Source organism: Streptomyces sp. NBC_00005 (assembly GCF_045160215.1).
Lineage (GTDB): Bacteria > Actinomycetota > Actinomycetes > Streptomycetales > Streptomycetaceae > Streptomyces.
Genome location: NZ_CP108316.1, coordinates 6036465 through 6094135 on the forward strand (window position 1 = coordinate 6036465; position 57671 = coordinate 6094135).

Here is a 57671-nt window from a genome sequence, read left to right on the forward strand (position 1 = left end):
ACCGCGGCCACCGCGGGCGCCGAGCGCCTGATCGAGATCCTGGACGTGCAGCCGTCGGTCACCGACCCCCGGCGCGCCCCGGACGTCGGCCGCCCCGACGGCACGGTCGAACTGCGCGACGTCTCCTTCACCTACCCCGGCGCCGACACGGTCGCCCTCCGGGGCCTGTCCTTCACCGTCGACCCCGGCGAACTGGTGATCGTCACCGGCCCGAGCGGCGCCGGAAAGTCGACGGTCTCCAAGATGCTGCTGCGCTTCTACGACCCCGACGCGGGCGAGGTCCTGCTCGACGGCGTACCCCTGCGCGACTTCCCGGTGGCGCGACTGCGTGAGTACGTGACCCTGCTGCCCCAGGAGACCCTGGTCCTGCACGACACGGTCCGGGCGAACATCGCCTGCGGCCGGGCCGGCGCCAGCGAGCAGGCGATCGTCGAGGCGGCGAGGGCGGCCGACGCCCACGACTTCATCATGAAGCTCCCCGAGGGCTACGACACGAAGGTCGACCCCAACTCGGCCCGCCTCTCCGGCGGCCAGATGCAGCGACTGGCGATAGCCAGGGCGATCCTGCGCGACGCACCGGTCCTGGTCCTCGACGAACCGACGACCGGCCTGGACGCGATGGCGGCCCGGCGCGTGGTCAAGCCGCTCCGCCGCCTGATGATGGGCCGTACGACCATCATGATCACCCACGACCTCAACCTCGCCCCCGACGCCGACCGCATCGTGGTCGTCGACCGCGGCCGCATCGTGGAGACGGGCCGCCACGACGAGCTGCTGGCCCGGGGCGGGGCGTACTCCCGGCTGCACCGCTCGCAGAACAACGCCGTGATGGACACGGGGGAGCTGCGGCTGCCGCTGTTCGTGGACCAGCAGGTGCAGTCGGGACAGCCGGCGCATCCGGTCCAGTCGGCACAGCCCGTGTACGCGTACGACGGGTACGGGGCCTGGCAGGCACCGGCGCAGACCTACGAGGCGTACGGCTCCTACGGTTCCCAGGGCTCCTACGGTTCCCACGGCACGTACGAACCGGTGTTCACCAGCCAAGATGCCTACGCGACGGTCCCCGCCGCCGTCCCCTCGGCCGTCCCCACGACCCTCCCCGACGGGCGCCCCCTCTTCCGTGACGAGGAGCCCTGGCCCGGCATCTGAGTCCACCATCCAGGACAGTCGCAAAACGGGTTCACACGCCTGACGGAGTCCATTACCCTGGACCCGGCAGTACATCGCGATGGACGAATCGTGAATCCGAGCCGAGCCCCTGGACCGCCCGTGACCACCCCCAGCACGACCACCACCTCCTCGCCCGCACCGGTGGGCACCTCCGCGGGCCCGAACCGACGTGGTCCCCTCGGCCCCGTCGGCCTGGTCCTGGCGGGCGGCGTCTCGGTGCAGTTCGGCGCGGCGCTGGCGGTGAGCCTGATGCCGCGGGCCGGCTCGCTCGGCGTGGTCACGCTCCGCCTCCTCGCGGCGGCCGTGGTCCTGCTGGTGATCTGCCGCCCGCGCCTGCGCGGCCACTCGCGCGTCGACTGGGGCACGGTGCTCGTCTTCGGCATCACCATGGGCGCGATGAACGGCCTGTTCTACCAGGCGGTCGCCCGTATCCCGCTCGGTGCGGCGGTCACCCTGGAGGTCCTCGGCCCGCTCGCCCTCTCCGTGCTCGTCTCCCGCCGCGCGATCAACGTCGTGTGGGCCGGGCTCGCGCTCGCCGGTGTCTTCCTGCTCGGCGGCGGGAACTTCGGCGACCTCGACCCGGTCGGAGTCGTTTTCGCGCTGGGCGCGGGCGCCATGTGGGCGACGTACATCGTCTTCAGCGCGCGTACGGGCCGACGCTTCCCGCAGGCCGACGGGCTCGCGCTGGCCATGGGGGTGGCGGCGCTGCTGATGCTGCCGCTGGGGATCGCCGAATCGGGCGCGAAGCTCGCCGACCCGGTGACGATCGCCCTGGGTTCGGCGGTGGCGATCATGTCCTCGGTCCTCCCGTACACCCTCGAACTCCTCGCCCTGCGCCGCCTGCCCGCCTCCACCTTCGCGATCATGATGAGCCTGGAACCGGCGATCGCCGGCACGGCCGGCTTCCTGATCCTCGGCCAGACCCTGACCGCACTCCAGGCGGCCGCGATCGCCCTGGTCGTCGCGGCGAGCATGGGGGCGGTGCGGACGCAGGTGGGGCGGGGGAGGGCCGTGGCGCCCGAGGCCTGACGGGCGTCAAGGCCTGACGGGCGTCAGTCCGAGGGCTTCTCCCATACGGAGATATGCCGCCGGCTCTCGCTCGTGAACGGCTCCCGGCTCCAGCCGTCCCACCGGTCGCGCAGCCGCATCCCGGCCAGCCGGGCCATCAGGTCCAGCTCTGCGGGCCATACGTAGCGGAAAGGGACGGCCAGGTACGAGCCGCGGCCGTCCGCGACCCGCACGTGGTGCGAGCTCATCGACTGGGTCGCGACGTCGTACAGATCGAACCCCAGCCGTCCCTCGCCCACGTGGAACGGCACGGCGTTCTGCCCGGGCGGCAGCCGGCGCAGGTCGGGAACCCCGACCTCGACGACGAAGCGGCCGCCGGGTTCGAGATGGCCGGCGGCATTGCGGAAGCAGTCCACCTGGGCGTCCTGCGTGGTCAGATTCATGATCGTGTTGAAGACCAGGTACGCGACGGAGAAGGTGCCGTCGACCTCGGTCGTCGCGAAGTCCCCGATCGTCACGCCGATCGCCTCGCCACCGGGCTTGGCGCGCAGTCGCTGCACCATCGCCCGGGACAGGTCGATCCCGTGGACCTCGACGCCGCGCTGCGACAGCGGCAGCGCGATGCGGCCCGTGCCGACGCCCAGTTCGAGGGCTCGGCCGCTCCCGGCCAGCTCCGTCAGCAGATCGACGGCCGGCTCCACCACGTCCGACGCGAACATGTCCGCCGACGACTCGTCGTATCCCGCCGCGACGGATTCTCCGAAGTAACCGTCCTCATCGAGCATCGGCCGACCGTACTGCGGGGACGGCAGGAGGCGCGCGTGAATATCCGGCGAGCCAATTAATGCAAGCACGCTTGCTTGTTTCTGGTGCCGATGCCATGCTCGCCCCATGGCTGACCCGACGCCCGTGATCGACGATCTGTGCGCGGAGAGCGAGGAACTCGACCTGATCGTGGCCGAGTTGAGCCCGGAGCAGTGGGCGCTCGCGACCCCCGCGCACGGCTGGACCGTCGCCCACCAGATCGCGCACCTCGCCTGGACCGACCACTCCTCCGTGCTCGCGGTGACCGATCAGGACGCCTTCGCCCGCGAGGTCGAGAAGGCGCTGACCGAACCCGGCAACTTCGTGGACAACGGCGCCGAGGAGGGGGCCGGCAAGCCCCCCGCGCAGCTGCTCGCGGACTGGCGGGCCGGGCGCAGGGCGCTGGGGGACGCACTGCGGGCCGCCCCCGCCGGCGCCCGCTTCCCCTGGTACGGCCCGCCGATGTCCACCGCCTCCATGGCGACCGCCCGCCTCATGGAGACCTGGGCCCACGGCCTGGACGTGGCGGACGCGCTGGGCGTGGTCCGCGCCCCCACCGACCGGCTCCGGCACATCGTGCACCTCGGTGTCCGCACCCGCGACTTCGCCTTCGGCGTGCAGGGACTGCCCGTGCCGTTCGAGGAGTTCCGCGTCGAACTGACCGCTCCCTCCGGCGAGTTGTGGGCCTACGGGCCCGAGGACGCCGACGACCGCGTCACCGGTCCCGCCCTCGACTTCTGCCGCCTGGTCACCCAGCGCGCCCACCGCACCGACCTCGCACTCGAAGCCGTCGGCCCCGACGCGGACCGCTGGCTCGACATCGCCCAGGCCTTCGCGGGCCCGCCGGGCGACGGACGCCCGCCGAAGGAGGCCACCTCGTGACGACCCTCCGCATCGGCAACGCCTCCGGCTTCTACGGCGACCGTTTCGACGCCATGCGGGAGATGCTCACCGGCGGCGAACTCGACGTCCTGACCGGCGACTACCTCGCCGAGCTGACCATGCTCATCCTGGGGCGCGACCGCCTGAAGGACCCCGCCGCCGGGTACGCCCGCACCTTCCTGCGTCAGCTGGAGGAGTGCCTGGGCCTCGTGCACGAGCGCGGCGTGAAGCTCGTGACCAACGCCGGCGGCCTCAACCCGGCCGGACTCGCCACCGCCGTAAGGCAGTTGGCCGACCGCCTCGGCATTCCCGTCCGTGTCGCCCACGTCGAGGGCGACGACCTCACCGCCGCCCACTCCGGCAGTCTCGCCGCCCACGCCTACCTCGGCGGCCACGGCATCGCGGCCTGCCTCCGGGAGGGCGCGGACGTCGTCGTCACCGGGCGCGTGACGGACGCGGCGCTGGTCACCGGGCCCGCCGTCGCGCACTTCGGGTGGGGGCGCGAGGAGTACGACCGGCTCGCGGGCGCCGTCGTCGCCGGGCATGTGCTGGAGTGCGGGACGCAGGCCACCGGCGGCAACTACGCGTTCTTCACCGAGGGCGCGGGAGACGTCCGGCGGCCCGGCTTCCCCCTCGCCGAACTCCACGACGACGGCAGCTGCGTCATCACCAAACACCCCGGCACCGGCGGCTTCGTCGACATCGGCACGGTGACCGCCCAGCTCCTGTACGAGACGGCGGGCGCCCGGTACGCGGGGCCCGACGTGACGGCCCGCCTCGACACCGTACGGCTCACCCAGGACGGACCCGACCGCGTCCGCATCGAGGGCGTCCACGGCGAGGCCCCGCCCCCGACCCTCAAGGTCGGCCTCAACCGCCTCGGCGGCTTCCGCAACGAGGTCGCCTTCGTCCTCACCGGCCTGGACATCGAGGCCAAGGCCGCTCTCGTGCGGGATCAGATGGAGGCCGCCTTCGGGGAGGCCAAGTCCCCGCCCGGCGAAGTCCGTTGGGACCTCGTCCGCACCGACCGGCCCGATGCGCCGACCGAGGAGACCGCGAGCGCGCTGCTCCGGCTCGTCGTACGGGACCCGGACGAGCGGGTCGTGGGCCGGACCCTGAGCGCGGCCGCCATCGAACTGGCGCTGGCCAGCTACCCCGGCTTCCATGTGCTCGCGCCACCTGGAAAGGGCGCGCCTTATGGGGTCTTCCAGGATGTGTACGTCCCCCATGGCGCCGTCGACCATGTGGCGGTGCTCCATGACGGGCGCCGGGTTCCCGTGGCTCCGGCCCACGACACCCTCGTACTCGACGAGGTGCCGGAACCGCCGCTGCCGGAGCCGTTGCCGGACGGGCCGGTGAAGCGTGCCCCGCTGGGCCTGGTCGCGGGCGCCCGCAGCGGAGACAAGGGCGGGAACGCCAACGTGGGCGTGTGGGCGCGGACGGACGAGGCCTGGCGGTGGCTCGCGCACACCCTCACCGCCGACCGGCTGCGCGAACTCCTCCCGGAGACAGCCGACTTGAGAGTCGTACGCCATGTCCTGCCGAACCTGCGCGCCCTGAACTTCGTCGTCGAGGGCATCCTCGGCGAGGGCGTCGCCGCCCAGCACCGCTTCGACCCGCAGGCCAAGGCCCTCGGCGAATGGCTGCGCTCCCGCCACCTGGACATTCCGGAGGCCCTGCTGTGACGGTCATCAACTCCGCCCTGGACACGGCCGGTTCCGACTACCGCGCCCACCGCGAGTCCATGCTCGCCAAGCTCGCCGACCTCGACACCGAGCACGCCAAGGCCCTCGCGGGCGGCGGCGATAAGTACGTCGAGCGGCACCGCAGGCGCGGCAAGCTGCTCGCCCGCGAGCGCATCGAGCTGCTCCTCGACCCGGACACGCCCTTCCTGGAGCTGTCGCCGCTGGCGGCCTGGGGGAGCGAGTACGCCGTGGGCGCCTCGCTCGTCGCCGGCATCGGGGTCGTCGAGGGCGTGGAGTGTCTGATCACCGCCAACGACCCGACCGTGCGCGGCGGCGCCAGCAACCCCTGGTCGCTGAAGAAGGCCCTGCGCGCCAACGACATCGCCCTCGCCAACCGGCTGCCCTGCATCAGCCTGGTGGAGTCGGGCGGCGCCGATCTGCCCTCGCAGAAGGAGATCTTCATCCCGGGCGGGGCCATCTTCCGCGATCTGACCCGGCTCTCGGCCGCCGGAATCCCCACCGTCGCCGTCGTCTTCGGGAACTCGACGGCCGGCGGCGCCTACATCCCCGGCATGTCCGACCACGTGATCATGGTCAAGGAGCGCGCGAAGGTCTTCCTCGGCGGTCCGCCCCTGGTCAAGATGGCCACCGGCGAGGAGAGCGACGACGAGTCGCTCGGCGGTGCCGAGATGCACGCGCGCGTGTCGGGTCTCGCCGACTACTTCGCCGTGGACGAGCCGGACGCCCTGCGCCAGGCGCGCCGTGTGGTCGCGCGGCTCAACCACCGCAAGGCGTACGGCGATCCTGGACCGGCCGCGCCCCCCAAGTACGACGAGGAGGAGCTGCTCGGCATCGTCCCGGGGGATCTGAAGACGCCCTTCGACCCGCGCGAGGTGATCGCCCGGATCGTCGACGCCTCCGACTTCGACGAGTTCAAGCCGCTGTACGGGACGAGCCTGACGACCGGCTGGGCGGCCCTGCACGGCTATCCCGTCGGGATTCTGGCGAACGCGCAGGGCGTGCTCTTCAGCGAGGAGTCACAGAAGGCGGCCCAGTTCATCCAGCTCGCCAACCAGCGCGACATCCCCCTCCTCTTCCTGCACAACACCACCGGCTACATGGTCGGCAAGGAGTACGAGCAGGGCGGCATCATCAAGCACGGCGCGATGATGATCAACGCGGTCAGCAACAGCCGGGTGCCGCATCTGTCGGTGTTGATGGGCGCCTCGTACGGCGCAGGTCACTACGGCATGTGCGGGCGGGCGTACGACCCGCGCTTCCTGTTCGCCTGGCCCAGCGCCAAGTCGGCCGTCATGGGCCCGCAGCAGCTCGCCGGCGTCCTGTCGATCGTCGCCCGGCAGTCGGCGGCCGCGAAGGGGCAGCCGTACGACGAGGACGCGGATGCCGCGCTGCGCGCCATGGTGGAGCAGCAGATCGAGTCCGAGTCGCTGCCCATGTTCCTGTCCGGGCGGCTGTACGACGACGGCGTCATCGACCCGCGCGACACCCGCACCGTCCTGGGCCTGTGCCTGTCGGCCGTCCACACGGCGCCGTACGAGGGCGCACGCGGCGGCTTCGGCGTCTTCCGGATGTGAGGGACCCTTCAGTGATCACTTCTCTGCTCGTCGCCAACCGGGGCGAGATCGCCTGCCGTGTCTTCCGCACCTGTCGTGAGTTGGGAATCCGGACGGTCGCGGTGCACTCCGACGCCGACGAGAACGCGCTCCACGCGCGCGTGGCCGACACGGCGGTACGGCTGCCGGGCGCGACGCCCGCGGAGACGTATCTGCGCGGCGACCTGATCGTGAAGGCGGCCGTCGCGTCCGGCGCGGACGCCGTCCACCCCGGATACGGTTTCCTCTCCGAGAACGCCGACTTCGCCCGCGCCGTCATCGACGCCGGGCTGGTGTGGATCGGTCCGCCCCCGGAGGCCATCGAGGCGATGGCGTCCAAGACGCGGGCCAAGGAACTGATGGGGATCCCGTCCCTGCAACGGGAACGGGTCACCGAGGGCGACCTTCCGGTACTGGTGAAGGCGGCCGCGGGTGGCGGCGGCCGCGGAATGCGCGTCGTCCGCCGGCTCGACGAACTGGACGCCGCACTGGAGGGCGCACGAGCCGAGGCGGCGAGCGCGTTCGGGGACGGCGAGGTCTTCGTCGAACCGTACGTGGAGGGCGGCCGGCACGTCGAGGTCCAGGTCCTGGCCGACACGCACGGCACGGTGTGGGCGCTGGGCACCCGCGACTGCTCCCTGCAGCGTCGCCACCAGAAGGTGATCGAGGAGGCACCCGCACCCGGCCTCTCCGAGGCGTTGGAGGCCGAGCTGCACGCGCTGGCCGTCCGGGCCGCGGGCGCCGTCGACTACGTGGGCGCCGGCACGGTGGAGTTCCTGGTCGCGGGCGACCGGGCGCACTTCCTGGAGATGAACACCCGCCTCCAGGTCGAACACCCCGTCACGGAAGCGGTGTTCGGCATCGACCTGGTGGCCCTGCAGATCCAGGTCGCGGAGGGACGGGAACTCGAAAACGACCCCCCACGCGCGCGTGGCCACGCGATCGAGGCCCGCCTCTACGCCGAGGACCCGGCGACCGACTGGACCCCCCAGACGGGCACCCTGCACCGCCTGTCCGTCCCGGAGTCCGTCCGCCTGGACACCGGCTACGAGTCCGGGGACCCCATCGGCGTCCACTACGACCCGATGCTCGCGAAGTCCGTCGCCCACGCCCCCACGCGCGCGGAGGCGATCCGCAGACTGGCGGGCGCTCTGGAACGGGCGACGGTCCACGGCCCGACGACCAACCGCGCCCTCCTCGTCGCCTCCCTGCGCCACGAGGAGTTCACGACGGCGCGCATGGACACGGGCTTCTACGACCGCCACCTGTCCGAGCTGACCGAGCCTGCGTACGACCCGCACGCCCCCTTGGCGGCCGCCCTCGCAGACGCCCGCGTCCGCCCCTCCCGCTTCGGCGGCTTCCGCAACGTCCCGTCCCAGCCGCAGGTCAAGCGGTACGCAATGGGAGACGAGGAGCACGAGGTCCGCTACCGGCACGCGCGCGCGGGTCTGGAGGCCGACGGGGTGCGCGTCGTGCACGCGGATGCGCGTCTCGTCGTACTCGAAGTGGACGGCGTACAGCGGAAGTTCGAGGTGGCACGGTACGGCGACCAGGTGTACGTGAACGCAACCGCCTTGACTGCGCTGCCCCGCTTCCCGGACCCGGCAGCCCAGCACGCACCGGGATCACTCCTGGCACCCATGCCGGGAACGGTGGTCAGGGTGGCCGAGGGCCTGACGGCAGGAGCCGCTGTAAAGGCCGGGGAGCCGTTGCTCTGGCTGGAGGCGATGAAGATGCAACACAAGATCGCAGCGCCGCTCACCGGGACACTGACGGCCCTGCACGCCGTGACGGGTCAACAGGTAGAGGTCAACGCATTGCTGGCGGTGGTCGAGCCGACGTAAGGGGCGCGGGGCTGCATCAATATGCGGCTCCGCCGCGTGAGCGCGACCAGCCACATACGACCCGCAGCCCGAAGGAGACCAGATGGCCCTCATCGAATCCGAAGAACACAAGGCCCTCCGATCCGCAGTCGCCGCCCTCGGCAAACGCCACGGCCGCACCTTCGACCGAGAGCAACTCTGGTCCGAGGCGGCCAAGCTGGGCTACCTCGGCGTCAACCTGCCGGAGGCATACGGCGGCGGAGGCGGCGGCATCTCCGAACTCTCCATCGTCCTGGAAGAACTCGGCGCGGCAGGCTGCCCCCTGCTCATGATGGTCGTCTCACCCGCGATCTGCGGCACAGTGATAGCCCGCTTCGGCACCGAAGACCAGAAGAGCACGTGGCTGCCAAGCCTCGCCGACGGCACCCGCACCATGGCCTTCGGCATCACCGAACCCGACGCCGGCTCCAATTCCCACCGCATCACCACCACGGCCCGCCGCGACCCGGACACCGGCGACTGGCTGCTCACCGGCCGCAAGGTCTTCATCTCCGGCGTCGACATCGCGGACGCGACCCTCATAGTCGGCCGCACCGAAGACGCCCGCACCGGCAGCCTCAAGCCCTGCCTGTTCATCGTCCCGCGCGACGCGGACGGCTTCACCCGCCACCGGATCGACATGGAACTCCACGGCGCGGAAAAGCAGTTCGAGCTGACGCTGGACGACGTACGACTCCCGGCGAACGCCCTCGTCGGCGACGAGGACGCGGGCCTGCTGCAACTCTTCGCCGGCCTCAACCCCGAACGCATCATGACGGCCGCCTTCGCGATCGGCATGGGTCGCTACGCCCTGAATCGCGCCGTCGAGTACGCCCGCGAGCGCACCGTCTGGAAGACCCCCATCGGCGCCCACCAGGCCATCGCGCACCCCCTCGCCCAGGCGCACATCGACCTCGAACTCGCCCGCCTGATGATGCAGAAGGCGGCCCACCTGTACGACGCCGGGGACGACGTCGGCGCGGGAGAGGCCGCCAACATGGCGAAGTACGCGGCGGGGGAGGCCTGTGTGAAGGCGGTCGACCAGGCCGTGCACACCCTCGGAGGCAACGGCCTCACCCGCGAATTCGGGCTCGCCTCGTTGATAACAGCCGCGCGCGTGGCTCGTATTGCTCCGGTGAGCCGGGAGATGATTCTCAACTACGTCTCCCACCAGACCCTGGGCCTGCCCAAGTCGTACTAGGCCGCTTCGGCCGCCTTGGAGGAACCGTGTTCCGCAGCGAGTACGCAGACGTTCCGCCCGTTGAACTCCCCATCCACGAGGCCGTCCTGGGGCGGGCCGCCGAGTACGGTGACGCGCCCGCCCTGATCGACGGGACTGACGGGACCACGCTCACGTACGAGCAACTGGACCGTTTCCACCGGCGCATCGCGGCCGCGCTCGCCGAGGCGGGCGTGCGCAAGGGGGACGTGCTCGCCCTGCACAGCCCCAACACCGTCGCCTTCCCGACCGCCTTCTATGCGGCCACGCGCGCGGGTGCCACCGTCACCACGGTGCACCCGCTGGCCACGGCCGAGGAGTTCGGCAAGCAGCTGAAGGACTCGGGGGCCCGGTGGATCGTCACCGTGTCGCCGCTGCTGGAGACGGCACGCAGGGCCGCCGAACTCGCGGGCGGCGTCGAGGAGATCTTCGTCTGTGACAGCGCGCCGGGACACCGGTCGCTGATCGACATGCTGGCCTCCGCCGCCCCGGAACCGCAGGTGGACATCGACCCCGTCGAGGACGTCGCGGCCCTCCCGTACTCCTCCGGCACCACCGGCATCCCCAAGGGCGTGATGCTCACGCACCGCCAGATCGCCACCAACCTCGCCCAGCTCGAACCCCTCATGCCGGCCGGCCCCGGCGACCGCATCCTCGCCGTCCTGCCCTTCTTCCACATCTACGGCCTGACGGCCCTGATGAACGCGCCGCTGAGGCTGGGCGCGACGGTCGTCGTCCTGCCGCGCTTCGAGCTGGAGACCTTCCTCGCGGCCATCCAGAACCACCGCATCACCGGCCTGTACGTCGCCCCGCCCATCGTCCTGGCCCTGGCCAAGCACCCGGCGGTCGCGCAGTACGACCTGTCGTCCCTGAAACACATCACCAGCGCGGCCGCCCCCCTGGACGCGAAACTCGCCGCCGCCTGCTCGCGGCGGCTCGGCCTGCCGCCCGTCGGCCAGGCGTACGGCATGACGGAACTGTCGCCCGGCACACACGTCGTACCGCTCGACGCCATGCAGGACGCACCGCCCGGAACCGTCGGCAAGCTCATCGCCGGCACCGAGATGCGCATCGTCTCCCTCGACGACCCCGACAAGGACCTCGGCATCGGCGAGGCCGGCGAGATCCTCATCCGCGGCCCCCAGGTCATGAAGGGCTACCTGGGCCGCCCCGACGCCACCGACGCGATGATCGACACCGACCGCTGGCTGCACACGGGAGACGTGGGCCATGTGGACGCCGACGGCTGGCTGTTCGTCGTCGACCGGGTCAAGGAACTCATCAAGTACAAGGGCTTCCAGGTGGCCCCCGCCGAACTCGAGGCCCTCCTGCTGACCCACCCGGGCATCGCCGACGCCGCCGTCATCGGCGTCTACAACGACGACAACAACGAGGTCCCGCACGCGTACGTGGTCCGCCAGCCGAACGCGACCGACGTCTCCGAAGGAGAGGTCATGATGTACGTCGCCGAACGCGTCGCCCCGTACAAACGCGTCCGTCAGGTCACCTTCATCGACGGCGTCCCGCGGGCCGCCTCCGGGAAGATCCTGCGCCGGGAACTGCGGGCACTCAGGGAGCGGACGTGACATTGATCGGACGCACGCGCGCGCGTGGCATCGAGACGCTGAGCCTCGACTCCCCGGCCAACCGCAATGCGCTGTCGGCGGCACTCGTGGGGGAACTGGCCGACGCGCTGACCGACTGCGCCAAGGACGGCGACGTACGCGCGATCGTCCTCACCCACACCGGCAACACGTTCTGCGCGGGCGCCGACCTGCGCGACCCCCCGCCCCCCGACGCCCTGGTGGGTCTCCTCCGTCAGATCGTCGAACTGCCCAAGCCGGTCGTCGCGCGCGTCGACGGGCACGTACGGGCGGGCGGTCTGGGCCTGCTGGCCGCCTGCGACATCGCGGCGGCCTCCACCGCGGCGACGTTCGCGTTCACGGAGGTCAGGATCGGAGTGGCCCCCGCGGTCATCTCCCTCCCCCTCCTCCCGCGCACGGACCCCCGCGCCCTCGCCCGCTACTACCTCACCGGCGAGCGCCTCGACGCGGCGGAGGCGGCCCGCATCGGCCTCCTGACGGTGGCGGCGCAGCCGGACGAGGACGTCGACGCGACCCTGGCCCCCGTCCTGGACGGTCTGCGCCGAGCGGCCCCCGAGGCCCTGGCCGAGACGAAACAGCTGCTCACAGCTAGGGTGCTGGAGACCTTCGACCGGGACGCCGCGGACCTCACCGCGCTCTCGGCCCGGCTGTTCGCCTCCCCGCACGCCCGCGAGGGGATGACGGCCTTCCTGGAACGACGGGATCCGACATGGGTGCTGTGACCGCAGACGACCGCGTCGACCGCGTGCCCAAGCAGGACCGCAGCCGGGCCACCCGGCAACGGCTCCTGGAAGCCGCCGTGGCCTGCCTCGCCGAGCACGGCTGGGCGGGTTCCACGGTCTCCGTCGTCGCCGAACGCGCCGGCGTCTCCCGCGGCGCCGCCCAGCACCACTTCCCGACCCGCGAGGACCTCTTCACGGCAGCGGTCGAATACGTCGCCGAGGAACGCTCCACGGCCCTGCGCGCCCTGTTCCCCGAAGGCACGGCCGGAGACCGGCGCGCCGTGGTGTCCGCCCTCGTCGACCTCTACACGGGCCCGCTCTTCCGAGCCGCCCTCCACCTGTGGGTCGCCGCCTCCAACGAGGAGCAACTGCGCCCCCGGGTCACCGAACTGGAGGCCCGCGTCGGCCGCGAGACCCACCGGATAGCGGTCGACCTCCTGGCCGCGGACGAGTCCCGCCCCGGCGTACGCGAAACCGTCCAGGGCCTCCTGGACATGTCCCGCGGCCTGGGCCTGGCCAACCTGCTCACGGACGACGGGGGTCGGCGGGAGCGGGTCGTGGAGCAGTGGGCCGCCCTGCTGGACGAGGCGCTGGGCTGAACACCGGGGCCCATGACCTGGCCCGCACCGGTGTCTGACGCCCCGCAGTACTCTTGCCCCATGCTTCCGATGCTCGTTCGACGCCGCCACGTGGACTACGTGCGCGTCACGAGCATGGGCTGTCGGCGCTCTGCCTGACCCAGCCCTCTTCGTCTTCTCCCTTCCGGCACTCCGGGTCCCGCCCCACCCTCGGCGGCTGCCCGTGCCCGTACACCCTGCGGACGCACCTCATGACGAACACCGCGACGACCCCGTCGTACCACCAGCTCCCGATCATCGACCTGTCGGCCGCCGACCGTGGCCCCCAGGCACGGGCGCTGCTCCACGCCCAGCTGCACAGCGCCGCCCATGACGTGGGCTTCTTCCAGCTCGTCGGGCACGGCGTCACACGCGCCGAGACCGACGCGCTGCTGAGCGCCATGCACGCCTTCTTCCGGCTCCCCGAGGCCGACCGACTCGCCCTCGACAACGTCAACTCGCCCCACTTCCGCGGCTACACGCGCACCGGCGACGAGCGCACCGCGGGCGGCAGGGACTGGCGCGACCAGCTCGACATAGGCGCCGAGCGGCCCGCCCACGTCCCCGGCCCGGGCGAGCCCGCCTACTGGTGGCTGGAGGGCCCCAACCAGTGGCCCGCCGCCCTGCCCGAGCTGCGGACCGCCGCGCTCGCCTGGATCGACCGGCTCAGCACGGTCGCCCGGCGACTGCTGCACGAACTGCTCACCGCCATCGGCGCGCCCGCGGACTTCTACGACCCGGTCTTCGGCGCGCACGCCCATCCCCATCTGAAGCTCGTGCGGTACCCGGGGAGCGCCGGCGACGGCGGGGATCAGGGCGTGGGCGCCCACAAGGACTACGGGTTCCTGACGCTCCTGCTCCAGGACCGGGTCGGCGGGCTGCAGGTGCAGCGCGCCGACGGGCTGTTCCATGACGTGCCGCCCCTGGAGGACGCCTTCGTGGTCAACCTCGGCGAGTTGCTGGAGGTGGCGACCAACGGCTACCTGGTCGCCACCAATCACCGGGTGGTGAGCCCTCCCGGTGCCACCGAGCGGTTCTCGGTGCCCTTCTTCTACAACCCGCGCCTGGACGCCCGCGTGGAGCCGTTGCCTTTTCCGTACGCGTCCACCGCACCCGGCGCGACCGACGATCCGGCCAACCCGCTCTACGCCCAGTACGGCTTCAACGAGCTGAAGGGCAAACTGAGGGCCCACCCGCTGGTGGCCGAACGACACCACGCGAACCTGCTGACCCCGGCGTGATCGACGCCCTCCAGGGGCGCGGGGTTGTACCGATTCGCCCGCGCCCCTCAAGGACCCGCTCAGACACCCGCAATCAGCGGGCGATGCCGTCGTATCCCTCGATCTCCTGCGGGCCCCGCGAGCCCGGCCCCACGTACAGCGCGGACGGCCGCACCAGCCGACCCGTGCGCTTCTGCTCCAGGATGTGCGCCGACCAGCCCGCCGTACGGGCGCAGGTGAACATCGACGTGAACATGTGCGCGGGTACCTGGGCGAAGTCGAGGACGATCGCCGCCCAGAACTCGACGTTCGTCGCCAGGACACGGTCCGGGCGGCGGGCGTGCAGCTCCGCCAGGGCGGCCTTCTCCAGGGCCTCGGCCACCTCGAAGCGCGGGGCGCCCAGCTCGCGGGCCGTGCGGCGCAGCACGCGCGCGCGTGGGTCCTCGGCGCGGTAGACGCGGTGCCCGAAGCCCATCAGGCGCTCACCCTTGTCCAGAGCCTGTTTCACGTACGCCTCGGCGTCCCCGGTCCGCTCGATCTCCTCGATCATGCCGAGGACACGGGAGGGAGCGCCGCCGTGCAGCGGTCCTGACATCGCTCCTACGGCGCCGGAGAGGGCCGCGGCCACGTCCGCGCCGGTGGAGGCGATGACGCGGGCCGTGAAGGTCGACGCGTTCATGCCGTGCTCGGCGGCGGAGGTCCAGTAGGCGTCGACGGCGGCGACGTGCTTGGGGTCCGGCTCGCCCCGCCAGCGGATCATGAAGCGCTCGGTGATCGAGTGCGCCTTGTCGATCTCGCGCTGCGGAACCATGGGCCGGCCCTGACCACGGGCGGACTGGGCGACGTAGGAGAGGGCCATGACGGCGGCGCGGGCCAGGTCCGCGCGGGCCTGTTCGGCGTCGATGTCGAGGAGGGGCTTGAGGCCCCACACGGGCGCCAGCATGGCCAGCGCCGACTGGACGTCCACCCGGATGTCGCCGGAGTGGACGGGGATCGGGAACGGTTCGGCGGGCGGCAGACCGGGGTTGAAGGCGCCGTCGACGAGCAGCCCCCAGACGTTCCCGAAGGAGACATGGCCGACCAGGTCCTCGATGTCGACGCCCCGGTACCGGAGGGCGCCGCCCTCCTTGTCCGGTTCGGCGATCTCCGTCTCGAACGCGACGACTCCCTCGAGTCCGGGTACGAAGTCGGACATCAGGCGGCTCCTCGTGATGTGTACGACGGATGGGTACGGCAGGTGTGTACGGCGCAAACGGCGGCCCGGCCGCTGGATCCCCGGTCGCGTCGTGCGACTCGTGGTCCTGGGTGGCCACCCAGGTGATGCCCCGTGCGACTGGTCACTCAACCAGAACGGCACCAGCACGATATCCCCGAGTGCCACTCTTGGGGAGACTTCGCGGCACTCAGTGCCATGGGAGCTCTTCCCTCGTGAAGGACACCATGATGGCCGACACCTTGCCGGACGGCACCCGCCCATACGGCAGGATGACGGCGTGACCGACCGAGACGCCGTCCCCCTCGACCCCTCCGCGATGCGCAAGCAGTACCGGGCCGAGGGGCTCGCCGAGTCCGATCTGGCCGCCACTCCGGTGGCGCAGTTCGCGCACTGGTTCCAACAGGCCGCGACGGAGGCCCACCTCTTCGAGCCCAACGCCATGGTCGTCTCCACGGCGAACGCCGAGGGCCGCCCCGGCTCGCGCACCGTACTGCTGAAGCACTTCGACGAGCAGGGCTTCGTCTTCTACACCAACTACGAGTCCCGCAAGGCCCGTGACCTCGCGGAGAACCCGTATGTCTCGCTGCTCTTCCCCTGGCACCCGATGGCCCGCCAGGTCATCGTCACGGGCCTGGCCCGCCGCACCGGCCGCGACGAGACGGCCGCCTACTTCCGCACCCGCCCGCACGGTTCCCAGCTCGGGGCCTGGGCCAGCGCCCAGTCGAACGTGATCCCCAGCCGCGCCGACCTCGAGGCCTCGTACACCGAACTGACCGCCCGCTACCCCGAGGGCGAGCAGGTCCCGGTCCCCCCGAACTGGGGTGGTTTCCGGGTCGCCCCGCAGACGGTGGAGTTCTGGCAGGGCCGCGAGAACCGGCTGCACGACCGGTTGCGGTACGTGGCGGAGGCGGACGGGGGATGGCGGGTGGAGCGGCTCAGTCCTTGAGGTGGCCGGGCACTGCGTGCACCCAGGGAACGCAGACGACCCGCGAGCTCTGGTTCCTCCGCCTCGGCGGAGGAGCCGGCCGGACGTACCGGCGAGCTCGCGGGTCGGGTGACTGCTTGGGATTGGGCCGGCTGCACGGTTCTCTCCCGTGCTGGTCCGGCACCGCACTCGGTGTGGTGGCGAGCCGCTAGCCCGCAGCCACCTCACGCGTCCGGTATTCATACATCTGCCGAACCACCTCCCTTCTTGTGTAACCGACACACTAAGAACCGGTCGGCGCACGATCAACCACTTTTTCGCGGCGCTCGATTCTCGGTGATCGTCTCTCGGTGATCGTCGGGCTCACGGATCCCGTATGAGGATCGAGATTGAGGTGTACGCGCGGTGGGGAGGCGCTCGGCGTGGCTGATCTTCGAATAGAGCCGGTGGACGGCGACGTCATGCTCGAGGACTGGCGGTACGTGCACAACGCGATCGTGCCGCCCGCCGCGATGTCCCTCGACGATGCGCGGGAGCGCGGCGGGCGATATCGGCTGGAGAACGCGTACGTCGGGGACGGGCTCGTCGGGTGTTCGACCGTGCGACCGCCCGAGGGGGAGGACGCCGTGGCGACCGTCATCGCGCGCGTGCTGCCCGCGTACCGGGGGCGGGGATTCGGTGCGGCGCTGTACGAGAAGGGGCTGGCACACGCGCGTGTGCAGGGCGCCGAGGTGATCGAGACATGTGTGCTGGCGGCCAACGGGGACGGTCTGCGCTTTGCCGAAAAGCGAGGCTTCGTCGAAGTCGACCGGTATGTGCTGGACGACCGGAACGATCTGTGGATTGATCTTCGGCTGGTGGTGGCCGGATCATAGGTCGCGGCGAGTGTTACAACGATTCCTTCAATCTTGTGGAACTCGGTGTGTGCTGCGTCACGTTCCAGTTAGATGATTGCGAGTGAGCGAACCGACGCGCCGTAGGTGCGGACGCAGCTTGGCAGGGGGTCCAGGTGAGTGCTTCCCGGCGTAGTGGGACCACCGACGAGCTGGGGCCGGATGAGCCCGAGAGGGCCGGTCCCGTAGGTCCTGACGGCTCGGATCTGCTGGCCGCGCTGCTCGACGGGATGGATGCGGCCCTGTGTGCCTTCGACGCGGACGGCGTCGTGACGCACTGGAACCGCGAGGCGGAGCGGATCCTGGGCTGGACCGCCGCCGAGGCCGTGGGCCGGCACGGGTTCGCGGGCTGGGCCGTACGCAGTGCGGACGCCGAGGAGGTCGAGGCGCGGCTGATGTCCGCCATGGAGGCCCCCGGGCGGCAGGTGCACGAGTTCGCGCTGCTGACGAAGGACGGCGGGCGGGTGCTGGTGCGGACGCAGTCCGCGGCGGTGCGCGGCCCCGAGGGCAAGCCCGCGGGCGTGTACTGCGCCTTCAGCGAGGTGCATACGCAGATCGATCTGGAGCGGTCGATCGCGCTCAGCGAGGCGTTGTTCGAGGACGCGAGCTGGGGTGTCGTACTCGTCGACGCCGATCTGCGGCCCGCCGTGGTGAATGCTCACGCGGCGCGTTCGCTCGGGATCGGGCGTACGTCCGCGCTGGGGCGGCCCCTGGGGGAGCTGCTCGCCCAGGGCGTGGAGGAGCTGGAGAGCGCGCTCACGCACGTGCTCGCGGAGGGTGCGCCGCCCGCGCCGGCCGAGATCTGGGTGAGCGTGCGTACGCCGGAGGGCGACCAGCGGCGGTGCTGGCGCTGCGGCTTCGTACGGCTGGCGTCGCCGCTCGCGGAGGAGCCGGTGCCGCTGGGCGTGGCCTGGCTGTTCCAGGACGTGACCGAGGGCAAGCAGGGCGAGCAGGAGGCCGCGCTGCTGCGGTTCCGGACCAATCAGCTGCACCGGGCGGCCCGGGCGGGGGCGGAGTGCGAGAACCCGAGGGAGGCGGCGACGGTCCATCTCGACTTCGCGCTCGCCGGGTTCGCCGACCATGCGGTGATCGACCGGGTGGCGGGCGGCGCGGTGGCCGACGGGGAGGCGGAGGGGCCCGTACGGCTGGTCCGGGTCGCCTCCACGCCGTCCGGAGCGCCGGGGCCGAGCCTGCTCACCGGGCAGGCGGGGCTGCCGGTGCGGTACGCGCAGGGTCATCCGGCGCTGCAGTGCGTGGAGCGGATCGGGTCGGTACGGGCGAGCGTGGGCGCGGTCCCGGCCGAGCAGGCACGGGAGTGGGCGGCGGCCCGCCAGTGGCCCGCGGACGCGGTGCACGCCCTGTGCGCGGTGCTGCGCAGCCGGGGCCGGACGCTGGGCGTCGTGACGTTCCTGCGGGGGAGCGGGCGCAGTCAGTTCGAGCGGATGGACGCGGTGTACGCCGAGGACGTCGCCGTGCGGATCGCGGCGGCCCTGGATCTGGCAGTGGCCACGGGGCGGGAGTGAAGCGGGTTCGCCCCGCCCGTCCGCCCGCGGGCCCGTCCGTCAGTACCGGCGCAGGCACCGGCCCAGGCACCGTTCAGCGCTGGTAGAAAATCCGGTCCCCGTATTCCTCCATCACCTTCCGGTTCCACTCGTGGCCGCCGTCCACGTTCCCGGACCGCAGCAGCGGGGGCTCGATGCCGCGTTCGGCCAGGGCGCCGGCCGCCGTGGCCATCACGGCCTGGAGCAGGGCCGATGTCACGACCGTGGAGGCCGGGGCGAAGGGCGCCGGGATGGTGTCGAGGGTGAGCTCCGCGTCGCCGATCGCGATCTTGGAGTCGAGGACGACGTCGCAGTGGTCGCGCAGATAGGTGCCCGAGACGTGCCGGGACTCGGTCTCCGAGGCGTACGCCACCGATGTCACGCCGATGACCTTCACGCCCAGCGCGCGGGCGCTCATGGCCATCTCGACGGGGAGGGCGTTGCGGCCGGAGAGGGAGATGATCACCAGGGCGTCGCCGGAGCGGAGGGGCGAGCAGTTCAGGACGGCGCTCGCGAGACCGTCGACGCGCTCCAGGGCGGAGCCCAGCGTGGCCGGCATGACGTCGACGCCGACGACGCCCGGTACGGCGAGCAGGTTCATCAGGGCGAGGCCGCCCGCGCGGTAGACGACGTCCTGCGCGGCGAGGGAGGAGTGGCCGGCGCCGAAGGCGAAGAGGCGTCCGCCGCCCTCGACGGTGTCGGCGAGCAGCGTGCCGGCCGCCGTGACGGACTGTGCCTCCTCGTCCCGGACCCGTTGCAGGAGATTGATCGCGGCGTCGAAGAACTGGTCGGCCAGTTTGCCGTCGCTCATGCGGGTCCTTCCGGGGCGGCGTGGGGAGTCCGTGTCGCGGATCACCGTGCGGTCTGGACCAGTGCCGTGTCAATACGGGGGTGGCTACTCCCGAGTACCCCTCGGTAACCCCTTGGTTTCAACGGCGCGGCACGGTTGTCAGTGGTATGCGTCAGAATTGACTCCAGGGCCAGCGCACGCGCCGGGAAGCTTGTCGTGCTTCCGGCAGATCTCACCGAGGGGCACGTATGTCCGGACTGATCGACACCACGGAGATGTATCTCCGCACCATCCTCGAGCTGGAGGAGGAAGGTGTGGTCCCCATGCGCGCCCGGATCGCCGAGCGGCTCGACCAGAGCGGGCCCACCGTCAGCCAGACGGTGGCGAGGATGGAGCGGGACGGCCTGGTGTCCGTCGCCAGCGACCGTCATCTGGAGCTCACGGACGAGGGCCGCCGGCTCGCCACGCGCGTGATGCGCAAGCACCGGCTCGCCGAGTGTCTGCTCGTCGACGTGATCGGCCTGGAGTGGGAGCAGGTGCACGCCGAGGCGTGCCGCTGGGAGCACGTGATGAGCGAGGCCGTGGAGCGGCGCGTGCTCGAGCTGCTGCGGCACCCGACCGAGTCGCCGTACGGCAACCCGATCCCGGGCCTGGAGGAGCTGGGCGAGAAGGACGGCGCGGACCCGTTCCTGGACGAGGGCATGGTGTCGCTGGCGGACCTCGACCCGGGCCTTGAGGGCAAGACGGTCGTCGTGCGCCGTATCGGCGAGCCGATCCAGACGGACGCGCAGCTGATGTACACGCTGCGCCGGGCGGGCGTGCAGCCCGGTTCGGTGGTGAGCGTGACGGAGTCGGCGGGCGGCGTGCTGGTGGGCAGCGGCGGTGAGGCGGCCGAGCTGGAGGCGGACGTTGCCTCCCATGTGTTCGTCGCCAAGCGCTGACCTCGCCGGCGGACTGCTTCCGCCCCGTTCCGGACCTCGGAAGGAACGTCAACTTCCGGTGTTCCAGGGGCATTTGAGGCACCGTACGGACCTCTCGTCGAACTCTTCGACGGCGAGGTCCGGTGCGTCCAAATCGCAGCGCTCGGACGTTTTGCGTGCGAGGCTGTCGCGTGAGGCATATGACCGGAGGGGGCGGGAGGATGTGCCGCAGACGTGTGGAAAGCCCCGGCGCCGTGCGGCGCCGGGGCCTGTCCTCCCCTGTGCTGACCCGGAGCCCCGAGCTCCCAGGGTCATCCCCCTCGGACCGTTTTCCCCGAGCGGTCCGCCTCCCGCTGAAGATCTCCCCTCGGCGGCGGCGATCATTCCTTGGGCGAGGTCACTCGTACGAGGGGTGTTGCCCGCCGAGGCAGCATTTTCGAATAACCATTCGATAATCTGCGAGTGACGGGTCACGCGGAATGTGCGCTTGAGGAGAGGGTGCGCAAAAAAAGGCAGCTGCACGGCAACGGCAGGACACGGTTCACAGGACCGGCCGGCTCGAGCGGGAGCGAGCGGTCCGAGCGGAGCTAGGGGGGTGCCAGGACCATGGCGCGACGCATCGACGTGACCGGGGCGGGCGGCGTACGTCTCGCGGCCTGGGAGTTCGGCGACCCGCCCAAGACCGACCCGGCGAAAAGCGTGGCGGATCCCCTGATTCCGGCACAGTTCTCCGACGGGCGGGCCGGGCACGCCGAACACGCCGGACCGCCCGTGAGCGAGCACACCCCCGGCGTGCTCTTACTGCACGGCCTGATGGGCCGCGCCTCGCACTGGGCGTCCACCGCCCGATGGCTCTCCGAGCGGCACCGCGCCGTCGCGCTCGACCAGCGCGGTCACGGCCAGAGCGAGAAGCCGCCGCAGGCCTCCTTCACGCGTGAGGCCTACGTCGAGGACGCCGAGGCCGCTCTCGAGCAGCTCGGCCTCACCCCGGCCGTCCTCATCGGTCACGCCATGGGCGCGCTGACCGCCTGGCAGCTCGCCGCGAAGCGGCCCGATCTCGTGCGGGGCGTGATCATCTGCGACATGCGGGCCTCCGCGCTCGGCGCCGCCACGCAGCGCGAGTGGGCGGACTGGTTCAAGGCGTGGCCCGTCCCCTTCGCCACCCTCGCCGACGTACGCAAGTGGTTCGGCGAGGACGATCCCTGGGTGGAGCGGCCGAACCCGTCCCGCGGGGAGTTCTACGCCGAGGTGATGCACGAGTCGCCCGACGGCTGGCGGCCCGTCTTCGACCACGAGCAGATGCTTAGCTCCCGCGAGACCTTCGTGTACGACGCGCACTGGGAGGAGCTGACCCAGGTGCGGTGCCCGGCCCTGGTGGTCCGCGGCCTCGACGGTGAGCTGGGTCGGGCCGAGGCCCAGGAGATGGTGCGGGTGCTGCCGCTCGGGGCGTATGCGGAGGTCGCGGATGCGGGGCATCTTGTGCACTATGACCAGCCGGAGGCCTGGCGGGCTGCGATTGAGCCGTTTCTGGACGCGGTGCTCACTGCGTGAGGCTGGGCGGGGCGCCCAGTGGCTCGGGGGTTCTGCCTGAGTGCGGGTGCGGGAGGCGCCGCCTCGCCGAAGGCGCCCTGCTAGCCCCTGCTCACCGCCGTCAGGATTTCCGGTAGGCGGGCTGCGGTTCGTGGGGCTGCCAGGTGCAGGCCTGCCAGGGTGATGGCGATGCCGTATGCCGCGCCTACCGGTAGGAGGAGCCAGCCCCAGTCGTCGCCGTTCTTGGCCACGTTCACCCAGATCGTCGCCACGATGACGGGGGCGGAGAGCAGGGCCGCCGAGACCATGCCGCCGAAGATCGAGATCCAGGCGAGGCCGGTCTGTCCGGGGGCCACGTTCTTGTAGCCCTCCTGCGGGATGGAGTACGGGAAACGGGCGGACGTCCACGCGCCGGTCGCCAGCATCGCGCCGAGCAGCGCGAAGGACAGGCCGAGCACCTCGGGCAGCCGGGGCCAGTCGCCGAGCATCGCGGTCGTCACGACGGTCACGAGCGTGGCGTACGGCAGGGTGATCACCAGCAGGGCGAGGGCCCGCGCGCGCAGCTCGACGTAGGCGTCGCGGGCGGAGGAGATGGTCGTGGCAACCATCCAGAACGCGGACGTGTCCTGTCCGAACTGGTTGTACATCTGGATGCCGAGCATCCCCGCGGCGAAGCACGCGAAGTAGATCGAGCCGGTGCCCTGCAGCGCGTTGAACACCGGCACGATCAGGCCGATGGCGAGCGAGGTCACCCACGCGGCCTTGGTCTTGGGGTCGCGCCAGATGTAGCGCAGGCTGCGTTCCATGACCGTGCCGGTGCGGCTGGGGGTACCTCCCAGGCTTTTGGCACTGGGGGAGGGCAGCAGGCGGGCGAGGCCGCCAGAGGTCCGGTCGCGGGCGGCGGGTTCGGAGGCGGACTGGAGGGTCGACCCGTCGGGTGAGGTCATCAGACGGGTCAGATGGCGGGTCCATACGGCGATCAGGGCCACCAACGCGGCTGCGCTCAGAGCGAGTTGGACGATGGCGACGCCGTAGGAGCCCTCGCTCACGGAATCCACCGCGCCGATCGCCGACGCGGGCGGCACCCACTTCAGCACGTCGGCCACCGGGTCGAGTGGGGAGAGCCCCGACGAACCCAGGTGCTGCGCCCCGAAGTTGACCAGCTGCGCCCCGATGGCGACGACCAGCCCGCTCAGCACCGCCAGATCACGGCCCTTGCGGCTGGTCAGCAGGCGGATGTTGGCGGCGGCGACGGCCCGCGCCAGGGCCACGCACACCAGCAGCGCGAGGACGATGGCGACGACACCGACGGCGTACGCCGCTGCGCCGTGCGCGACCGCGACCACCGAACCGACCAGCAGGCACAGCGTGAACAGTGGCCCGATGCCCACCAGCGAGGCCGCGAGCAGCGCCCGGACCAGCGGCTGGGGCCGCAGCGGCAGCATCACCAGGCGCGTCGGGTCGAGCGTCTCGTCGCCGCTCGGGAAGAACAGGGGCATCACCGCCCAGCCCAGCGCCAGTACGGCCACCAGCAGCGCGACCACGGGAAGGGCGTGCGCGTTCCCGTTCAGCGCGATCAGGCCGAGCAGCTGCAGCGCCCCGAAGAGCACCACGACGACGGCCGACACGACATAGGCGGCCCGCCGCCCGCCGGACTGCTTGAGTCCGTTGCGCAGCAGCGACAGCTTCAGGCGTACGACGACGGGAGTGACGTTGCCCGTCATCGCGCCCCGCCGCCCAGCCAGTCCAGGCTCGACCCGGTGTCGCGGACGCCCGCACCGACGAGTTCGAGGAACGCCTGCTGCAGCGAAGCCGCTTCCCCGCGCACCTCGGCGAGCGTGCCGTGGGCGCGGATGCGACCGGCGGCCATGACGGCCACCCAGTCGCACAGGGACTCCACGAGTTCCATGACATGGGAGGAGAAGACGACGGTGGCGCCGGAGGCGGTGTACCGCTCGAGGACGCCACGAATGGTCTGGGCGGACACGGGGTCGACGCCCTCGAACGGCTCGTCCAGGAAGAGCACTTCGGGATTGTGCAGGAGCGCGGCCGCGAGCCCGATCTTCTTGCGCATGCCGGTCGAGTAGTCGACGACGAGCTTGTGCTGGGCGCCGGCCAGGTCGAGCACGTCGAGGAGCTGGGTGGCCCGCTTGTCGACCTCGGCGCCGGGCAGTCCGCGCAACCGCCCGCTGTAGCCGAGCAGTTCGCGCCCCGACAGCCGCTCGAACAGCCTGAGCCCCTCCGGCAGCACCCCGATCCGCGCCTTCACCGCCACCGGGTCCCGCCACACGTCGTGCCCGACGACCTCGACGCTCCCCTGATCGGGCCGCAGCAGCCCGGTGACCATGGAGAGGGTGGTGGTCTTCCCGGCCCCGTTCGGCCCGACGAGCCCGATGAACTTCCCCGCGGGCAACTCCAGATCGATCCCGGCAACGGCAACCTGCTGCCCGAACCGCTTCCAGAGTCCTTGTACGCGTACGGCGGCTGTTCCCATCACTGCTCCCGACGTCATGCGAGAACCCTACGGTGGGCCGGCCGACGCCAGGGGCGCGGGACTGTGGCGATGAGCGGCTCCGCCGTGTGGGCGCGAGCAACCCGACACGACCCGCAGTCGCGCGACTACCGATCCCGCCCACACGCATAGGCGAGCGCCGAGATCAACTCCTCCGCATCCGGCAGCCACCGATTCGCGGGCGTGGGCCGGCAGGCCCACTGAACGGCCCCCCGCGACCTGTACCGCGTAGGCGGCGCAGCCACATACGCCCCTTCGCCGAGCGTGACGAGATCGAGCGACGAGATCGACCAGCCGAGCTTCCGCACCAGCTCCGGCATCTTCACTGCCGCACTCGGCAACACGAAGAAGTGCATCCGGCGGTCCGGCGTCAAGGTCACGGGACCGAGCGTCAACTCCATGCGCTCCATGCGCGCCAGCGCGAGGAACCCCGCGGTCTCGGCCACCTCGATCGCGTCGAACGTGCGCCCCGTCGGCAACAGGATCGATGCCGCCGGCTGCTTCTGCCACATCCGGCGCGCGACGGTGGCACTGCCCGTCGCCTGCGTCGCCCAGTCCTCACGCGCCGGATGCGCGCCGGGCGCGGCGCACGCGGCGTCGCCGCAGGAGCAGTGCTGCACTCCGTCGACGGCTTCCAGCCAGGTGCCGGGAAAGACGTCCCAGTGGCGCTCCTCGGCGTAGCGTACGGCGGTCTCCTGCAGCGATTCCCCACGCTGCTTCGGAATCTGAGCGGCTTCGGTGCCCGCGATCGTCTCTTCCACGATGAACTCAACTCCCGCACCCACCTCGGGTTACGGCCGTAGCGCGCGCGGGGGAGGAGCATTGATTCCGCATCTGGGGCGCATGGATGCATGTGTGGGGGCGCGCAGGAGGAACCTCGCCGTGGGCTGGGTAGCCACGTGTGGGGGCGGCATCAGCCTTTACCCCGGCAATCCGCGCAAGCCTCGCATCTTACGTATGTCCGCGGGGCATTGATCTTCACGGCCGGATCTTTTCGCTTCAGGGGTTGTTCCCAGGGGGTACGCCATGGCCGCAAGGCCTCTCGTCGCGCGACAGCCGAACGAACGGTTGCAGGCGCTCATCCAGGAGGCGGGGTGCTCGAACGCCGGGCTCGCCCGCCGGGTCAACATGTGCGGCGCCGAGCACGGCCTCGACCTGCGCTACGACAAGACGTCCGTGGCCCGTTGGCTGCGCGGACAGCAGCCGCGCGGGCGCGCCCCGGCGATCATCGCGGAGGCGCTGGGCCGCAAACTCGGCCGTACGGTCACGATCGACGAGATCGGCATGGCCAACGGCAAGAACCTCGCCTCGGGTGTCGGGCTCCAGTTCTCGCCGACCGTACTGGGAGCCATCGAGCAGGTCTGCGAGCTGTGGCGCAGCGATGTGGGGCGCCGGGACTTCCTGTCCGGTTCGTCCGTCGCCGCGTCCGCGCTCGTCGAGCCGAGCCGTGACTGGCTGATCTCCTCGCCCGACTCACAGGTGTCGCGCTCGGCGGGACCGCGGGTGGGGCAGTCCGACGTGGCGGCCGTGCGCGCGATGACGCAGGCGCTCGTAGATCTTGATCATCAGTACGGCAGCGGGCATGTGCGCCCGGTCGTCGTGCACTACCTCAACAGCGTCGTCTCGGGGCTGCTGGCGGGGTCGTACCGGGAGGCGGTGGGGCGTGATCTCTTCGCGGCCGTGGCCCGACTGACCGAGCTGGCGGGCTACATGGCGATCGACACGGGCCAACCGGGCCTGGCGCAGCGGTACTACATCCAGGCGCTGCGACTGGCTCAGGCGGCCGGGGACCGCGGATACGGCGGGTACGTCCTCGCCGCCTCCATGAGCCACCTCGCCGCGCAGCTCGGAAACCCGCGCGAGATCGCGCAGTTGGCGCGGGCGGCGCAGGAAGGGGTGCGTGGGCGTGTGACACCGCGCGCGGAGGCGATGTTCTTCGCGGCGGAGGCGCGCGGGCACGCGTTGATGGGTGACGCGCGCTCGGCCCAGGCGGCGTCCGGGCGGGCGGTCACGGCGCTGGAAGGGGCCGACGCCGCGTCCGGGGACGACCCGGCGTGGATCGCGCACTTCGACGAGGCCTATCTGGCCGACGAGTTGGCGCACTGCCACCGGGACCTCGGCCAGGCCGAGGCGGCGGCGCGGCGCGCGCAGGAGGCGCTGGACGCGCTGCCCGAGACGAAGGCGCGCAGGCGGGCCATCGGCTATGTGCTGCTGGCCACGGCGCAGGTGCAGCAGCGCGAGATCGAGCAGGCCTGCAATACCGGGCTGAAGGCCGTGGAGCTCCTCGAGGGCCTGCGCTCCAACCGGGGCGCGGAGTACCTCGAGGACTTCCAGCAGCGGCTGGAGCCGTACCGGGACGAGCCGGTGGTAAGGGAGTTCGGGGCGCGCATGGAGTTGCAGGCGGCGGCGTGAACCCGGGACGCGGCCGGTGCGTGAATCTGCGGGAAACGGCCGGTTGCCGTCCGGGAGCAGGCCCGAAGGGTGACATATACAGCGGTCTGTAGAGCCGATTTGTTACTGCTGTCACAGGGAAGGAGGCTGAGGCCTGAGCTGCGTGGCCCGCGGCTTGGGGGACCCGGTAGCGTGAGCCGACGATTCCGAAGGTCCCCCATTCGTAGGAGTCCCGGTGACGCAGAGTGGACAGGGCGAGGAGCCCTCGCCGCGCGAAGCGCGCGAAGGCATCGTGCTGCCCTCCGACGGTGGCGAGCCGCTGTTGCCGGGCATGCTGGGCGCACAGGGCCCGGTCGGCCCGCAGCCCGGTCAGTACGGCGGCCCGCAGGCCGGCCAGTACGCCGGGCAGCAGACCGGCTCGTACAGCGGCTCGTACAACGGCGTGCAGACGGGCTCGTACGACGGTGTGCAGACGGGCTCGTACGACGGCTCGCAGAGCGGTTCGTACAACGGCCCGCAGGCTCCCGCCGCGGCTCCGCCCGGCGGGCAGGCCTGGGGTACGCCGTGGGGGCCCGACCAGCACCAGAGCCCGGCTCCGCCGCCGGGCCAGGGGTGGCCGGAGGCCCAGGCCCAGGCGTGGGGCGCACCGGACCAGCAGCAGCCGCCGCCCCCCGCCCAGTGGGGTGCGCCCGCGTCCGAGCCGTCCCAGCCGCTGCCCCCGGAGAGCGCTCCGGCTCCGTCGTACGGCGGGCAGCCCGCGATAGCGCAGCCGCCGGCGAACCATTCCCTGCCGCCCGCCGAGACGTACGGCGCTTCCGCCCCGGGTGCGGCCCTGCCGCCCGCCGGCCCCGGTGCCTACGGCTCTCCCGCGGCTCCTCTTCCTCCTGCCGTGGACGACGGCGCCACCCAGTACATACCGCCCGTCGCCGCTGCATCCAACGCGGAAGGGGCGACGCAGTACATACCGCCCGTCGCGCCGGGAGCGCTGCCGCCCGAGGTGGGCGGGGGCGGACCGGTCTCCGAGCAGACGCAGTTCCTGGGGCGGGCGCCGCAGGCCGGTGCCGGGCCGTTGCCGCCCGTGTCCGGGCCCGACGCGGAGGCCACGCAGTACATCGCGCCCGTGACCGACCAGGCCGCCGGAGCGCCGTACGGCATGCCGCAGAGCGGTGAACGGCAGCCGCCCGCCGAGTTCGACAACCTGTTCCGCAGTGGGCCGGGCAGTGAGCCCCCGGCCGCGGCCACCCAGCAAATGCCGCGCTTCGAGCAGCAGCAGCCCCCGCAGGCCGCATACGCCCAGCCCCAGCCCTCGTACGCCCCGCCGGGCGACGGCGGTCGGGGTGGCCGCGGCGGCCGGAGCGGGTCGCGGGTGCCGCTCATCGCCGCCATCGGTGTCGGCATCGTCGTGCTCGGCGTCGGCGCCGGTGCGCTGCTCGCCGGTGGTGGGGGCGACAGCAAGAACGACAACCAGCCCGTCTCCGCCACGGCCCCGGCGACCGACGGCTCCGCCTCGCCGGCCGCCGATCCGGCCAAGCAGCAGGCCGTCGCCCTGGACAAGCTGCTGGCCGACAGCGGCGACAGCCGGGCCTCGGTGATCCGGGCGGTGGCCGACGTGAAGGGCTGCAACAACCTCACTCAGGCGGCCTCCGACCTGCGGGACGCGGCCAAGCAGCGCACCCAGCTGGTCACCCGGCTGTCCGGCCTGTCCGTCGACAAGCTCGCGAGCCACGCCGCGCTGACCACCGCGCTCACCAAGGCGTGGCAGGCGTCCGCGGCGGCCGACAACCACTACGCGGCCTGGGCCGACCAGGTCGGCGGCAAGAAGGGCTGCAGGAAGGGCCAGGCCCGCGCCACCGGGCAGACCCAGGCCGGCAACCGCTCCAGCGGCACCGCCAGCCAGCAGAAGGTCAAGGCGGCCCAGCTGTGGAACGCGATCGCGAAGACGTACGGCCTCACCCAGCGCCAGCCGACCCAGCTGTGACCCGACCGGACGACGGTCCGCGGACGTGAGCGTCAGTTCACGTCCGCGTTCTCCAGCGTCTTCGTCGCGTCGACGAACCCCTTCTTCGCCGCCACGAGTTGGCCCTGGCGCACCACCTGAAGCGTGACGTTCGCGTTGACCAGGCGGGAGAAGCCGATGGTGGCCAGCGAGCCGTCGGAGGACCACTGCAGCGTGGGCGTGAGTCCGCCGGTGGTGACCTTCAGCCCGTCGTCGAGGGCCTTGCGCACGGTCTCGGAGGTCACGTCGCCGCTGCCCAGGGACGCGACGACGGACTTGAACACGGTGTAGGCGATCCAGGTCGTCTGCACCCCGGCGTCCGCGGCGTCGATGCGGTTGTCGCCGAAGGCCTGCTCCTGGATCACCTTCTTCATGCCGTCCCAGCGCGGATCGCTCGCCACCGGGTACCAGCCGGTGACGTACGACCCCTCGTACGGCCCCGACTGCCCGCCGGACTCGTTGATCACCGTCTGGTCGACGCTGTCGAGCGTGGCGGCGGTCTTCACCGCGGGGAAGTCGTCGCGGTTGCGTCGGAAGGAGTCCATGAAGGTGTCGGTGCGGTCGCCGAGCGCGGGGATCACGCACCCCTTCTTCGCCGGGTCGCCGGTCGTGGCCGTCAGCGCCTCCTGCGAGGGGCCCGAGTACTCCGTGGTGTTGTCCGCCGCCCGCTGGTCGACCGCGGCGGCGTGTCCGCCCGCCTTCAGACCGGAGTCGAGCATGGGGGGCAGCTCGTCGCCCGCGATGCTGTCGGGCCGTATCAGTGCCACGGGGCCGCAGCTCGCGGCGAGTTCCTTGCCGAGGCCGGCCAGCAGGGCGGGCTGGCCGCCGTTGACGGGGTAGGACAGCGGGCTGGTGAACTCGGAGGTCGTAACGCCGTAGCCGCCTATGTAGGGGATGCCGGCGCTCTCCAGCGTGGGGAGGTACGAGTCGCCGTACTGGCTGTAGGAGCCGATGACCGCGACGACATTGCGCTTGACGGCGGTGGTGGCGCACTTCGCGGCGGCCACGCTGTCGTTGTGGTCGTTGCAGGTCAGGACCTTCAGCTTGCGGCCGTCGAGGCCGCCGTGGGCGTTGACCCAGCGGGCGTAGGCCTTCGCGAAGGCGGGCATGCCCGGCTTGTTGGTCGCGCTGGTCTGCTCCGGGGCCCAGGTCATCACCGTGATCGAGTCATCCCCGGAGCCCCCCGTGGCACCGGGGATGACCCCGCATCCGGCGACGAGTGACGCACACGCGGCCAGCACCCCCGCCGACAGAGCGGTGGCTCTGCGAGGCCGGGTGCGTGTGGGGAAGAAGGTGCCGCGGTTGTGTCGCCTGCCGGTCATGGGCACACACGCTTCCGCCACATCGCCAACCCGGGGGTGACCCTCGGTTATGGACTGGTGACGTGAAGGTGAATTGCAGGGGTCGGTGAGGCGCCCGGGCGAAAGAACGTACGATCGGTGACCGTGCAAGGTTCGGAGAACTCTTCCCGTCGCGGCCGTCGCTCGTCCACCATGGGCGACATGCCACTGAACGACATGCCATGGTGGCGCTGGCGCAGCAATGTGCGCTCCGCGCTGCACATGCTCTCCGACCCACAGTTCCAGCAGAACGTCTGGCTGGCCGGTGTCGAGGGGTACGGGGACGTCACCGACGCCGTGTACCGCCTCGTCGAGGACACCTGGCTGGACAACTGGTCCGCCGAGAAGTACGTCGGCACGATCTTCCGGGACTCCCAGGAGGCGGCCCTCGTCGACACCGCCGTGCTGCGGGTGCTGCGGATCATGCACCAGGTCGGGCCGGACGCCGCGGTCTCCGCGTACGTCGAGAACCACGCCTGGCCGGAGGCGGTGCGGGCGGCCCGGGACGCGCACGTGCGGATGGCCGCGGCCGACGGGGACGACCCGGACGTGCCGCCGCGCACGCTCGAGGTGCTGCGGATCATGACCCGGTCGGCGTGAGCCCGTCCTTGGGGGCCGGGTCCGCGTAGGTCCGCCCTGCGGACGGCGTTCCGCTCGGTCTGCCCGGTCATGAGACCCTGTCCTGCATGACCGATCAGTCCACCCGAGCCGCGGCGGCCCTCGCCGATCAGTACGTCCTCACCCTCTCCTGCCCGGACAAGCAGGGCATCGTGCACGCCGTGTCGAGCTACCTCTTCATGACGGGCTGCAACATCGAGGACAGCCAGCAGTTCGGCGACCACGACACGGGTCTGTTCTTCATGCGCGTCCACTTCTCGGCGGAGGCGCCGGTGACCGTGGACAAGCTGCGGGCGAGCTTCGCGGCGATCGGTGACGCCTTCCACATGGACTGGCAGATCAACCGGGCCGAGGACCGGATGCGGGTCGTGCTGATGGTCAGCAAGTTCGGGCACTGCCTGAACGACCTGCTGTTCCGGGCGCGGATCGGCGCGCTGCCGGTGGAGATCGCGGCCGTGGTCTCCAACCACACGGACTTCGCGGAGCTCGTGGGGTCGTACAACATTCCCTTCCGCCACATTCCGGTGACGAAGGACAACAAGGCGGAGGCCGAGGCGCAGCTCCTGGAGCTGGTGCGCGAGGAGAACGTCGAACTGGTCGTCCTGGCCCGCTACATGCAGGTGCTCTCGGACGACCTGTGCAAGCAGCTCAGCGGGCGGATCATCAACATCCACCACTCCTTCCTGCCGAGCTTCAAGGGTGCGAAGCCGTACCACCAGGCTCACACCAGGGGTGTGAAGCTCATCGGGGCGACCGCGCACTACGTGACCGCCGACCTCGACGAGGGGCCGATCATCGAGCAGGAGGTCGAGCGGGTGGGGCATGACGTCACGCCGGACCAACTGGTCGCGATCGGGCGGGACGTGGAGTGCCAGGCGCTGGCGCGGGCCGTCAAGTGGCATGCGGAGCGGCGCATTTTGCTGAACGGGCGGCGGACGGTCGTCTTCGCCTAGCAGCGCGCCCTCATAGCTCGCCCAGTAGCTCGGGGGGTTCTGCCGTCGGGCGAGTGCGGGATCGTCGTGGTTTCTCGCGCAGTTCCCCGCGCCCCTTCAGGGGACCCGCAGCGGCCGACGAACCCGAACCCGCCCCTACATCCGGCTCAACGACGCCGCAGCGAACAGCACATCCCTGATCGCCTCGCGGTCGCCGAGCTGACCCGCCGCCGCCTCGGCCGGAGGCACGTGGCCCGCCGCCAGACGGCAGAACTCCACGCCGTCCAGGGCGACATGGGCCACCTCCCGTTCCGCGGAGCCGACCGCCGCCGGGGAGTCCAGGGGGATCAGCCACTCGCCGCCGCCCGAACCCTCGATCTCCAGGCGCAGGCTGCGGCCCGGCTCGCCGGCCAGGCCGAGGTGCCGGTGGTGGGGCAGCGCCGTCAGACCGGCCTGGCGGCGGGCCGCCAGTACGTCCGGCAGGACCCGCGCCGCGAGGTCGATCATGCGGTGCAGGTGGCGCGGTGAGGGCGGCCCGTACGGGTAGTCGACCGCCTCGGCGATGTCCTCCGCGTGCACCCAGCACTCGAAGGCCCGGTCCAGCATCGCGTCGTGCAGCGGCAGTTCGAAGTCGCCGTAGGAGACCGCCAGCCGCGCGGACCCGGAGCTGCCGCCCGTGAACGACACCGTGCGCACGAGGTCGTGGGTCTGCTCCCGCCAGGGTGCCCGGACGGAACGGGTGGGCGGGTAGTGCGAGGTGCGCCAGTACGCCTCGGTGCGGGCCTGGGGCGTGGGGCCCTCGGCGCCGGCGTCGCCCAGCGGGTCGTCCAGGCCGAGGGCGACCGCGACCAGCCCGTCGACCGTCAGCAGATGGGCGATGACCCCGGCGACGGTCGTACGCCGGCTCGTCGGCCCGTCGCTCTCGAACCAGCGCAGCCGCACGGGCGCGTGCCACTCGGCATCCCCTATGTCCTGCAGCAGGGCGTCCAGGCGCGCCGTCTCGGCGTCGTACGGAGCCGCCCAGTCCGGCACCGGGATGCGCGGCGGGCGCCGGTCGAGGCAGCCGTCCAGGACGCGGGTGCGCAGGGCCGGGTCCAGGTCGAGGCTCTCCTGCGGGTGCAGCAGGCCGACCGCCCCGCGCAGTCGCAGTGCCTCGTCGGCGCAGGAGCCGCAGTCGCCCAGGTGCTCCTCGACGGCCGCCGTCTCGTCCGGCGAGCAGGCGGCCAGCGCCCATGCGCCGAGGAGGGACTTCAGGACGTGGTGCTCCAGGACGAGCGGCGCGGGCCGCGGCGCCGGGTCGCCCAGGTCCTCCAGGGTGGGCAGCGGTCGTTCGCCGTCCTCCACGGAGGCGCGGGGCATCGGTATGCGGGGCGGCTGGTCGGGGTCCTGGCCGTTGCCGATGCCGATGCCGTTTCCGTTCGCAGGACCGCCCGGAATGCCGTACCCCTCTTGCTGTTGTTCGCCCTTTTCGTCCCTTTTGCCCCTGTCTTCGAACTCCCCGTGCTCGAAGCGGTCCGCGTTGCCTGCGTCGTTCATGCGGCACCCCCGTAACCGGGCGGTGCCCCGGGTGCGCCGGCGTCGTGGGCGGTGGACAGGAGCTGGAGGCCCAGGCGGAGCCGGCGGCGGGCCTCGTCCTCGGTGACGCCGAGGTCGACGGCGGTCTGGCGGTAGTCACGGCGCTGGAAGTAGGCCAGCTCCAGGGCGGCGCGCAGCGGGGCGGGCATGGACGTGACGATGTAGTCGGCGCGGGCGGCGACCGAGGCGCGGCGCACCTTGCGCTCCAGCTCCTCGGCGGAGCCGCCCGAGCCCTGGGCCAGCGCGGCGGTCTCGGTGGCGCGCAGCCGCTGAACGGCGAGGCGGTGCGTCAGCGTGGCGACCCAGGAACGCAGCGGGCCCTGCTTGGGGTCGTACGCCTCGGGGTGCTCCCAGACGTGCGCGAAGACGTCGCGGGTGATGCCGTCGGCCGCGCGCTCGTCCCCGAGGACGCGGTGGGCCAGGCCGTGCACGAGCGAGGCGAACCGGTCGTAGAGCTCGCCGAGGGCGGCCGCCTCACCGCGTGCGAGTCGCTGCTGCATCTTGCGGTCCCAGCGGGGCGGTGCGTCCTTCTTCGCCATACGGCCCCCTCACCCCTGCCCGTCCCCGTGCCTTCGCCCAGCCTGCGTCCACCGTCTCCTCGAATGTAGTCGGCACCTCCGACGGCGCACGCCCCTTTGTGCCAATGAGCGCCCCTTGACCAGCCGCTGGTGATAGTGGACCTTCACCTACCCGGTTCACATCTGATCGAACAGGATCGAAGGTGACTAAAACAAGCCTATTCCGATCGGTTTCCGTTTCTGCCCCTGTGTTTCAGGGAACGGCCGCTGGGCAGCCGCGCTGCAAGGAAGCGAAGGTACGGCTTCCGTTTGCGGGGGGTCCGGCGAGTGAAGGGCATGGTGGTGACGTTCAAGGTGACCTGCGTGGAGCAGGAAGAGTGGGCCGTGCTCCAGGTGTCGGGCGAACTGGATCTGGTGACCTCGCCCACGCTGCGGCAACGCGTGCACGACGTCGTGGCCGAGGGCCGCCACTGCCTTGTGCTGGACCTCTCCGACGTCTTCTTCTGCGACTCCAGCGGCGTCGGAGTGCTCATTGCCGCCCGCCGTCTGATCCGCTCCTGCCAGGGCCGGCTGCGGCTGATACTCCCGGCGCAGGGCGCGGTCGACGGCTCCCACGTCAACCGGGTCCTCGGCGCGCTCGGCGTCCGGCGCCTGTTCGACGTGTACGCCGGCGTGGAGGAGGCGCTCACCGAGGAGGCCGGGCCGCTCTCCGCGTAGGGCCGCCGCAGCATCTGCCACACAGTTGTCCCGAAATTCCCCCGGTCTTGGCACAAGCGCCGCTTTCCCGCGCCCCGGGGGCCCCGCGCGTCGTACGCTCCGTCGAAGATGCACCCGACATGACGTGAGGCGGCCCGAAAAGACATGGTCAGCAGCGAGTACGAGCGCAGGATCGCCGCCCGGTTCGCCACCTTCGACCAGGACGGCAACGGCTATATCGACCGCGAGGACTTCAACGTGGCGGCCAAGGCGCTGCTCACCGAGTTCGGCACCGCGGCCCGCTCCGACAAGGGGCAGGCGCTGTACATCGGCGCCGAGGCGTTCTGGCAGGGCATGGCGGGGATAGCGGACCGGGACGGCGACCAGCGCATCACCCGCGAGGAGTTCGTGTACGGCGCGCTCAAGCGCCTGCGCGACAACCCCGACCGGTTCGCCGAGATCGCCCGTCCCTTCCTGCACGCGGCCCTCGCCGTAGCCGACACCGACGGTGACGGGGCGGCCACTGTCGAGGACACCGTGCGCGTGCTGAGGATCCTGGGGGTGGCCGAGGAGGTCGCCCAGGTCGTGGCCGCCGCGCTGGACAGCGACGGAGACGGCAGGGTGCAGGAGGGCGAGATCGTGCCCGCCTTCGCCCGCTACTTCACCGTCCCCGAGTAGCGCCGGCCGAGTAGCGCTCCCGCAGCTTGTACTTGAGCACCTTCCGCAGCGTCTCGTTGCGCGGAAGGGCGTCCACCACCTCCAGCTGCTCCGGCAGCTTGTGCACCGACAGCCCTTCCGCGCGCAGGTACGAGGTCGCGACCTCCAGGGTCAACTCCCCGGCGCCCGGCGCCCGTTCCACCACCGCGCACACCCGCTCCCCGCGCTCGGCGTCCGGCAGTCCGACCACGGCGACGTCCCCGACGGCCGGGTGCGCGGCCAGCAGGTCCTCGATCTCCTTCGCCGAGATGTTCTCGCCCTTGCGGATGATCACGTCCTTGAGCCGCCCGGTGAGCACCAGATGCCCGCTCCCGGTCAGGTGCCCCAGGTCGCCGGTCCGCAGGAAGCCCTCCCCGTCGAAGGCCTCCGCCGTCTGCGCCGGGTCCAGATACCCCTGACACACGGCCTCCCCCCGCAGCCGCACCTCCCCGTCCTGCGCGATCCGTATCTCCATCCCTTCCGGCGGCCGTCCCTCCGTCGTCGCCAGGTTCTCCGTGGTGTCGTCCGGCGCCCCCATGGTGATCATCGGCACCTCGGTCATCCCGTACCCGTGCGTGAGCTGCACCCCCATCTCCCGTACGACGGCGTGGTACACCTCCGGCGGCTTGGGCGCCCCGCCGCCCGCGAGCAGCCGTAGGGACGGGATGACCTTCGACCCCGGCTGCTTGCGCTGCTCGGCGAGGAACATCGAGTAGAACGCCGTCGAACCGCCCGCGACCGTCACCCCGTGCCTGCGGTAGCCCTCCAGCGCGTCCGGCAGCGCGAACTGCTCGAACATCACCGCCGGGAAGCCGTACAGCAGCAGCATCACCGTGTAGTCGGGCCCGGCTATGTGCGCGTACGGGAAGGCCATCGAGCCCACGTCGTCCGCCGACAGGTGCAGCGCGTGCGCGAGGCAGGACCCGCCCGCGATCAGCGAACGGTCCGTGTGCAGCACGCCCTTGGGGTCGGAGGTGGTGCCCGAGGTCCAGTAGATCCAGCGCACCGAGGTGCCGTCGGAGGGCGGGGCGGGCAGCACGGACGGGTCCCCGTCGGGCAGGTCGGCGCCGTCGTACGCCTCGAAGATCCCCTTCGCTCCCAGCCGTCGCGCCATCCCGGTGTGGTCGAAGCCGCGCCACTCGCCGGGGACGGCGAAGTACTCGGCCTTCGACTCCCGCAGCGCGAAGGCGACTTCACGATCCCGGTAGAAGGGGATGACCGGAGTCTGTACGGCTCCCAGGCGGGCCAGCGCGAAGGACAGCAGGGCCGTCTCGAGGCGGGTGGGCAGCTGCCAGGCGACCACGGTGCCGGGGCGTACGCCCATGTCGTGGAGGCCGGCCGCCACGCGCTCGGCACGCGCGCGCAGCTCGCCGAAGCTCAGGGAGCGGTCGTCCTGGAGGAGGACCGGGCGGTCGGGGGTGAGATCCGCGCGGCGGGCGAGAAGGTCCCAGAGGGTGCGGGACGAGCTGAGCGCGTGGGCGGTGTCGTTCACGGCGGCGGCCCCCTCATGAAGCTGACGACTAGTCAGATAGTGCGCAGAGCGTAGGGCTCGGCGCCTTGTCGGTCCAGGGGTGCGGGACTAACCTGCTGGGCGTATGCAGATCTGACGACCCATCAGATACCGGCCAGTGCCGGGCGGAGGGGACCATGACCGAACTGCCCCGCATCATCAGCGTCGACGACCATGTGATCGAGCCCGCGCACCTCTTCGAGACCTGGCTGCCGGAGAAATACCGCGACCGGGGCCCGCAGGCCCTCACCGCCGGCATCGGCGAACTCGCCTACGTCGCCGGCAAGTACCAGATCACGATGGACCCGGAGGGCCAGCCGACCGACTGGTGGATCTACGAGGACCTGAAGTTCCCGTACAAGCGCAACATCGCCGCCGTCGGGTTCGACCGCGACGAGATGACCCTGGAGGGGATCACCCGGGAGGAGATGCGGCGCGGCTGCTGGGACCCCAAGGCCCGCCTCGAGGACATGGACCTCAACCACGTCGAGGCCAGCCTCTGCTTCCCGTCCTTCCCGCGCTTCTGCGGTCAGACCTTCGCCGAGGCGCACGACAAGGAGGTCGCCCTGGCCTGCGTGCGCGCCTACAACGACTGGATGGTCGAGGAGTGGTGCGGCGACAGCGGCGGCCGGCTCATCCCGCTGTGCCTCATCCCCCTGTGGGACGTCGACCTGGCGGTCGCGGAGATCCGGCGCAACGCCGCGCGCGGGGTGCGGGCGGTGACCTTCTCCGAGATCCCCACCCACCTCGGGCTGCCCTCCATCCACTCCGGCTACTGGGACCCGTTCTTCGCGGTCTGCCAGGAGACCGGGACGGTGGTCAACATGCACATCGGCAGCAGCTCGCAGATGCCCGCCGCGTCCCCGGACGCGCCCCCCGCCGTCCAGGCCTCGCTGAGCTTCAACAACGCCATGGCCTCGATGATGGACTACCTGTTCAGCGGGGTGCTGGTGAAGTTTCCGCGCCTCAAACTCGCCTATTCCGAAGGGCAGATGGGCTGGATCCCGTACGCCCTGGAGCGCGCCGACGACGTCTGGGAGGAGCACCGCGCGTGGGGCGGGGTGCGGGACCTGATCCCGGAGCCGCCGTCGACGTACTACTACCGGCAGATGTTCTGCTGCTTCTTCCGCGACAAGCACGGCGTCGCGTCCCTGGACGTGGTCGGGCGCGACAACGCCACCTTCGAGACCGACTATCCGCACGTCGACTCGACCTTCCCGCACACCAAGGAGGTCGCCCTCGACCATGTGAAGGGCCTCGACGACGAGACGGTCTACAAGCTGATGCGGGGCAATGCGATCCGCATGCTCGATCTCGACCTGGACCGCTAGTGGACCTGTCGTACACGCCCCAGGAGGAGGAGTTCCGGGCGCGGCTGCGGGAGTGGCTCGGCAAGGTGCTGGTGACGCTGCCGCCGAAGCCGTCCCCGGACAACTGGCCCGCGCGCAGGGCGTACGACCTCGGCTGGCAGCGGATGTTGTACGACGCGGGGTACGCCGACGTGCACTGGGACGCCTCCCCGACCACGCGGATGCTCTTCCTGGAGGAGACCGAGAAGGCGGGCGCGCCCTATGTGGGGGCGAACTTCGTCGGGCTGCTGCACGCCGGGCCGACGATCGCCGCCGAGGCAAGCGCCGAACAGCGGGCGCGCTGGCTGCCGCCGATCCTGCGCGGCGAGGAGGTCTGGTGCCAGGGCTTCAGCGAACCGGATGCCGGTTCCGACCTCGCGGCACTGCGCACGCGCGCGCGTAGGGACGGCGACGACTACGTGGTGAGCGGATCCAAGATCTGGACCTCGCACGCCGAAGTGGCCGACTGGTGCGAGCTGTTGGTCCGTACGGACCCCGAGGCGCCCAAGCACCGGGGCATCACCTGGCTCGCCCTGCCCATGGACGCCCCGGGGATCACCGTACGGCCGCTCAGGACCCTCGCCGGGTCGGCCGAGTTCGCCGAGGTGTTCCTCGACGAGGTGCGCGTGCCGGTCGCGAACCGGGTCGGCGACGAGAACGACGGCTGGCGGGTGACCATGGTGACGCTGTCCTTCGAGCGCGGCACGGCGTTCGTGGGCGAGGTCGTGGCCTGCCGGCGCGTGCTCGGCGAACTCGCCGCCGAGGCACGGAAGAACGGACGCTGGGACGACCCCGCGCTCAGACGGCGGCTGGGCAGGCTGAACGCCGAGTTCCGGGCGCTGTGGCGGCTGACGCAGTGGAACGTGAGCGAGGCCGAGGCGGGCTCGGGCGTCCCCGGCGCCGGGGGTTCGGTTTTCAAACTGCGGTACTCGCACGCCCGTCAGGAGCTCTACGACGCCGCGGCGGATGTCCTGGGCCCCCGGTCGCTGGACCTCGACGGGCCATGGATGCCCGACCGGCTCTCGTCCCTCTCCTACACCATTGCGGCCGGTACCTCGCAGATCCAGCAGAACATCGTGGCCGAGCGGATCCTGGGCCTGCCGAAAGGGCGGTGACCTCCCCGATGCGTTTCCAACCGACCGAGGACCAGCGGGCGTTGCGGCAAGGGATGCGGGAGCTCCTGGCGCGGCGGTTCGACGGCGGGACGCTGCGGGCCGCGGTCGACGCGCCCGGTCGCCTGGACCGGGCACTGTGGCGGGAGCTCGGTGACGCCGGGTTCTTCGCGCTGCGGGTGCCGGAGGCGGACGGCGGGGTCGGACTCGGCCTGCCCGAGGCGGTGTTGGCGTTCGAGGAGGCGGGGCGGGCTTTGCTGACCGGGCCCCTGGTGGCGACTCACCTCGCGGCCGGTGACGTGCCGGGAGCGGCCACCGGCGAGGCGGTCGTGACGGCCGTCGACGGCGGACTCGTGGAGTGGCTGGACGAGGCGGACGTCGTACGCGGGACGACAGGGGACGTCGAGGGGGCCGTACCGCTGCGGTCGGTGGACCCTCTGACCCCCTTGCACCGGGTGCCCGGGACACCAGCCGTAGACCCCCTCGCCGTCCTGCTCACCGCCGCCGAGCAACTCGGCACCGCCACGCGCGCGTGCGAGCTGGCCGTGCAACACGCCCGGACGCGCGAGCAGTTCGGGCAGCCGATCGGGGCCTTCCAGGCGGTCAAGCACCTGTGCGCGCAGATGCTGGTGCGGGCCGAACTGGCCCGCGCCGCCGTCTACGCGGCCGCCGTCACCGCCGACCGGGCCGACATCGCCGCGGCCCGGCTGCTCGCCGACGAGGCCGCCGTCCGCGGCGCCCGCGACTGCCTCCAGGTGTACGGCGGCATGGGCTTCACCTGGGAATGCGAGGTGCATCTGCATCTGAAGCGCACATGGGTGCGGGCACAGCGTGGCGGTGGAGCTACGGAGAGTGAGGAGCTGCTGGCGGCCGATCTGGTGGCCTGAAGGGCGTCGGCCTGGGGCGTCGCAAAAGCAGCCCCCGCGAGTGTCGCGGATTGTGGCATACCGGAATTACGGAGCGTTGATATCGGGTTGTGTCCTATGCGTGACCCGTCACGTCCTGGAGTCGGCGTCCCGCTCCGGTACCTTCTGTGGGATGCGAGTGGTTCCGAGCACGAGCCATGCCGGTGTTGCCCCTGGGGCGGCTCCGGATCCGGCGGTGCTCGCCGCTGCTCGCGAGGCGGGAGGGCCTGATGTCCCCGCCTGTTCGACTCCCCGCAACGAGCGTCGCACAGTATGCCGCACGGGTACTCCTTCGCGCTGGAATATGCCCGAAGCGCTTGTTGGGGTGACTGTACGTCAACCATGCTGTCTCGTAAGGGATTCACGTTCCGTGACCCTTGCTCTGGGCTCTGCACTGGCCGTTGTCCTGGTCATGCAGAAAATGGCTACGATCGTGGCCCTCGTTGCGGCGCGCGCGTGGCGCGAGGTCATGTGTCCGCCGGTTCGGATGGTGTGAGCGGTGCAGGTGCTTCAGGTGCAGCTGGAAGTCCGGCCCGACCCCGCAGAGGTGGGGCGAGCCCGGAGGTGGGCTCGTTCGCGCCTCGCCGGGTCCGGGATAGAGGCCGACGAGCCGCTCGCCGAGACGCTGATCCTGCTCGTCTCCGAACTGGTCACCAACGCCGTGGTGCACACCGGCTGTCCGGCCGTCCTGCGGCTGTCCCTGCCCGGTGTGGCCGCCGAGTCGGCCACCGTCCGCCTCGAGGTGGCCGACACCAGCGACCGGGCCCCCGTGCCCCGGTGCGCCGACGGCGACGCGACCGGTGGCCGCGGCCTCGCCCTCGTCGACGGCCTCGCCGACCGCTGGGGCTGGAGCCCCGAGGGCGCGGGCAAGCGCATCTGGTGCGAACTCGACCGCTGCGCACAGTCCCGGGAGGCCGCGGAGTCCTGCATGGGCGGCGCCTCGGCGTACGAGGGGCTGGCGTTCGAGGCGGTGTGACCGGCGCACGGGCGCCGAAGGTCCGTCAGCTCCGGTGCATGGGTGCAGAAACCGCCGTCATGTCATGGTCCGCGAGAGGCGATGCGCCGGGATGTGCTTCTGTGCGCGCCCATGGCAAATAGGGCTTAAGTAATAAATCCCCGTACGGGCGTTGACGCATCGTGTCCGTTTGGTCACGCTTGTGGTCAGCGATTCGCCGTGAGGGGACGACGAGGGCTTCGGTGACGGGAGCCCTCGGCGAGTGTGAGTCGTGATTCGGCGTCGGCTTCTTCAGGGCCAAGTAGCCGGGGCGGGTACGCCGGAGTCGGTCGGCGGTGCGTGGTGCCGTGCTCGGGGCGGGAGCACCGCGCCGCCGGCCGACGGCCCCTCGGAGGGGCTCGGAGGATGTGACGCGGGCCCTTACAGAACGGCGACGGGGGCCACCGGGGTGCCCGTCGCGCCGACGAAGGGTTCGGGCATCGCCGACAGCAGGAACGCGTACTGCCCTGCTTGTCCACAGGCTGTGGACAACTCTTCGAGATTCCAGTTCTGCCCCTGCAGCATCCCCATCTCCACCAGGTCGAGCGCGTGCACGGGCAGCCACAGATCCTCGATCTCGGGCGGAAAGATCTCGAAGGTGAGGGTGTCGTTCGCGACAGCGGCGACATCGCGCGCGTGGAACCACTCCGGCGTACGGACCGAGAGGCCGGGTGAGGGATAGCCGTACGCCTCCCTGTTCCCGGCGAGGTACACCTGGATCTGCCCGGTGCGTACGAGCACGATGTCGCCGGCACGCACGCGCGTACCGGCCATGTCCTCGGCTGCCTCCAGGTCCTCCGGCGTGACCGCGTGCCCGCCCTCCAGCCGGTCCACGCCACGCGCGCGTGCCACGTCGAGCAGGACCCCGCGCGAGACCAGGTGCCGGACCTTGTCGATGCCGCTGAACTCGGCGCCGCCGTGCGGGGTGATGGTGCCGGCGGGGCGGCCGTTGTACAGCCGGCCCGAGTGCGAGACATGGGTCAGCGCGTCCCAGTGCGTGCCCGACTGCAGGCCCATGGTCACGGCGTCGTCGCTGCACGCCACCGTGCCCGGGCCGAACAGCTCCTGGTTGATCTGCACCATCGCGTGCAGCGGGTTGACCCGCCCCGGGATCATCCCGGTCTGCACGCCGTCCTGCTTCAGGGGCAGCGCGAGGGGGATGCGGCGGCCGGTGCGGACGGTCGCGGCGGCCTCGCGGACGACCTCGTCGGTGATCAGGTTGAGGGTGCCGATCTCGTCGTCGGCGCCCCAACGGCCCCAGTTGTTCACGCGTTTGGCGATCTCATGGAACTCCGGATGGAGCGTCGACGGTGACGGCGGTTGTGATGTCGGCTCTGACATCGGGCCCTCCCCGGGGCTTGTCTACAGGTATCTGACGGGTCGTAAAATCTAACGGTCCGTCAGAAACCGCGGGAAGGGGCCGGGCGTGGGGAACTTCTTGGCAGGCAAGGTCGTCGCCGTGACGGGCGCCGGGCGGGGCATCGGGCGGGCGGTGGCGTTGGCCGCGGCCGCCGAGGGAGCGCGCGTCGTCGTCAACGACTACGGCGTCTCGGTCGACGGCGCGTCCCCGACCAGCGAGGTCGCCGAGGCCGTCGTCAAGGAGATCGAGGCGGCGGGCGGGGAAGCGGTCGCCGTCGCCGACGACGTCTCCACGATGGCCGGCGGGCAGCGGGTGGTCGACGTCGCCGTCTCGTCGTACGGACGGCTGGACGGTGTGGTGTGCGTCGCCGGGATTCTGCGTGAGCGGATGCTGTTCAACATGTCCGAGGAGGAGTGGGACCCGGTCGTGGCCACGCATCTGAAAGGCACGTTCACCGTGTTCCGGGCGGCCTCGGCGGTGATGCGGGGGCAGCGGGCGGGGACGCTGATCGGGTTCACGAGCGGCAATCATCAGGGGTCGGTCTCGCAGGCCAACTACAGCGCGGCGAAGGGCGGGATCATCTCGCTGGTGCGGAGCGCCGCGCTGGGCCTGAACAAGTACGGGGTGAGTGCCAACGCGGTGGCGCCCGTCGCTCGTACGCGGATGTCGGCCAACGTGCCCATGGAGTTGGCGGAGATCGGGGAGCCGGAGGATGTGGCCGCCCTGGTCGTGTATCTGCTGTCGGACGGGGCCAAGGAACAGGGGATCACCGGGCAGGTGTACACGATCGCCGGACCGAAGCTGGCGGTGTGGGCTCAGCCGCGGGAGCTGCGGGTTGCCTATGCCGAGGGTTCGTGGTCGCCGGAGCGGATTGCAGCGTTTCTGCCGGGGTCGGTGGGTGTCGATCCGATGCCGATGTTGGAGCGGTTGGCTGCGATGGAGCGCGCTGCGCGCGAAGGGAGCCGACCGAACGCCCAGTAGCTGGGGGGATGTGCTGTGCGGCGGCTGCGGGTTGGTTGTGGCTGGTCGCGCCCCGCGGCTCAGCCGCACATCGATACAGCCCCGCGCCCCTTGAGGGCACTGACTGCGAGCGGCGCCAAAAGGAGGGCCCGTGGACTTTGGATTCAGCGCTGAGGACGAGGCGTTTCGGGTAGAGGCGAGGACGTGGCTGGCCGAGCATGCTGAGAGCGAGCAGGACCGTCGTGCCTGGGAGCACCTCCTCGGTGAAGCCGGGTGGATCGGACTCGGATGGGGCGAGTCGGGCTATGGCAATCGGACCGCCACGCTGACCCAACAAGTCGCCTGGGCCGAGGAGTACGCCCGGTCGGGGGCGCCGCCTCGCTCTGGCCACATCGGCGAGAACCTGCTCGCTCCGACCCTCCTCGCCCACGGGACCGAGGAGCAGAAGGCACGTTTCCTTCCCCCGGTCGCCGCCGGGGACGAGCTCTGGTGTCAGGGGTACAGCGAGCCCGATGCCGGTTCCGATCTGGCCGGGGTGCGTACCGCGGCCGTACGGGAGGGGGAGTGGTACCGGATCACCGGGCAGAAGATCTGGACCTCGCTGGCTCATGAGGCGAACTGGTGCTTTGTGCTGGCCCGTACCGAGGCCGGGTCGCGGCGCCATCACGGACTGAGCTTTCTCCTCGTGCCCATGGACCAGCCGGGGCGCATCGAGGTGCGGCCCATTCGGCAGATGACCGGGACGAGCGACTTCAACGAGGTCTTCTTCGACGGGGCACGCGCGCGTGCGGAGCATGTCGTCGGGGGTGAGGGCGGGGGGTGGAAGGTCGCGATGAGTCTGCTCGGGTTCGAGCGGGGGGTTTCCACGCTGGCCCAGCAGGTCGGGTTCGCACAGGAGTTGGGGCGGGTGGTGCGGGAAGCCGTGGAGACGGGGGCCGTCGCCGATCCCGTCGTACGGCAGCGACTCGTGCGGCAGTGGGCCGAGTTGCGGGTCATGCGGTGGAACGCCCTGCGGACGCTGGGGAGTTCGGGGGACGCCGGGGCGCCCAGTGTGGCCAAGCTGCTGTGGGGCGGCTGGCATCAGCGGCTCGGGGAGCTGGCGGTGCAGGTGCGGGGCGCGGCGGCGAGCGTGGGGCCGCGGGACTGGTCGGCCTCCTCGCCGTACGAACTCGACGCATGGCAGCACCTGTTCCTCTTCTCCCGGGCCGACACGATCTACGGCGGCTCGGATCAGGTCCAGCGCACGATCATCGCCGAGCGTGTGCTCGGTCTGCCCAGGGAGCCCAAGGGGGTCGTCTGATGCGCGGTGTGGTGTTCGACGGGAAGCGGGTCGAGGTCGTCGACGACCTGGAGGTGCGGGATCCAGGGCCCGGGGAGGTGCTGGTCGCGATCTCGGCGGCCGGGCTGTGCCACAGCGATCTGTCCGTGGTGGACGGGACCATACCTTTCCCCGTTCCCGTGGTGTTGGGGCATGAGGGGGCGGGGGTGGTGGAGGCCGTGGGGGCAGGGGTCTCGCACGTGGTGCCCGGTGATCATGTGGCCCTGTCCACGCTCGCCAACTGCGGTACGTGTGCGGAGTGCGACCGGGGGCGGCCGACCATGTGCCGGAAGGCGATCGGGAGGCCCGGGCAGCCGTTCGTCCAAGGCGGGCGGCCCCTCTACCAGTTCGCCTCCAACTCCGCGTTCGCGGAACGGACCGTGGTGAAGGCCGTGCAGGCGGTCCGGATTCCCCAGGACATTCCGCTGCCCTCCGCCGCGTTGATCGGGTGCGGGGTGCTGACCGGCGTGGGGGCCGCGCTCAACCGCGCGCGCGTGGATCGCGGGGACAGCGTGCTGGTCATCGGCACCGGTGGTGTCGGGCTCAACGTCATCCAGGGCGCGCGGATCGCGGGTGCGCTGCGGATCGTCGCCGTCGACGCCAACCCGGCGAAGGAGGCCGTGGCCCGGCAGTTCGGGGCGACGCACTTCCTGACGTCGACGGACGGGGTGAAGGACATCCTGCCCACGGGGGCCGACCACGCCTTCGAGTGCGTCGGGCGGGTGGAGCTGATCCGGCAGGCGATCGATCTGCTGGACCGGCATGGACAGGCGGTGCTCCTCGGTGTTCCTCCGGCGAGTGCGGAGGCGTCCTTCCTCGTCTCCTCCATGTACCTGGACAAGTCCATCCTGGGCTGCCGCTACGGGGCCTCGCGCCCGCAGCGGGACATCGCCGTCTACGCCGAGCTGTACCGGGAGGGCCGGCTGCTGCTGGACGAGCTGGTGACGGAGACGTACCCCGTCGAGGACTTCGAGAAGGCGAAGGCCGACGCGGAGGCGGGGCGGGTGGCGCGCGGCGTGCTCACCTTCTGACGGTCAGGTGTTGCTCCGGCTGCCTGACGGCCGCCTTCTGCGGGTCATGTCCTGACGCCCGTCCGGAACGTCCGCCGGTACGCCGTCGGGGTCACCCCCAGGGCCACCTGGAGGTGTTGCCGCATCGACTGCGCCGTACCGAATCCGGCGTCCTGCGCCACCTGGTCCATGGACAGGCCGGACGACTCCAGCAGGTGCCGGGCCCGCTCCACGCGCTGCTGGGTGAGCCACTGGCCGGGGCTGACGCCGACCTCCTCGCGGAAGCGGCGCGTGAAGGTGCGTACGGACATGGACTCCTGTGCGGCCAGGTCGCGGAGCTGGATCGGCTCGTGGAGGCGTCCCAGGGCCCAGGCGCGGGCGCCCCTCGTGGTCGCCACCTGCGGTTCCGGCACCGGACGGTGGATGTACTGCGCCTGGCCGCCGTCGCGGTGCGGCGGTACGACGGTGCGGCGGGCGATCTCGTTCGCGACGGCTGTGCCGTGGTCGCGGCGCACCATGTGCAGGCACAGGTCGAGGCCGGCCGCGACGCCGGCCGAGGTCAGCACGTCGCCGTCGTCGATGAACAGCACGTTCGGGTCGACGTCGACCTTCGGGAAGAGCCGCTGGAGCTGGTCGGTCTCGGCCCAGTGCGTGGTGGCGCGCCGGCCGTCGAGGTAGCCGGCGGCGGCCAGGACGAAGACGCCGGTGCAGATGGAGGCGAGGCGGGTGCCGGGGCGGATGTGCGCGAGGGCGGCGGCCAGCTCGTCGGTGAGCACGCCCTGCTCGAAGACCGGGCCGAGTTCGTACGACGCGGGGACGATGACGGTGTCGGCGGTGGCCAGGGCCTCCGGGCCGTTCTCGACCTCGATGGCGAAGTCGGCGTCCGTGCGCACCGGGCCCGGTGGCCGGATCGAGCAGGTGACGACCTCGTACAGATGCCGCCCCCGGGCGTCCTTCGGGCGTCCGAAGATGCGGTGCGGAATGCCCAGTTCGAAGGGGAGCAGGCCGTCGAGGGCGAGGACGACTACGCGGTGCGGGCGGTGACCCGTGGTCCTGTCCATGGCCCGATTCTAACGAACACTGTCCTTCGGGCCACTCGATGGGAGGGTTTCCAGCCTGGAAGCTCTATGTCGTGACCCAGACAACCGAGGCCGCAGGCGCCGCAGAGGAAACCCCGACCTCCAAGAAGCCGCGCCCGCGGCGGAACCGCAGAATGTCACTGCACCGGGCGTGGTTCGTCGCCGCCGTCACCTTCGTGACGATCATCGGCGCGGCCGCCTTCCGCTCGCTGCCCGGACTGCTCATCGACCCGCTGCACGAGGACTTCGGCTGGTCTCGGGGCACGATCGGGGCCGCGGTCTCCGTCAACCTCGCGCTCTACGGCCTCACCGCCCCGTTCGCGGCGGCGCTGATGGACCGCTTCGGCATCCGCAGGGTCGTGGCCGTGGCGCTGACCGTGATCGCGCTCGGCTCGGGCCTGACGTACTGGATGACGGCGGCCTGGCAGCTGATGCTGTGCTGGGGTCTGCTGGTCGGCCTGGGTTCCGGCTCGATGGCCCTGGCCTTCGCGGCGACGGTCACCAACCGCTGGTTCACCGCACGCCGGGGCCTGGTCACCGGCATCCTCACCGCCGCCTCGGCCTCCGGCCAGCTGATCTTCCTGCCCCTGCTGTCCTGGATCGTCGAGAAGCACAGCTGGCGCCCGGCGGCCGTCACGGTGTCCCTCGCCGCCCTCGCGGTCGTCCCCTTCGTCTGGCTGCTGCTGCGCGACCACCCGGCGGACGTGGGTCAGAAGCCGTACGGCGCAAAGGAGTTCGTGCCCAAGCCGGAGCCCGCGCGCGGTGCTGCCCGCCGGGCCGTGACCGTGCTGTTCACGGCCTCCCGCACCGGCACCTTCTGGCTGCTGGCGGGCACCTTCGCGATCTGCGGCGCCTCCACGAACGGTCTGATCCAGACCCACTTCGTGCCCGCCGCCCACGACCACGGCATGCCCGTGACGGCGGCGGCCTCGCTGCTCGCGGTCATCGGCGTGTTCGACGTGGTCGGCACGATCGCCTCCGGCTGGTTCACCGACCGCTTCGACGCGCGCCGCCTGCTCGCCGTCTACTACGCCCTGCGCGGCATCTCGCTCCTCTTCCTGCCGATGTTGCTCGCGCCCAGCGTCCACCCGCCGATGCTGTTCTTCATCGTCTTCTACGGCCTCGACTGGGTCGCCACGGTCCCGCCCACCGTCGCCCTGTGCCGCGAGCAGTACGGCGACGACAGCGCGATCGTCTTCGGCTGGGTCCTCGCCTCCCACCAGGTCGGCGCCGGACTCGTGGCCTTCCTCGGGGGCGTGGCGCGTGACGTCTTCGGCTCGTACGACATGGTCTGGTACGCCTCGGGTGCACTGTGCGCGGCAGCGGCACTGATGGCACTGGTGATCCGGCGAAAGCCGGCGGTGCCCGCCTTGGCCGTGTCCTGAACCGGCCTGAAGAGGAGGGGATGAGCGTCAGGCGCCGTCGAGCCGCGCGAACTGCCCCCGATGGAAGATCAGCGGTCCGTCGGGGGACTCGCCCGAGCCCAGGGCGTCCACCCGGCCGACCACGATGAGGTGGTCGCCACCGGTGTGGACGGCGTGGATCGTGCAGTCGATCCAGGCTGCCGCACCGGCCAGCCGCGGCGCCCCCGAGACCGGTGCCGCGTCGTACGCCACCCCTGCGAACTTGTCCGTGCCGCTTCTCGCGAAGTCGCGGCACAGGTCGCCCTGTCGGGCGCTCAGGACGTTGACGCAGAAGGTGCCAGCGCGGGCGATGCGTGGCCAGGTCGTCGACGTGCGGCCGACCATGAAGGCGATCAGGGGCGGGTCGAGGGAGAGCGACGAGAAGGACTGGCAGGCGAAGCCCGCGGGGCCCACGGTGTCGTCGGTGGCCGGTGCGGTGACCACGGTGACGCCCGTCGCGAAGGTGCCGAGGACCTGGCGGAACTCGGCCTGGTCGACCGGGGCGCGCTCGTGCTCGCCGACGCAGCGCAACTCCGGGCGCGGCAGCGCTTCCAGGGGCGCCGGAGCCCCGGCCGAGCTGAGGTAGCGGACGGCGGCGGCGGCCGCCCCTGCGTGTCCCATCACCCCTCCATTGAAGCTGACGGTACGTCAGATGGGAAGGTCAACGCCCCTTGAACTCAAGGCTTCTGCGCTCCACGAAACTCCGTACGCCCTCCTGCGCGTCCTGTGTCGTCATGTTGATCTCCTGTGCGGCCGCCTCGGCGGCGAACGCGGTCGCGCGGTCGGAGTCGAAGGAGGCGTTCACGAGCTGCTTGGTCAGGGCCAGGGCGCGGGTCGGGCCGGTGGCGAGGCGTGCGGCCCACTCGTGGGCCGTCTTGTCCAACTCCCCGTCCGGGACGACCCGGTTGACCAGCCCGAGCCGCTCGGCCTCGGCGGCGGAGACCGCGTCGCCGAAGAACATCAGCTCCTTCGCCCGGTGCGGGCCGACCAGGCGCGGGAGCAGGTACGCCCCGCCGCCGTCCGGGACCAGACCCCGCCGTACGAACACCTCGATGAACCGCGCCGATTCCGCGGCCAGTACGAGGTCGCAGGCGAGCGCGAGATGGGCGCCGAGGCCGGCCGCCGTGCCGTTCACGGCGGCGATCACCGGCTTCTCGCAGTCGAGGACGGCGGCGATCAGACGCTGGGCACCGAGGCGGAGGGTGCGAGCCACGACCCCGGGGAGCCGCGGGCCAGCGGTGGAGGCCCCGCGGAGATCCGCCCCGGTGCAGAAGCCGCGACCCGTACCGGTGAGGACCACGGCCCGCACGTCCGGATCGGCCGACGCCTGTGCCAGCAACTCGATGAGCAGCTCCCGCCCGCCGGGAGTGAGGGCGTTGAGGGCTTCGGGCCGGTTGAGGGTGATGGCCGAGACCTGACCGCCCACCGCGTGCGTCACCTCGGTCATCGGCACACCGCCAGCGCGTCCAGCGCCACCGCGCCCTGCCCCCTGGGCAGCACCATCAGCGGGTTGATGTCCAGCTCCGCGAGGTCGTCGCCGAGCTCCAGCGCCATGCGCTGCACCCGCAGGACGACCTCGACCAGCGCGTCGAGGTCGGCCGGGGGACGCCCGCGGACCCCGTCGAGGAGGGCCCGCCCGCGCAGGTCGCCGAGCATCGCGTGCGCCTGGTCCTCTCCGAAGGGCGGCACCCGTACGGCCACGTCGTGCAGCACCTCGACCAGCACTCCGCCGAGCCCGACGGTCACGGTCGGCCCGAACAGCTCGTCGTGCGTGACGCCGACGACCATCTCGACACCCCGCTCCACCATCTGGCAGACGAGGACACCGTCCAGGGAGACCTCCTCGTAGCGCGCGATGTCCGTCAACTCGCGGTAGGCGTCCCTGACTTGGCTGGCCGAGGTCAGTTCGACCTTCACCAGCCCCAGCTCGGTCTTGTGAGCGATCTGCGCGCCGGACGCCTTCATCACCACCGGGTAGCCCACCAGGCCCGCCGCGCGGACGGCCGCCGCCGCGCTGGTCACCAACTGCTCGCGCGGGACGCGGATTCCGTACGCCCGCAGCAGTTGCTTCGCCGCGTGTTCGCTCAGCTGCTGGCCCGGGCGCATCAGCGCCTGCGCCTTGCGGAAGGAGGGCGAGGTGGTGCGCGGGGCCTCGTCGAAGGGGGAGCGGTAGTCGGAGACGAAGCGGTGGTGGTCGAGGTAGGCGCGGACGGCGGTGATGCAGTTCGCGACCGTGCGGAAGGTGGCCACCCGGGAGGAGCCGAGCAGGACCTCGCGGTAGGCCGGCTCGGTGCCGACCGGGGATCCCCACACGACGCAGACCAGCTTGTCCGTGCGTTCGGCCGCGTCCACCAGATCCTGGACGAGCTTGTCGCTGAGGGGCGGGAAGGGGCCGGTGATCGGGCAGATCAGCACGCCTACGGCCGGGTCGTCGAGGATCGCGTCGATGATCTTTTGGCCGCGATGGTCGCCGACCGGATGCCCGCCGTTGTCCACGGGGTTGGCCACGCTCAGGTACTCGGGTATCCACTGGTGCAGCTCGGACTGCCTGGCCTCCGACAGCGGCGGCAGGGTGAGGCCCGCCTCGGTCGCCAGATCGGCGAAGTGTGCGCCGGTGCCGCCGGAGATCGAGTAGACGACGACCCCCTCGGCCTGCGGCGGCCGGGCGCGGGCCAACAGGGCCGCGGTGTCCTGGAGTTCGTCGAGTCCGTCCACCCGGATCACCCCGAACTGCCGCATCGCCGCGTCCACCACCGTGTCCGCGCCGGTCAGCTTGCCGGTGTGCGAGGCGGCCGTACGGGCGCCGGTCTCGGTACGGCCCACCTTGACGGCGACGACCGGCACCCCGCGCCGGGCGGCCCGGTCGGCGGCGAGCAGGAAGGAACGGCCGTCCTTGAGCCCCTCGACGTAGCAGGCGATGGCGCCGACCTCGGGCCGCTCGGCGAAGTAGGAGATGAAGTCGGCGGTCTCCAGGTCGGCCTCGTTGCCGGTGGGCGCCCAGTGGGACAGACGGATGCCGAGTTCCTGGAGGGAGAAGACGGGGCGGCCCTGGTGTCCGGACTGGGTGATCAGAGCGATGGCCGGTCCGTCGAGGTCGTCGCGGAAGCGCTCGAAGGCGTTCAGGTTGGTGTTGGGGCCGAGGAGGCGGATTCCGGAGCGGGCGACGGCGGCCGCCAGGCGCTCCTGCGCGGCCGCGCCCTCCGCCCCGGTCTCCGCGAACCCGGAGGCGAAGGCGACCGCGAACTTCACCTTGGCCTCGGCCAGTTCCTCGAGCACGGGAAGGGGATCGGCGACCAGCAGTACGGCGAGGTCGACCTGCTCGGGCAGATCGGCGACGGAAGGCGAACAGGGCATGCCGAAGACGGACGGGCGGCTCGGATGCACCGGGTGCAGCCGCGCCCCGACGCGCTCGGCCCAGGCCACCAGCTGCCGGGTGATGCCGGTGTTGGGCCGTCCCTCGGCGTCCGAGGCGCCGATCACGGCGACGGACCCGGGGTGGAAGAACCGGTCCAGATCGGGGACGTCGGCGTACAGAGGCCGGCCGCCGACGTCGAGGTCGTCGACCTCGGCCGGCCTGCCGTGGACGGCGGGACCGGGTTGCTCGCCACAGGCGATGGCCCGGGCCCGGCGGGAGTCGGTGGTGAGGGTGCCGTGGGTTGATCCAAGCATCGGTCCGCCCGCTCCTGTGTGACAGCAATGACTGACGCAATAACTGACGCACTGTCAGATTACTGAACTGACGCCGTGTCAGGAACTGGTGGGAACTTAAATCAACTGCCCCACTCAACCCATGTGCATGCAACTGGCGGCTCTGGTCACTGTTCTTGCAGGTCGCAGAGGGGGCTCCTGGGTCAAGGGACATGGCGAAGGCCCGGGTTCGGTCGGGAACCCGGGCCTTCGCCATGCTCACAGCGCCGCCAGAACCTCCTTGGCCACGCGCTCGCCCGACCGCACGGCCCCGTCCATGAAGCCGTTCCAGTACGTGGAGGTCTCGGTGCCCGCCCAGTGGATGCCGCCGGCCGGCTTGCGCAGCGCGGCGCCGTACTCCGTCAGCACGCCGGGCGGCGCGTAGGCGACCGGGCCGCCGCGCGAGAAGCCCTCGTTGTCCCAGCGCTGCAGCACGAAGGACGTGGGCGACTTCGCCTTGTCGCCGAAGTAGGTGGCGTAGTCCTTGAGAACGGCGGCCTTGACCTCGGCGACGCTCGAGGCGTCGTACGCCCGCATCTCGTCGGCCTCGATGAAGCCCATCAGAGCGCCGTAGGAGGCGTCGGGCGGGGAGTTGTCGAACGTCGAGCGGACCACGCCGGAGTCGCTGACCACCTGGCCGTTGAGGCCGTCGGCCCGCCAGAAGGGGGTGTCGTAGACGGCGATCGCCTTGCCGATCGAGCCCATCGGCAGCCGCTGGCTCAACTGATCGCGGGAGGCCGGGAGCAGCGGGTCGTAGGTGATGCGTGCGGCCAGCGGGGGAGGTACGGCGACCACGACCTTCTTCGCCGTCACCGTCACCCCGTCCGCGGTCACCACGTACTTGCTGCCGGACTGCACGATCGACCGCACCGGCGCGCTCAGCACCACCCGGTCGCCGAGTGTGGCGGCCAGCTTGATCGGCACCTGCTGGGAGCCGCCGACGAAGCGGGACTCCTGGGCGCCGTTCGCGGTGTCGGTGAGGCGTTCCAGGGTGCCGGCGTTGGACTCGTTGCCGGCGGCCGCGATGTAGAAGAGGACGAAGAGCAGGGAGAGTTCACGCGGCTGGGCCGAGAAGATCGAGGTCGTCGCCACGTCGAGAAGGAACTTGGCGGAGGGGATGACCGCGTTGGCGTTCAGCCAGCTCTCGAAGGTCTGCCTGTCCCACTCGGCGGCCTTCGCGGCGGTCCAGGGCGCGTCGAGCGGGACCGTCTTGGCCATGTCGTCCAACGACGCCTGCACGATCGCGGCGTTGGCGAGGCCCGCCGCGTCGATCGGCGGGACCGAGCCGAGGATGCCGTCGGTGGCGTACGGGGTCTTCGTGCCGTCCTTGTAGAGGAGGTTCTTGCCGGTGTTGTAGGTCGTGAACGTCGCCACGCCCAGGGAGTCGGCAAGGGCCTTGATGCGGTCCTGGGTGGGGCCGATGAACTCGCCGCCGCCCTCGGTGACACCGCCGTTCGGCAGGGACAGGTTGACGACCCGGCCGCCGACGCGGTCGCGGGCCTCCAGAACGGCCACGGCCTTGCCGGCCGCCACCAGGTCACGGGCGGTCGTCAGCCCGGCGAGCCCGCCGCCGACGATCGCGACGTCCACGTCACGTGTGGCCGCCGCGGACGCCGGGCCGGCGGCGGTGCCGGTGAGGGTGACGGCTCCGGCAGCGGCGGCGGCACCGCCGAGCAGGGAACGTCGGGAGAGAGCTCCGGAGTTGTGCTGTCTTTCGCGTGCCACGTGCATCCTCCGTCGTAGAGCGAGAGGTGGGTGGAGCCAGAAAGGTGAGCAGGATTCACATTCTGGCCCCGCACGGGGGCGCGGTACAGCTCTCCTGTCACATCTGACCCACAAGTAACAGGAGGACTACATAAGGGAGTTGATGATTCCTACGTCGGGCGGGCGTCGGGCGGGCGTCAGGCGGGAAGCCGTGACAGCGTCCCCGCGCCCTCCTTCATGACGGTCCGCGCGATCTTCTCCGCGTCGATCGCCATCTCGCGGAGATTGCCGCTGATCGGGTTGGCGTAGCCCTGGAAGTAGATGCCGGGCGCGTGCTTCGAGGCGTGGGCGCCGTGGACTGCTGGTCTGCCCCGGGCGTCCAGTACGTTGAGATGGCCGACGAGGCCTTCGAGCCCACGGACGTATCCGGTGGCGGCGATGACGGCATCCGTCGAGACGCGGTTGCCGTCGGCGAGGACCACCTTGTCGTCCTCGAAGCCGTCGACGGCGGCCACGATCTCGACGCGGCCCTCGCGCACGGCGTCGATGAGGCCGACGTCGAGGACCGGGATCGCCCCCTCCTTGACCCGGCTGTACAGACCGGTGTCGGGGCGCGGCAGCCCTTGGGCCGACAGGTCCGGCACGCTGAGCTTCGCCATGGGCCTGGCGAGCCGGTCGACCAGTGCTACCGGCAGCCGCCGCACCAGGATGCTCGTGCACTGTGCGGGCCATCCCGCGGTAGATCTGCGCACGATGTGCGGAACGGTTCGTACCGACAGCCGTACCCGCGAGGCCCCGCCCTCGACCAGGTCCACGGCGATCTCGGCACCAGTGTTGCCGACGCCGACGACCAGCACGTCCCGACCGGCGTAGGGAGTTGGATTGCGGTACTCGCCGGCGTGCAGGAACTCGCCACCGTAAGTGTCCCGACCGGGCCAGTCCGGGATGCTTGGGGTGTGGTTGTGGCCGGTGGCCACGACGATTGCCGCGCCGGTCAGTTCCCGGCCCCCGGTGGCGTGCAGCAGCCAGCCGGTGCCGTCGGGGGTGCGCTCGACGCGGGAGACCTCGACGCCCGTGACGACCTCCAGTTCGTGCACCTCGGCGTACTTCTCCAGGTACCGCACCACGTCGTCCCGGGCCACCCACCGTCCGAACCGGCGCGGGATGGGCAGCCCGGGCAGGGCCGACAGGCGGCGGGTGGTGTGCAGGCGGAGGCGGTCGTAGTGGCCGCGCCAGGCCGCCCCGACACGCTCCGACTTCTCCAGGACGACGGCCCGTATGCCGCGGGCGCGCAGCGCGTACGCGATGGAGAGACCGCCCGGGCCGCCGCCGATGACGTAGACGGGGCGGTCCGAGGTTCTCGCGGACGGTGTGGAGTCGGCCATGTGCGCGAGCGTAATCACGCACCGGGTTGATGGGTCTCGGTCAAGAGGGGAATTGGTTTCGGATTGATCACGTACGTAGGAGGAGTGGGTAGGACCTGTGACGTAGGCCACCCGGTTGTGAAGCTACTTCCTGCCCTTGTGACCCGTCACCTTGGCGATCCACGTGATGAAGTCGCCCGGGTCGGTGTTGGCGCCGTGGCCCTGGTCCCAGTAGTAGAGGTGGTTGACGTCGTCGCCGAGGCCGCTCGTGACGGCCGCGAGGTTGGCGGAGATCACGTGCGAGGTGTCGGAGTCGTTGGTGCCGAGGCGGATCCACCAGTGCTTCGAGCGACGCCCGTTGACCTTCTCCACCAGGTGGTACATCGGGTTCATCAGGTGCAGCTTCTCGGGGATGTCGCTCGCGACCCGCTTGCTGCTGAGCCCGGTGGTGTCGTTCTTGGCGCTGTACGCCGTGAAGTGACGGTTCTCGGTGGTGCCCGCGCCGAACAGGTTGTTCTCGCCGGCCGACAGGTCGAAGGCGTCGAAGGCCGGCGTGGTCTTCTTGCGGGCGCCGACGTGGGTGAGGAAGTCGTCCCAGGTGAAGGTCGCCTTGCCGCCGGACCAGGTGATGAAGGTGTTGGCGGCCAGGTAGGTCGCGCGGGCCGAGTCCGAGAGGGCGGTCAGGTACTTGGTCGCCGAGGGCTCCAGGTACTGCTTGACCAGGTACGCGTCGTAGTTGCGGGCGGTCAGCGGGCCGAAGCGGTTCAGGCCGCGCAGCTTGAGGGAGGCCTGGTACTCGGCGAACTGCGACTGCAGCTCCTTGGAGACCGACTGGTCGACCTGCTTGCCGGTGGACAGCTTGTTGGCGCCCCAGTTCCACTCGTAGGCGCCGTCGGCGTGCTCCAGGTCGGTGATCGGGCACCAGGCGCCGACCGCGAAGATCGCGTCGGAGGCGTCGGCGGCGCCGAGCTCCTTGAGGTACTTCTCGTAGATCGGGCTGTCGCCGGACGCACCGAGCAGCGAGGACAGGGCGCCGCCCGCGCTGGTGCCGGCGGAGACGATCCGCTCGACGTTGCCGGGGATGCGGCCCTTGTTGGCCTTCACGTACCGGACCGCCGCCTTGAGGTCGACGATCGCGGCCGGGGCGGTGCCGTAGTACTCGCCGCCGGCGTTCTTGAGGGTACGGCCGCGGGCTCCGGGCTCGACGACGACGTACCCGGCGGCCAGGGCCAGGAGCTGGTTGGAGGCGGTGGCGCCGCCGGTGGCGTTGGTGTTGCCGTTCGCGTTGGAGGCCGAGGCGCTGGGCGCGGCGCTGCCGGTGGGTGCACCGCTGGGGGCGCCACCGCCACCGGACATGCCTCCGGCGCCGACACCGGTGGCGTCCGCCACGGAGGACGGCATGTACCCGCCGACCGAGTTGGCGAACAGGATCGGTGCGTCGCTCGCGTCCACCGCCTTGCCGTCGATCTCGACCGGGGCGCTGACGATCAGGGACTGGTAGGTCTCGTCGACCGGCTTGGCGACGTAGGTGATCGCCTTCCAGAAGTGGTACGTCACCGAGTGGTCGTTGCCGTCGGTGTCGGTGACCGTCGTCGTCAGCTTGGTGTACGCGTCCGGATCGAAGGTCAGGGCGTCCGCGGAGGACGAGGCCTTCGAGCCGCTCGACGCCTGGGCGTTCAGGGCGATGCCGCCCACCGCGGCGACGCCCGCGGTGGCGCCGATGCCCATCACGATGGTCCTGCGCTTGACTGCCCTGTGCTTCACGATGCGTCTCCCTCGGGGTTCTCGGCCTTCGTCCGCGAACGTAATAGGGGTGTGGACAAAATTGCCAACAATCTGCCGTCATTCATGGAGGATGCACAGCTTCGCGATCGACGCACAGGGTTTTCGGATCCGAGGATCTGACGTACCGTCAGATTCCATGGATGCGATCTGGCTCAGTGGCGCCGAGTGGCTGGCCGTGCTGCGCATAGGCCTCGGCCTGTGGTGGCTGGAGAGCTGGCGGCACAAGGACAGGAAGGCGTGGTTCGAGCGGGGCACCGGGATCCTGTGGGCCGCGGAGATCGCGGCGAAGCACCGCTGGAACGCCGTACGGTCCGGCTTCGACGTCGTGGTGACACCGCGACCGCGGACGATGGCGTACGTGGTCGTGTACGCGGAACTGGCCGTGGGACTGGGCCTGATCCTCGGATTCCTGACCCCGATCGCCCTGGTCGGAGGGCTGCTGCTCAACGTCCTCTACTTCACCCTCATGATCCACGAGGTGGCCGAGCAGGGGCAGAACTCGATGATGGCGCTGATGTCGGTGGTCGCGCTGTTCGGGATGGCGTGGCAGACCTGGTCGCTGGACAGCGCGGTGGGGCTCTTCTGATGGGCGCGCGCTTCGACGTGCCCGAGGCCGACGCCTTCACGAGGACCTAC

General features: G+C 71.2%; 50 protein-coding genes (2 of these 50 cut by a window edge). 32 read left to right on the forward strand and 18 right to left on the reverse strand.

The features are described 5' to 3' along the window. Together OG303_RS27825 and OG303_RS27830 are read left to right on the forward strand one after the other, a co-directional pair. Positions 1 to 1149, forward strand: the 3' portion of a protein-coding gene (locus OG303_RS27825; protein WP_405871716.1) for an ABC transporter ATP-binding protein. 978 nt of this gene lie to the left of the window's left edge; the window shows 1149 of its 2127 coding nt (coding positions 979-2127); its start codon lies beyond the left edge, outside the window; its stop codon occupies positions 1147 to 1149. A 120-nt stretch (positions 1150 to 1269) separates the two neighbouring features. Beyond that, positions 1270 to 2199 carry an EamA family transporter gene (locus OG303_RS27830; RefSeq protein WP_405871717.1) on the forward strand — a complete coding sequence of 310 codons (930 nt, stop codon included), beginning with the start codon at positions 1270 to 1272 and terminating at the stop codon, positions 2197 to 2199. Between the two features lie 23 nt (positions 2200 to 2222). Here OG303_RS27830 and OG303_RS27835 read toward each other — a convergent pair whose 3' ends face one another. Next, positions 2223 to 2963 (reverse strand): class I SAM-dependent methyltransferase, encoded by a 741-nt coding sequence (locus OG303_RS27835; protein WP_405871718.1) that lies wholly within the window; start codon positions 2961 to 2963, stop codon positions 2223 to 2225. A 106-nt stretch (positions 2964 to 3069) separates the two neighbouring features. On the opposite strand from OG303_RS27835, the gene OG303_RS27840 reads away from it, so the two are divergent. From OG303_RS27840 to OG303_RS27880, 9 genes are all read left to right on the forward strand, one after another. Beyond that, positions 3070 to 3864 carry a TIGR03084 family metal-binding protein gene (locus tag OG303_RS27840; protein ID WP_405871720.1) on the forward strand — a complete coding sequence of 265 codons (795 nt, stop codon included), beginning with the start codon at positions 3070 to 3072 and terminating at the stop codon, positions 3862 to 3864. Continuing rightward, positions 3861 to 5549, forward strand: coding sequence for an acyclic terpene utilization AtuA family protein (locus OG303_RS27845; protein WP_405871721.1), 1689 nt, complete (start codon positions 3861 to 3863; stop codon positions 5547 to 5549). The genes OG303_RS27840 and OG303_RS27845 overlap by 4 nt, the downstream gene beginning before the upstream one ends. Continuing rightward, a complete protein-coding gene (locus tag OG303_RS27850; protein WP_405871722.1) occupies positions 5546 to 7144 on the forward strand; it encodes an acyl-CoA carboxylase subunit beta in 1599 nt (532 codons plus the stop codon). Before OG303_RS27845 ends, OG303_RS27850 begins: the two co-directional genes overlap by 4 nt. 11 nt (positions 7145 to 7155) lie before the next feature. Continuing rightward, entirely contained in the window at positions 7156 to 9006 is a 1851-nt protein-coding gene (locus OG303_RS27855) for an acetyl/propionyl/methylcrotonyl-CoA carboxylase subunit alpha (RefSeq protein WP_405871723.1), read from the forward strand. Between the two features lie 82 nt (positions 9007 to 9088). Further along, entirely contained in the window at positions 9089 to 10225 is a 1137-nt protein-coding gene (locus OG303_RS27860) for an acyl-CoA dehydrogenase family protein (RefSeq protein WP_405871724.1), read from the forward strand. Positions 10226 to 10251: 26 nt separating this feature from the next. Beyond that, positions 10252 to 11829, forward strand: coding sequence for a 4-coumarate--CoA ligase family protein (locus OG303_RS27865; protein WP_405871725.1), 1578 nt, complete (start codon positions 10252 to 10254; stop codon positions 11827 to 11829). After that, the gene (locus OG303_RS27870; protein ID WP_405871726.1) at positions 11826 to 12569 is read left to right on the forward strand and encodes an enoyl-CoA hydratase family protein; all 744 of its coding nucleotides are present in this window, start codon (positions 11826 to 11828) and stop codon (positions 12567 to 12569) included. Before OG303_RS27865 ends, OG303_RS27870 begins: the two co-directional genes overlap by 4 nt. Beyond that, complete coding sequence (locus OG303_RS27875) at positions 12557 to 13168, forward strand: TetR/AcrR family transcriptional regulator (RefSeq protein ID WP_405871727.1); 612 nt, start codon at positions 12557 to 12559, stop codon at positions 13166 to 13168. The genes OG303_RS27870 and OG303_RS27875 overlap by 13 nt, the downstream gene beginning before the upstream one ends. 230 nt (positions 13169 to 13398) lie before the next feature. After that, complete coding sequence (locus OG303_RS27880; protein ID WP_405871728.1) at positions 13399 to 14427, forward strand: isopenicillin N synthase family dioxygenase; 1029 nt, start codon at positions 13399 to 13401, stop codon at positions 14425 to 14427. A gap of 73 nt (positions 14428 to 14500) precedes the next feature. On the opposite strand, the gene OG303_RS27885 is transcribed toward OG303_RS27880, so the two are convergent. Then, complete coding sequence (locus tag OG303_RS27885) at positions 14501 to 15601, reverse strand: citrate synthase 2 (RefSeq protein WP_405871729.1); 1101 nt, start codon at positions 15599 to 15601, stop codon at positions 14501 to 14503. A 298-nt stretch (positions 15602 to 15899) separates the two neighbouring features. On the opposite strand from OG303_RS27885, the gene pdxH reads away from it, so the two are divergent. The 3 genes from pdxH to OG303_RS27900 all read left to right on the forward strand — a co-directional run bounded on the left by pdxH (position 15900) and on the right by OG303_RS27900 (position 18963). Then, positions 15900 to 16568 carry a pyridoxamine 5'-phosphate oxidase gene (pdxH, locus tag OG303_RS27890; RefSeq protein ID WP_405871730.1) on the forward strand — a complete coding sequence of 223 codons (669 nt, stop codon included), beginning with the start codon at positions 15900 to 15902 and terminating at the stop codon, positions 16566 to 16568. 440 nt (positions 16569 to 17008) lie between these two features. Further along, the gene (locus OG303_RS27895; protein ID WP_405877512.1) at positions 17009 to 17422 is read left to right on the forward strand and encodes a GNAT family N-acetyltransferase; all 414 of its coding nucleotides are present in this window, start codon (positions 17009 to 17011) and stop codon (positions 17420 to 17422) included. Between the two features lie 134 nt (positions 17423 to 17556). Continuing rightward, entirely contained in the window at positions 17557 to 18963 is a 1407-nt protein-coding gene (locus tag OG303_RS27900; RefSeq protein ID WP_405871731.1) for a PAS domain-containing protein, read from the forward strand. Positions 18964 to 19036: 73 nt separating this feature from the next. Here the strand turns inward: OG303_RS27900 and OG303_RS27905 are convergent, their stop codons facing one another. Next, positions 19037 to 19792: an SIS domain-containing protein gene (locus OG303_RS27905; RefSeq protein ID WP_405871732.1), complete on the reverse strand. Its 756-nt coding sequence runs from the start codon at positions 19790 to 19792 to the stop codon at positions 19037 to 19039. A 227-nt stretch (positions 19793 to 20019) separates the two neighbouring features. Here OG303_RS27905 and OG303_RS27910 point away from each other — a divergent pair, with 227 nt between their 5' ends. Continuing rightward, positions 20020 to 20712 (forward strand): metal-dependent transcriptional regulator, encoded by a 693-nt coding sequence (locus OG303_RS27910; protein ID WP_067020955.1) that lies wholly within the window; start codon positions 20020 to 20022, stop codon positions 20710 to 20712. Between the two features lie 585 nt (positions 20713 to 21297). Continuing rightward, a complete protein-coding gene (locus OG303_RS27915; RefSeq protein ID WP_405871733.1) occupies positions 21298 to 22242 on the forward strand; it encodes an alpha/beta fold hydrolase in 945 nt (314 codons plus the stop codon). 80 nt (positions 22243 to 22322) lie between these two features. Here OG303_RS27915 and OG303_RS27920 read toward each other — a convergent pair whose 3' ends face one another. The 3 genes from OG303_RS27920 to OG303_RS27930 all read right to left on the reverse strand — a co-directional run bounded on the left by OG303_RS27920 (position 22323) and on the right by OG303_RS27930 (position 25494). Further along, positions 22323 to 23945 (reverse strand): transporter, encoded by a 1623-nt coding sequence (locus OG303_RS27920; RefSeq protein ID WP_405871734.1) that lies wholly within the window; start codon positions 23943 to 23945, stop codon positions 22323 to 22325. Beyond that, positions 23942 to 24733 carry an ABC transporter ATP-binding protein gene (locus OG303_RS27925; RefSeq protein ID WP_405871735.1) on the reverse strand — a complete coding sequence of 264 codons (792 nt, stop codon included), beginning with the start codon at positions 24731 to 24733 and terminating at the stop codon, positions 23942 to 23944. The genes OG303_RS27920 and OG303_RS27925 overlap by 4 nt, the downstream gene beginning before the upstream one ends. Before the next feature lie 107 nt (positions 24734 to 24840). Then, positions 24841 to 25494: a bifunctional DNA primase/polymerase gene (locus tag OG303_RS27930; protein WP_405871736.1), complete on the reverse strand. Its 654-nt coding sequence runs from the start codon at positions 25492 to 25494 to the stop codon at positions 24841 to 24843. Between the two features lie 265 nt (positions 25495 to 25759). Between OG303_RS27930 and OG303_RS27935 the strand changes: the two genes are divergently transcribed. Both OG303_RS27935 and OG303_RS27940 read left to right on the forward strand, forming a co-directional pair. Beyond that, a complete protein-coding gene (locus OG303_RS27935; RefSeq protein WP_405871737.1) occupies positions 25760 to 27145 on the forward strand; it encodes a transcriptional regulator in 1386 nt (461 codons plus the stop codon). Between the two features lie 214 nt (positions 27146 to 27359). Beyond that, positions 27360 to 29102 (forward strand): hypothetical protein, encoded by a 1743-nt coding sequence (locus OG303_RS27940; RefSeq protein WP_405871738.1) that lies wholly within the window; start codon positions 27360 to 27362, stop codon positions 29100 to 29102. Positions 29103 to 29134: 32 nt separating this feature from the next. On the opposite strand, the gene OG303_RS27945 is transcribed toward OG303_RS27940, so the two are convergent. Further along, positions 29135 to 30442: an ABC transporter substrate-binding protein gene (locus tag OG303_RS27945; RefSeq protein ID WP_405871739.1), complete on the reverse strand. Its 1308-nt coding sequence runs from the start codon at positions 30440 to 30442 to the stop codon at positions 29135 to 29137. Between the two features lie 117 nt (positions 30443 to 30559). On the opposite strand from OG303_RS27945, the gene OG303_RS27950 reads away from it, so the two are divergent. Both OG303_RS27950 and purU read left to right on the forward strand, forming a co-directional pair. Then, positions 30560 to 31060 (forward strand): hypothetical protein, encoded by a 501-nt coding sequence (locus tag OG303_RS27950; protein ID WP_405871740.1) that lies wholly within the window; start codon positions 30560 to 30562, stop codon positions 31058 to 31060. Positions 31061 to 31146: 86 nt separating this feature from the next. Further along, positions 31147 to 32031, forward strand: coding sequence for a formyltetrahydrofolate deformylase (gene purU, locus OG303_RS27955; protein WP_405871741.1), 885 nt, complete (start codon positions 31147 to 31149; stop codon positions 32029 to 32031). A gap of 135 nt (positions 32032 to 32166) precedes the next feature. Here purU and OG303_RS27960 read toward each other — a convergent pair whose 3' ends face one another. Together OG303_RS27960 and OG303_RS27965 are read right to left on the reverse strand one after the other, a co-directional pair. Further along, positions 32167 to 33546 carry a zf-HC2 domain-containing protein gene (locus OG303_RS27960; RefSeq protein ID WP_405871742.1) on the reverse strand — a complete coding sequence of 460 codons (1380 nt, stop codon included), beginning with the start codon at positions 33544 to 33546 and terminating at the stop codon, positions 32167 to 32169. Further along, positions 33543 to 34124, reverse strand: coding sequence for a sigma-70 family RNA polymerase sigma factor (locus tag OG303_RS27965; RefSeq protein WP_405871743.1), 582 nt, complete (start codon positions 34122 to 34124; stop codon positions 33543 to 33545). Before OG303_RS27965 ends, OG303_RS27960 begins: the two co-directional genes overlap by 4 nt. 315 nt (positions 34125 to 34439) lie before the next feature. Between OG303_RS27965 and OG303_RS27970 the strand changes: the two genes are divergently transcribed. Next, positions 34440 to 34820: an STAS domain-containing protein gene (locus OG303_RS27970; protein ID WP_405871744.1), complete on the forward strand. Its 381-nt coding sequence runs from the start codon at positions 34440 to 34442 to the stop codon at positions 34818 to 34820. Positions 34821 to 34964: 144 nt separating this feature from the next. Continuing rightward, entirely contained in the window at positions 34965 to 35477 is a 513-nt protein-coding gene (locus OG303_RS27975; protein ID WP_405871745.1) for an EF-hand domain-containing protein, read from the forward strand. Here the strand turns inward: OG303_RS27975 and OG303_RS27980 are convergent. Then, positions 35461 to 36987, reverse strand: a complete 1527-nt coding sequence (locus tag OG303_RS27980; protein WP_405871746.1) for a class I adenylate-forming enzyme family protein — start codon at positions 36985 to 36987, stop codon at positions 35461 to 35463. The two genes, OG303_RS27975 and OG303_RS27980, sit on opposite strands and share 17 nt — an antisense overlap. Before the next feature lie 155 nt (positions 36988 to 37142). On the opposite strand from OG303_RS27980, the gene OG303_RS27985 reads away from it, so the two are divergent. The 4 genes from OG303_RS27985 to OG303_RS28000 all read left to right on the forward strand — a co-directional run bounded on the left by OG303_RS27985 (position 37143) and on the right by OG303_RS28000 (position 41347). After that, positions 37143 to 38336, forward strand: a complete 1194-nt coding sequence (locus OG303_RS27985) for an amidohydrolase family protein (RefSeq protein WP_405871747.1) — start codon at positions 37143 to 37145, stop codon at positions 38334 to 38336. Continuing rightward, complete coding sequence (locus OG303_RS27990) at positions 38336 to 39469, forward strand: acyl-CoA dehydrogenase (protein WP_405871748.1); 1134 nt, start codon at positions 38336 to 38338, stop codon at positions 39467 to 39469. The genes OG303_RS27985 and OG303_RS27990 overlap by 1 nt, the downstream gene beginning before the upstream one ends. Before the next feature lie 8 nt (positions 39470 to 39477). Beyond that, a complete protein-coding gene (locus OG303_RS27995) occupies positions 39478 to 40353 on the forward strand; it encodes an acyl-CoA dehydrogenase family protein (protein ID WP_405871749.1) in 876 nt (291 codons plus the stop codon). 532 nt (positions 40354 to 40885) lie between these two features. Continuing rightward, positions 40886 to 41347 carry an ATP-binding protein gene (locus tag OG303_RS28000; protein ID WP_405871750.1) on the forward strand — a complete coding sequence of 154 codons (462 nt, stop codon included), beginning with the start codon at positions 40886 to 40888 and terminating at the stop codon, positions 41345 to 41347. A 399-nt stretch (positions 41348 to 41746) separates the two neighbouring features. On the opposite strand, the gene OG303_RS28005 is transcribed toward OG303_RS28000, so the two are convergent. After that, complete coding sequence (locus OG303_RS28005) at positions 41747 to 42706, reverse strand: cyclase family protein (protein WP_405871751.1); 960 nt, start codon at positions 42704 to 42706, stop codon at positions 41747 to 41749. A gap of 85 nt (positions 42707 to 42791) precedes the next feature. Between OG303_RS28005 and OG303_RS28010 the strand changes: the two genes are divergently transcribed. The 3 genes from OG303_RS28010 to OG303_RS28020 all read left to right on the forward strand — a co-directional run bounded on the left by OG303_RS28010 (position 42792) and on the right by OG303_RS28020 (position 46034). Then, positions 42792 to 43706, forward strand: coding sequence for an SDR family NAD(P)-dependent oxidoreductase (locus OG303_RS28010; protein ID WP_405871752.1), 915 nt, complete (start codon positions 42792 to 42794; stop codon positions 43704 to 43706). 130 nt (positions 43707 to 43836) lie between these two features. Next, positions 43837 to 44985, forward strand: a complete 1149-nt coding sequence (locus OG303_RS28015; protein WP_405871753.1) for an acyl-CoA dehydrogenase family protein — start codon at positions 43837 to 43839, stop codon at positions 44983 to 44985. Further along, positions 44985 to 46034, forward strand: a complete 1050-nt coding sequence (locus OG303_RS28020) for a Zn-dependent alcohol dehydrogenase (RefSeq protein ID WP_405871754.1) — start codon at positions 44985 to 44987, stop codon at positions 46032 to 46034. Before OG303_RS28015 ends, OG303_RS28020 begins: the two co-directional genes overlap by 1 nt. 44 nt (positions 46035 to 46078) lie before the next feature. Here the strand turns inward: OG303_RS28020 and OG303_RS28025 are convergent, their stop codons facing one another. Further along, positions 46079 to 47074, reverse strand: coding sequence for a GlxA family transcriptional regulator (locus OG303_RS28025; protein WP_405871756.1), 996 nt, complete (start codon positions 47072 to 47074; stop codon positions 46079 to 46081). A gap of 71 nt (positions 47075 to 47145) precedes the next feature. On the opposite strand from OG303_RS28025, the gene OG303_RS28030 reads away from it, so the two are divergent. Then, complete coding sequence (locus OG303_RS28030; RefSeq protein ID WP_405871757.1) at positions 47146 to 48477, forward strand: MFS transporter; 1332 nt, start codon at positions 47146 to 47148, stop codon at positions 48475 to 48477. 27 nt (positions 48478 to 48504) lie between these two features. Here OG303_RS28030 and OG303_RS28035 read toward each other — a convergent pair whose 3' ends face one another. The 6 genes from OG303_RS28035 to OG303_RS28060 all read right to left on the reverse strand — a co-directional run bounded on the left by OG303_RS28035 (position 48505) and on the right by OG303_RS28060 (position 56978). After that, a complete protein-coding gene (locus tag OG303_RS28035; RefSeq protein WP_405871759.1) occupies positions 48505 to 49116 on the reverse strand; it encodes a flavin reductase family protein in 612 nt (203 codons plus the stop codon). A gap of 40 nt (positions 49117 to 49156) precedes the next feature. Then, positions 49157 to 49942, reverse strand: a complete 786-nt coding sequence (locus OG303_RS28040) for an enoyl-CoA hydratase/isomerase family protein (protein WP_405871761.1) — start codon at positions 49940 to 49942, stop codon at positions 49157 to 49159. After that, positions 49939 to 52164, reverse strand: a complete 2226-nt coding sequence (locus OG303_RS28045; protein ID WP_405871763.1) for an acetate--CoA ligase family protein — start codon at positions 52162 to 52164, stop codon at positions 49939 to 49941. Before OG303_RS28045 ends, OG303_RS28040 begins: the two co-directional genes overlap by 4 nt. A gap of 237 nt (positions 52165 to 52401) precedes the next feature. Beyond that, the gene (locus tag OG303_RS28050) at positions 52402 to 53907 is read right to left on the reverse strand and encodes a flavin monoamine oxidase family protein (protein WP_405871764.1); all 1506 of its coding nucleotides are present in this window, start codon (positions 53905 to 53907) and stop codon (positions 52402 to 52404) included. Between the two features lie 176 nt (positions 53908 to 54083). After that, positions 54084 to 55271 (reverse strand): flavin-containing monooxygenase, encoded by a 1188-nt coding sequence (locus tag OG303_RS28055; protein ID WP_405871766.1) that lies wholly within the window; start codon positions 55269 to 55271, stop codon positions 54084 to 54086. Positions 55272 to 55394: 123 nt separating this feature from the next. Continuing rightward, positions 55395 to 56978 carry a subtype B tannase gene (locus OG303_RS28060; protein WP_405877514.1) on the reverse strand — a complete coding sequence of 528 codons (1584 nt, stop codon included), beginning with the start codon at positions 56976 to 56978 and terminating at the stop codon, positions 55395 to 55397. A gap of 193 nt (positions 56979 to 57171) precedes the next feature. On the opposite strand from OG303_RS28060, the gene OG303_RS28065 reads away from it, so the two are divergent. Then, positions 57172 to 57621 carry a DoxX family protein gene (locus OG303_RS28065; protein ID WP_405871767.1) on the forward strand — a complete coding sequence of 150 codons (450 nt, stop codon included), beginning with the start codon at positions 57172 to 57174 and terminating at the stop codon, positions 57619 to 57621. Next, positions 57621 to 57671: the start of a Zn-ribbon domain-containing OB-fold protein gene (locus OG303_RS28070; RefSeq protein ID WP_405871769.1), read on the forward strand. It continues 342 nt past the right edge of the window; 51 of the gene's 393 nt are visible here — the first part of the coding sequence; it begins with the start codon at positions 57621 to 57623; the stop codon falls past the right edge of the window. The genes OG303_RS28065 and OG303_RS28070 overlap by 1 nt, the downstream gene beginning before the upstream one ends.

Excerpts from the sequence above, each read along its gene's own strand:
- OG303_RS27835 (WP_405871718.1), bottom strand. The coding sequence starts at position 2,963 with ATGCTCGATGAGGACGGTTACTTCGGAGAATCCGTCGCGGCGGGATAC.
- OG303_RS27840 (WP_405871720.1), top strand. The coding sequence starts at position 3,070 with ATGGCTGACCCGACGCCCGTGATCGACGATCTGTGCGCGGAGAGCGAG.
- OG303_RS27860 (WP_405871724.1), top strand. The coding sequence starts at position 9,089 with ATGGCCCTCATCGAATCCGAAGAACACAAGGCCCTCCGATCCGCAGTC.
- OG303_RS27875 (WP_405871727.1), top strand. The coding sequence starts at position 12,557 with ATGGGTGCTGTGACCGCAGACGACCGCGTCGACCGCGTGCCCAAGCAG.
- OG303_RS27880 (WP_405871728.1), top strand. The coding sequence starts at position 13,399 with ATGACGAACACCGCGACGACCCCGTCGTACCACCAGCTCCCGATCATC.
- OG303_RS27885 (WP_405871729.1), bottom strand. The coding sequence starts at position 15,601 with ATGTCCGACTTCGTACCCGGACTCGAGGGAGTCGTCGCGTTCGAGACG.
- OG303_RS27895 (WP_405877512.1), top strand. The coding sequence starts at position 17,009 with ATGCTCGAGGACTGGCGGTACGTGCACAACGCGATCGTGCCGCCCGCC.
- OG303_RS27905 (WP_405871732.1), bottom strand. The coding sequence starts at position 19,792 with ATGAGCGACGGCAAACTGGCCGACCAGTTCTTCGACGCCGCGATCAAT.
- OG303_RS27910 (WP_067020955.1), top strand. The coding sequence starts at position 20,020 with ATGTCCGGACTGATCGACACCACGGAGATGTATCTCCGCACCATCCTC.
- OG303_RS27915 (WP_405871733.1), top strand. The coding sequence starts at position 21,298 with ATGGCGCGACGCATCGACGTGACCGGGGCGGGCGGCGTACGTCTCGCG.
- OG303_RS27920 (WP_405871734.1), bottom strand. The coding sequence starts at position 23,945 with ATGACGGGCAACGTCACTCCCGTCGTCGTACGCCTGAAGCTGTCGCTG.
- OG303_RS27925 (WP_405871735.1), bottom strand. The coding sequence starts at position 24,733 with ATGACGTCGGGAGCAGTGATGGGAACAGCCGCCGTACGCGTACAAGGA.
- OG303_RS27935 (WP_405871737.1), top strand. The coding sequence starts at position 25,760 with ATGGCCGCAAGGCCTCTCGTCGCGCGACAGCCGAACGAACGGTTGCAG.
- OG303_RS27945 (WP_405871739.1), bottom strand. The coding sequence starts at position 30,442 with ATGACCGGCAGGCGACACAACCGCGGCACCTTCTTCCCCACACGCACC.
- purU (WP_405871741.1), top strand. The coding sequence starts at position 31,147 with ATGACCGATCAGTCCACCCGAGCCGCGGCGGCCCTCGCCGATCAGTAC.
- OG303_RS27960 (WP_405871742.1), bottom strand. The coding sequence starts at position 33,546 with ATGAACGACGCAGGCAACGCGGACCGCTTCGAGCACGGGGAGTTCGAA.
- OG303_RS27965 (WP_405871743.1), bottom strand. The coding sequence starts at position 34,124 with ATGGCGAAGAAGGACGCACCGCCCCGCTGGGACCGCAAGATGCAGCAG.
- OG303_RS27970 (WP_405871744.1), top strand. The coding sequence starts at position 34,440 with ATGGTGGTGACGTTCAAGGTGACCTGCGTGGAGCAGGAAGAGTGGGCC.
- OG303_RS27975 (WP_405871745.1), top strand. The coding sequence starts at position 34,965 with ATGGTCAGCAGCGAGTACGAGCGCAGGATCGCCGCCCGGTTCGCCACC.
- OG303_RS27985 (WP_405871747.1), top strand. The coding sequence starts at position 37,143 with ATGACCGAACTGCCCCGCATCATCAGCGTCGACGACCATGTGATCGAG.
- OG303_RS27995 (WP_405871749.1), top strand. The coding sequence starts at position 39,478 with ATGCGTTTCCAACCGACCGAGGACCAGCGGGCGTTGCGGCAAGGGATG.
- OG303_RS28005 (WP_405871751.1), bottom strand. The coding sequence starts at position 42,706 with ATGTCAGAGCCGACATCACAACCGCCGTCACCGTCGACGCTCCATCCG.
- OG303_RS28020 (WP_405871754.1), top strand. The coding sequence starts at position 44,985 with ATGCGCGGTGTGGTGTTCGACGGGAAGCGGGTCGAGGTCGTCGACGAC.
- OG303_RS28025 (WP_405871756.1), bottom strand. The coding sequence starts at position 47,074 with ATGGACAGGACCACGGGTCACCGCCCGCACCGCGTAGTCGTCCTCGCC.
- OG303_RS28035 (WP_405871759.1), bottom strand. The coding sequence starts at position 49,116 with ATGGGACACGCAGGGGCGGCCGCCGCCGCCGTCCGCTACCTCAGCTCG.
- OG303_RS28040 (WP_405871761.1), bottom strand. The coding sequence starts at position 49,942 with ATGACCGAGGTGACGCACGCGGTGGGCGGTCAGGTCTCGGCCATCACC.
- OG303_RS28045 (WP_405871763.1), bottom strand. The coding sequence starts at position 52,164 with ATGCTTGGATCAACCCACGGCACCCTCACCACCGACTCCCGCCGGGCC.
- OG303_RS28055 (WP_405871766.1), bottom strand. The coding sequence starts at position 55,271 with ATGGCCGACTCCACACCGTCCGCGAGAACCTCGGACCGCCCCGTCTAC.
- OG303_RS28060 (WP_405877514.1), bottom strand. The coding sequence starts at position 56,978 with ATGGGCATCGGCGCCACCGCGGGCGTCGCCGCGGTGGGCGGCATCGCC.
- OG303_RS28065 (WP_405871767.1), top strand. The coding sequence starts at position 57,172 with ATGGATGCGATCTGGCTCAGTGGCGCCGAGTGGCTGGCCGTGCTGCGC.